Origin of the sequence: Siphonobacter sp. BAB-5405, assembly GCF_002872335.1 — a bacterium.
Taxonomy (GTDB): Bacteria; Bacteroidota; Bacteroidia; order Cytophagales; family Spirosomataceae; genus Siphonobacter.
In genome coordinates, this window is sequence record NZ_NJAG01000005.1 from 57,672 (window position 1) to 115,342 (window position 57,671).

Here is a 57,671-nt window from a genome sequence, read left to right on the forward strand (position 1 = left end):
CTGGCAAAGAATATCAATTCCGTTATTTAGTCGATGGCGAAGTCTGGATCAACGAAACTGAAGCGGATAAATTTGTTGCTAGTGGCATTTCTATGGAAGAAAACTCAGTGGTTGTCCTGTAATATACGGTACATCATTTTTCTGAATCCCCGGCTTTTTTATAAAGTCGGGGATTTTTTTGTTACAGCTTGCAACGTTTATGCCTGCTTTTGCATCCTTTATCCAGAAACCAAATCAATCACCAGCACGGAAGTGTTTTACAAAGAAAAAGTAAAAATTTTAGGTACCATGTATTGCAAAGTACCTAACAACACCTATCTTTGTAACATCAAAATAAGAACAGCGATACCGTTTAGTTTCCGTTCATCCCGAAGTGGTAGCATAAACTAAGTTTTTATCGTTGTTTTGAATCACCTCCGAACGTAAACTCCTTTCAGCCATGAAGTTCTTTGGTCTTGCATTCCGAAAAATTTCCTTCCTGTTGGTACTGCTGGGATTATTCAATGTCCAGGGTTTCGGTATGGGTACCCCCCACCGCTTGTATACGGGTAAAGGACTGGTTACCCAACTGGCCCGTAAAACCAGTACGCTGGTTCATACCAAATCCAACGAAATTCCAGCGAAGGCTGCAACTATTACTTCTTATCCGAAAGTAGCCCGTTCGTTAATGACGGTAATACTGGATTGGGCCATACAACTCTTTACGTCCCAAGAAGACGTAACTACGATACCATCGCAGAAGAATCGGACCCCTCAGGGCCGTTCGGTCTGCCCGACCATTTATCAGGTCTAACACTTTTTTTAGTTTTGGTTAAGGGTTATTTGGACAAAGCCGCTCATTTGAGCGGCTTTGCCTTTAGAAGCCCTATGTTCTTCCGTTTGATTTTAATTATATTCCCTTCCTATGAACTATCTATTTGTCTACGGTACCTTACGACGAACGGCCAACCATGCCATGCATGAGGTGCTGCAGCGGCAGGCCCAGTGGGTGGATGAAGGTTCAGTACCCGGAAAGCTCTACCTGATTGACTGGTATCCTGCTCTGACCCGAAGTCAGGATTCAGACGACCGGGTGAAAGGTGAGGTGTATTGGCTACCAGACCCAGAGCGTACCTTTGCCGAACTGGACTCTTATGAAGGGTACTATCCCGAAGACGAAGCCCATTCCGATTATTTACGACAACCCGAAACCGTGCAGCTTCTTGACGGCACCTCGGTTCAGGCCTGGGTATACATTTATAATTTGCCTACGATCGGGCTAACGCAAATTAAAAGTGGGGATTTTCTCAATCGTTAATACAAGCCGTTCTTCACCGCGTATACAACCATAGCTGCCGTATTTTTTGCCCCGATTTTCTCCATGATGCGAGTACGGTGTCCTTCTACGGTACGGTCACTGATGTACAGCCTTTCAGCGATTTCGGCGTTGGTTAGTCCACTGCATATGAGTTGCAGTACTTCCAGTTCGCGTTCACTCAGGGGTGTTTGAGAAGAAAAAGAAGGTTTTCTGGGCTTCGAGCGTTCGATCATCCGACGGTGCATCACCTTCGTCAGGAAAGCTCCGTAATAGTAGTTTTCTTCCATGACCGTCCGGACAGCTTTCACAACCTCGTCGGGATCGCTGTCTTTGATCAGGTAACCGTTGGCTCCCAGTTCCATCAGGTTGGTTACGAATCCATCATCATCGTGCATGGATATGATGATAATCTTTACCTCCGGAAAACGATTTCGCAGCTGTTCGGTGGTTTTAATACCGTCCAGAACCGGCATTTGTAAATCCAGTAAAACGACATCGGGTACCTGAAAGGCCAGTTGGGTGAGCAAATCCTGCCCATCCTGAGCTTCCAGGATAACCTCAATTGAATCGTAGGTTTTCAAGATATTGGCCAGTCCCCTCCGAAAAAGGGCATGATCATCGGCAATAGCTACGCGAATGTGGGAAGTACCACTCATAAGTAATCAGGACGTATGCAGCGGAATGTCAACGACGGTATGTGTTCCCTGACCGGGAGAAGTTTCAAACACGACATCCCCTCCTACTACGTTCAAACGGCTTTCAATATTTTTCAAGCCCATAGGAGTCGTTTGCTGCTGAACTTTCGACCAGTCGAAGCCCATTCCATTATCACTTAATGTAAAAAAAACTCGTTTCGGTTGGTACAGCAATAATACCTCAATACGACTCGCCTCGGCGTGTTTAAGGCTATTCTGGAGTAACTCCTGGGCTACCCTGAATAAAGTAAATTCAATGGACCGATCAAGGCGGTGTTCTTCTCCGCGGCACTCCAGTTCAATGCATACGTCGGGATGCGATTGCTGTAACTTTTCAACCAATTCCTGTAATACGATCACCAAACCCAGTTTTTCCAGGGCAGGTGGCTGAATCTCTTTGGTAATTCGCCGAACGTTCTTCACCGCCTCTTCGAGCAGGCGTTTGGTCTGTTCAGCACTCTGCAGCGATTCCGGACAGTTATCCAGATAACGGGTTACCAGCGAAAAACTCATTCGCGTAGCCGATAGCAGACTTCCTATATCTTCGTGTAAATCAGCTGCAATTCGCTGGGCTTCTGCTTCCTGCGAGCGAATACTGGCTTCGAGACTGCCTTCCAGGTACCGAATAAATGCTTTCTGACGTAACTGCTTTCGCCTGGTCATTACAAAAAACAGCAGACTCCCCAGACCCATGAGTACTGTAAATGTAATACCAGCCGCCAGCGTTAGCGGAAAGTCTTCTAAGGTGTGGTTCATGGATGCCTATTCTAAAACCAATGCCGGAATAATTCGCCTTACCAGGCTCGCTACCGATCGGATTGCCTTTGGGCTCTATACAGAAATAGCCAACGGCTCTCTTTTGATCCGTTTATTACTGAAAGCACCGGAGACTTCAGCGATCATCTCCTTGCTTACAACCGCTGGACTCATCGACGAGAGCGTCGTGTGACCCGCTCTTTTTTACTATGCGTATGGGAAAGTCCTGGGGTAGTTACAACTAATTTCGGCTAGACAAACTAACAATCAAGATTGGTTTGGGAAGCTTTTTCAGAGGATTGGTAACTAAAGATCGGTTTCCGGTTTATTCAGTTAGTAAATTTGCATGGATTCCGTATGGCCTCCAACTGGTTCCCTTAAAATCGGGGAAAAAGCCGGGTAAAATCAAGGGAAAATACCTAAGCACTACCACCTATTTTACTGCATTATTTTGAAAACAGTGGTTCAGTTTTTTGCGAAGGTCATCTCATAAACAGATTTGTTTTTCGCTACATAACCTGGGCGTTTGCTAGTAAAAGTAGTCAAATTTTCCGCACTTCGTATGCAACCACTCGCCGAACGCATGCGTCCCCGGACGCTGGATGAATACATTGGCCAACAGCATCTTTTAGGCACCAAAGCCGTACTTCGGCAAGCCATCGATGCCCAGCGGATTCCCTCTATGATTCTCTGGGGTCCGCCGGGTGTGGGTAAGACTACCCTCGCTACGCTCATTTCGCAGTCACTGAAAGTCCCGTTTTTTAGTCTTTCCGCCATTAATTCAGGCGTAAAGGATATTCGGGATACGATTGAATCAGCTTCTAAACAGCGATTTTTCAGTTCAGCCAGCCCTATTTTGTTCATCGACGAAATTCATCGCTTTTCCAAATCGCAGCAGGATTCACTGCTGGGGGCCGTCGAACGGGGCATTGTGACGCTGATCGGAGCCACTACCGAGAACCCATCCTTCGAGGTTATTCCCGCCTTGCTCTCCCGCTGTCAGGTGTACGTACTGAAATCGATTGAAAAAGCCGACCTGATTCAGATGATTGACCGGGCTCTGGCTCAGGATGAGTACCTGAAAGACCGGGACATTCGGGTCGAAGAATACGAGGCGATGCTGCAGCTTTCGGGGGGGGATGGTCGGAAGTTGTATAACATTCTTGAACTGATTACCAACTTCCAGCGGGCGGGCGAACCGCTGGTGATTACCAATGAACTGGTTTTCGAGAAAGTCCAGCAAAACATTGCCCTGTACGATAAAGGCGGCGAAGCCCATTACGACATCGCCTCGGCCTTTATCAAATCCATTCGTGGCTCGGACCCCAATGCGGCCATTTACTACCTGGCCCGGATGCTCGACGGTGGCGAAGATATTGAATTCATCGCCCGTCGAATTCTGATTTCAGCCGCTGAAGATGTGGGTCTGGCCAATCCTAACGCTTTGTTACTGGCCGAAAGCTGTTTCCAGGCGGTGAAAGTACTCGGCATGCCCGAAGCCCGTATTCCGCTGGCCGAAGCGACCATTTATCTGGCTACCTCACCCAAGAGCAATTCGGCGTACGCCGCTATCAATCAGGCTCTGGAGCTGGTTCAGAAAACCGGGGCTCAGCCCATTCCACTCCACCTGCGGAATGCTCCGACCAAGCTGATGAAAGAGTTGAATTATGGGAAAAACTATCAGTATGCCCATCAGTTCAAGAACAACTTCGTCGAACAGGAATTTTTACCCGAATCCTTAACGGGTACCAAACTCTTCGATCCGCAGGAAAACGGGGCCGAAGAGAAAATCCGTGAACGCCTCCGGGCCTTGTGGCAGGAGAAGTACGGGTATTGAGATAGATGGGAGTTTAAGGAGGTTTGAACAGGTTTAAAGTTTAAGATTTGAATAGGTTTAAAGTTTGAGAAAGGTTTGAGGTTTGGTAGAGGTTTGATAGAGATGTAAGCTCTAACATAGAAATATGGATTTGTATGTACAAACGTTCTATCCTTCGCCAACTTCATACTTTTAAAACCTAAACCATTTCAAACTTGAAACACTTTTCAAACCTCCTCCCCTCCTCAAGCCTTCACCACCTGAAACGCCAGCAGTACCCAGCCAATAATCAGGGCCGTACCACCGATGGGAGCGACGGCACCAAACACTTTGATTCCCGTAAAGCAGATCGTATAGAGCGATCCGCTGAAAATGATGACACCGATCAGGAAAGCCCAACCTGCCCAGCCCAATCCTTTCTCTACTGCGGGCAGCTGATTCATCAGCAAACCAATTGCCAGTAAGGCCAGTGCGTGATAAAACTGATACCGAACAGCCGTTTCAAAAGTATCGAAGCGACCGGTAGCTACGAGCATGGGTTTCAGAGCGTGGGCACCAAAAGCCCCCAATCCAACGCCCAACGCCCCCAATAAAGAGCCAGCCAGCAGAGCAAATTTTGCAGTCATAGAAAAAAATACGTTAAGTCAGAAATTTTACGCTATTTATGGCCGTATCCTACACAGCCTTTCTCAGGAAGGCGTAAATTTCGGATACGATCGTTACATTGTTTCGTAAAAGGTTACGAACCCGCCGAAGTTTTTATGGTTATGCCGTTTATGCTCAGCCGGATTCCCATGTCGTAACCCTCACTCTACTCACGTATGATTGCTGAAAAAGCTAGACTTTCCCAACGGGCAGACAACAAAGGATGGAAAAAGTGGGGCCCGTACTTGGCTGAACGCCAATGGGGTACGGTTCGCGAAGACTACTCTTCTAACGGCGATGCCTGGAATTTTTTCTCCCATGACGCCGCCCGCAGCCGGGCCTACCGCTGGGGTGAAGACGGAATTGGGGGAATCTCCGATAATAAAGGACACATCTGTTTTGCGTTCGGATTCTGGAATCATAAGGACGGTATTCTGAAAGAACGCCTGTTTGGATTGACCAACCCTGAGTCAAACCACGGCGAAGACGTCAAGGAGTTATACTACTACCTGGATTCGACGCCGACACACTCGTACATGAACATGCTGTACAAATACCCGCAGCAGGCCTTTCCCTACGAGCAAATTCTGGGCGAAAACCGTTCCCGCAACCGCGAACAGCCCGAATTTGAGATCATCGATACCGGCGTTTTCGATAATGACGAGTACTTCGACATGAACATCGAGTACGCCAAAGCCGATGAAAGTGATATTCTGATTAAACTGACGGTTCACAACCGCGGTCCCAAGGCAGCTCCCATTACGGTACTGCCCACGCTCTGGTTCCGGAATACCTGGATTTGGGGCTACGAAAATTACAGCGTTCGCCCCATGCTGACGGGGTACTCCAATTCGCTGATTGAAGTAAGCCACAAAATTCTGGGTAAGTACAAGTTGTACGTGGAAGACGCGGATGCCCTGCTTTTCTGCGAAAATGAAACCAACTTCGAGCGAATCTACAACAGTCCCAACTTTTCACCGTACCCGAAAGATGGTATCAACGATTACATCGTTTCGAACGGAAAACGGAAAACGGTCAATCCCAATAACATTGGTACCAAAGCCTCGGCTCAGTACACCAAAACGGTCCCGGCGGGCGGTAGCTTTACCATCCGGTTGCGGTTTTCAAATTACTCCAATCACGAACCGTTTACTGACTTTGATACGATTTTTCAGCAACGGATCGAAGAGGCCGATGAGTTTTACGGAGATCTGCAAAAGAACGTAAAAGACGAGGAGCTGCGGAAGATTCAGCGGCAGGCCTACGCGGGCATGCTCTGGTCCAAGCAGTTTTATTACTATAACGTCAATGAATGGCTCAACGGTGATCCGGCCATGCCCAAACCCGCTCCCGAGCGAAAGTTTGGACGAAACCGGACCTGGCGGCACATGTACACGGCCAACATCCTGTCCATGCCCGACAAGTGGGAATACCCCTGGTTTGCGGCCTGGGATCTGGCGTTCCACTGTATCCCGCTGGCTCGCCTTGACCCGGATTTTGCCAAACGTCAGCTGGCCGTCGTGTTGCGGGAGTACTACATGCACCCCAATGGTCAGATTCCCGCTTACGAATGGACGTTCTCGGACGTGAATCCGCCCGTACACGCCTGGGCTACCTGGAAAGTATACGAGATTGACAAGGAAATGAACGGCACCGGGGACATTGGCTTCCTCGAACGGGTGTTCCACAAACTGCTCCTCAACTTTACCTGGTGGGTTAACATCAAGGATGAACAGGGCAACAACATTTTCGGGGGCGGTTTCCTTGGTATGGATAACATCGGGGTATTTGACCGTTCGGCTCAGTTACCCCTGGGCGGCCATTTGGAGCAGGCGGATGGTACGGGCTGGATGGCCATGTACACGCTGAACATGCTCCGGATTGCCTGCGAAATTTCACTGGAACGACCCGCCTATCAGGATATGGCTTCGAAGTTTTTCGAGCACTTCCTGCACATTGCCGGAGCCATGAAATCGCTGGGTCGGGAAGAAATCAGCCTCTGGGACGAAGAAGATCAGTTTTACTACGATTTACTCCACATTCCCAACGGCCCGAGCATGTTGCTGAAACTCCGGTCGATGGTCGGACTGATTCCGCTGTTTGCCGTGGAAGTACTGGACCCGGATTTGCTCGATACTCTGCCCGATTTCAAACGTCGCGTGGAATGGGTACTGACGAACCGGCCCGATCTGGCTTCGCTGATTTCCCGCTGGTACGAACCCGGCAAGGGCGAAACCCGTTTGCTCTCCATCATTCGCGGCCACCGGATGAAGATGATTCTGAAACGGGTATTCGACGAAGCAGAATTCCTGTCTGATCACGGCGTTCGTTCGCTCTCTAAGTACTACGCCGATCATCCGTACGAGTTTCGAGTGGGGAATGAAGTGCTTCGCGTGGCCTATACGCCCGCTGAAAGTACGGGTTCAATGTTTGGAGGTAACTCCAACTGGCGGGGACCCGTGTGGTTTCCGATGAACTTCCTGTTCGTGGATTCGCTCTTGAAATTTCACCAGTACTACGGCGATGATTTCGAAATTGAATATCCGACCAATTCCGGCGAACTGGTAACAATCAAGGAAGCGGCTCTGGCCGTAGCAGCCCGATTAATCAGCATCTTTACGCCCGATCCGGAAACGGGGATTCGACCCTATCAGCGGGACTACAAGAAATTCAATACGGATCCGCATTTTAAAGATCACCTCCAGTTTTTCGAGTACTTCAACGGAAATGATGGCTCCGGACTCGGAGCAGCTCACCAAACGGGCTGGACCGGGCTGGTAGCCGAGTTGATTGAGTACGTGCATACACTCAAACAAACCGTCGAAGCGGCTCGGTTGAAACAATAGATTTTAGCGTATTAAAAACGGCTTTTCCTTCCAGAGAAGCCGTTTTTGTGTTTCATCGAATCCTGAATCCAACCACGTGTTCTAAAGATAACCCTTTAGGATAGGTAATCTGCAAACCGGCCTTAGTCTGGACCCAGCGAAGTTTTTGGGTACTGCCCAGGAGTTCTACTGCACGAATCGGCTGCTTCAGTAAACCTGCTTTCGTGCCCAGTGATTGAATGGTTAATATTTCCTCCGGCTTAGGAACGGTCATTCCGTAGGCGTATATGCTCCCGTCTTTGCCTCGCGTAAAGCGAAAATCTTTGGTACTAAACTGAAACTCGGCGTGACGTTTTCCCAGTTTTCCACCGGGCAAGTTTCGCAGTTTGGCGGGTTTATCTGGATTCTTTGGGTCTTTCACCCATTCTCCTTCACCGTATTCCTTCCAGGCGTGACTTCCGTAGATACCTTCCCCATTGATTCGCATCCAGGCTCCAATTGCTTTTAACATCCGGGCACTGCCGGCATCCATCCCGCCGTTGGGCGTGAGGGATACGCAGAGCGTCAGGTTACCATCCCGCGAGACATATTCCAGCAGGGCCCGAATCACCATTCCGGCATCGTAGTAAAAATCCGGTTGGTAAAACCAGTCGCCCACGGCCATGTCCGCCATCCAGGGCTGGTCGGTTTTGATACCCGGTGGATAACTTCCCTCAAAGGTTCGCCCCGCTCCCCGGTTCGTCGGAATAAACTTCACGATACTGAGTTTATCAAGCTTTTTGCCCCGACTGCCTTTGTTGTAAAAGTCAGCTACAATCCGGGCTCCGGCATCACTCCGATAGCCCGAACCACTTTTGTAACCGCTAAAAGGCTGGGTACTATTGCCATCGGTATAAATGAAATCTGGATCATAGTGATCGATTACGTCCTGGATTCGCAGGGCCCATTGCGTGGCGTACCAACGGGCGTAGGTCAGGTGATTACCAAAAACACCCTGATTCCCAAAAGCGATCGTGGGGATGGTAAAGGGCTTACCATCATGGACCAGACTGTCGTAGCGAATGGGAATCCCGTAGAGCCGACGCGGATCGAGTCCTTCCCACCATTTTCCCTTTCCATCGGCCAGGGTCAAGCTGCCGTCGTACGGTACACCCGCTTTAGGGCCGTTTTTATCGGCTCCAAAGGCATCCTGCCACCACCACCAGGTATACTCGTGGTGGAAGGCCACGCCAAAACGCAGGCCCTGTTTCTGTAATTCCTTTTTCCACAAAGCCAGAAAATCCTTTTTCGGACCTACGCGTACGGAGTTCCAAGGGTGGTACTGAGAATTCCACAAATCGTAGTTATCATGGTGCACGCCCACTACCAACGCGTAACGAAACCCGGCATCTTTATAGGCCTGGACCAAAGCCGCCGGATTCCAGTCGATAGGGTTCCACTGGTGAAGCACCTCTTTGTAGCCGAATTCCGACGGGTGTCCAAAACGTTTAAGATGATTTTGGTACGGCTCCGTACCTTCTTCGTACAAACGACGGGCGTACCAGTCACCGCTTTCGCCCGCCGCCTGCGGTCCCCAGTGAATGAAAATGCCCAACTTGCCTTCCCGCCACCAGTCTGGCTGACCGGGGTACTGGGCATCGATAGATTGCCAGGTCGGAGCAAACGGTCCCGTTGCGATGGGAAAGTCCATGTTCTCTTCCGGAAATAATTCCGGATTGTGGATAAATCCCAAGGCCTGCCGTTCAGTAGTGGGTATCGGTGGTACCCTCTGTTGAGTCTGAGCGATACACGACGACACCGTAAGCAAGAAAAGACCGAGTACATTTCTCATACCAGGAAAAAGGTTTAGAGCGTCCTTTCCTTAATAGAGCGATTTTTTGAAACCTGTACCTCATTTTGCATACGCAATCCAGACCAAAGCTTTTGCTGGAATCATTCCTTTTTCTTCTCCACACCTTCATTCAGTAATGTGGATAACTTTTATATCCTGTGGATAACTATGCTTCGCCAAACAAAATTTCCCTCTCAAAGCCCAAGACAAGCCGTATGAAAACGAAAAAGCGTCCATTTCCGAAGAAATGAACGCTTTTGAAAGCTGTGGATAACTTTAGGAATTAGTGCTTGAAGTGACGAACGCCGGTGAATACCATGGCCAGTCCGTTCTCATTGCAATAATTAATGGAATCCTGATCCCGAACCGATCCTCCCGGTTGTACCACCGCCGTAACACCCGCCTGATGAGCGATTTCTACGCAGTCGGCAAAGGGGAAGAAAGCATCGGAAGCCATGACGGCTCCGTTGAGATCGAATCCGAATTCTTTTGCTTTCGTAATCGCCTGTTTCAGGGCATCTACGCGGGACGTTTGTCCCACGCCACTCGCCAGCAACTGGTTTTCTTTCGCCAGAACGATCGTATTGGATTTCGTGTGCTTACAAACTTTCAACGCAAATTCCAGAGCCTTGTATTCGCTTTCGGTCGGAGCTTTCTCCGTTTTCGGCGACATTTCAGCGGCGGTTTCTGCTACCGTGTCTTTATCCTGCACCAATACACCATTCAACACCGTTTTGAACATGTGTTTCGTGGGTTGCACTACATTACGCTTGAGCAGGATACGATTCTTTTTCGATTTCAGCAGGTCCAGAGCTGCTTCATCGTATTCCGGAGCGATCAGAATTTCCATGAACAGTTTGTTCAGTTCTTCCGCAACGGCCATGTCTACTTTTGTATTCGTTACGATCACACCACCAAAGGCCGATACCGGATCGCAGGAAAGGGCGTTCAGGTACGCTTCTTTCGCCGTCGGAGCCGTGGCTACCCCGCAAGCATTGGTATGCTTGATGATCACGAATGTCGTATCCGTGAATTCGTCAATCAATTGTACGGAGGCATCCACATCAACCAGGTTGTTGTACGAAAGCTCTTTTCCGTTCAGTTGATCAAACATGCTTTTCAGATCGCCGTAGAACGTAGCCGACTGGTGCGGGTTTTCGCCGTACCGCAGGGAATTCTGGGGTAATTGCTTGAAGTTGAAAATATCAGCCGCCCGACCCGTGTAAGTTTGTCCGGCAAACCACTGATAAATCGCAGAATCGTATTGAGACGTAACGCCAAAGGCCAGCGTAGCAAAGTAGCGGCGTAATTCGAGGCTGGTTGACGCCTGGTGTTCCGAAAGAATGCGGAGCAGTTCGGCGTACTGGCTACGGTGCGAAACGATGAGTACGTCTTCGAAGTTTTTAGCCGCTCCCCGAATCAGCGAAATACCACCAATATCAATTTTCTCGATGATGTCTTCGTTACTACCACCCGCGGCTACGGTTTCTTCGAAAGGATACAGATCCACCACGACCAGATCGATGGCGGGAATTTCGTACTGTTCTGCCGTCTTTACATCTTCTTCGTTATCGCGACGGTACAGAATGCCGCCGAAGATTTTGGGGTGAAGGGTTTTTACCCGGCCTCCGAAGATGGAAGGATAGCTGGTCAGATCCTCGACGGGCGTTACAGGAATGCCCATTTCTTCGATAAACGACTGCGTACCACCCGTTGAATACAACTGTACACCCTGACGGTGCAGCGATTCTACGATGGGTGCCAGGCCTTCCTTGTGATAAACGGAGAGAAGAGCAGAAGTGATTTTTCTTTGAGACATTGGTCGGTCTATTAAAAACTCAGTTTCAGTATTCGAGTTTACAGTCTTCCGCAAAATCCGTCCTCCTTCGTCAGCACCGCGATTGCTTCAAACCAAAAAGACTATGAATAAAAAAACCCCGAGGAGAGCTCAGGGATTTTTTAGGGAGGTACCAAGCGGATTCGAACCGCTGTGGGAGGTTTTGCAGACCTCTGCCTAGCCTCTCGGCCATGGTACCTTGTGATTTTTCAAAAGCTTCTTTCGCTCTTGAGGCTGCAAAAATAAGGGGAAAATTAGCTGATTTCAGAAAAAGAGGTATTTTTTTTCTTCTTTTTCTGAAAAGATATTCCTTCTTTCTATCAGCAAGCTGATACAGAGCTATTTGCAACGAGACCTTTTGAGAGAGGGTACTAAAAAAGAAGGGCGAACCTTTCGGCTCGCCCTTGCTTTAGTAATTCGCGTCAGGAATTAGTTTCCACGTTCCATTTGCTCTTTCAGAGCAGCCAGAGCGTCGAGATCACCCAGAGTTGATTTTTCAGCAGAAGCAGAAGAGTTCGTTTTCTCTACCGCTTTTTGCGTTTTCTTCTTCTCTTCGGCTTTCACTTCATCCTTCACGTCGCCCCATACTTTCGTGTGAGAAACAACGATACGACGTTCTTCTTTATGGAATTCAATCACTTTGAAGTCGATAGACTCACCTACTTCAGCGTTCGAACCATCTTCTTTCGCCAGTTGCTTGATCGGAGCCTGTCCTTCGATACCGTAGGGCAGCTCAATCTGAGCAAACTTGTCAGACTTGGCAATGATCGTTCCTTTGTGTACGGATCCGATGGTGAAGACGTTCTCGAACGTATCCCAGGGGTTTTCTTCGAGTTGTTTGTGGCCCAGAGACAGACGACGGTTTTCAGCGTCGAGTTCCAGAACGACTACGTCCATTTTGTCACCCACTTTCGTGTACTCAGAAGGATGCTTGATCTTGCGAGTCCAGGACAGGTCAGATACGTGAACCAGACCATCGATTCCTTCTTCCATTTCGAGGAAGAGACCGAAATTCGTCAGGTTACGAACCGTTCCTGAGTGTTTCGTACCCGGAGCGTACTTCGACAGCAGCTCAGGACGAGTCCAGGGATCAGGCGTCAGTTGCTTGATACCCAGAGACATTTTGCGTTCGCTACGATCGATCGTCAGTACAACGGCTTCGATTTCGTCACCCACTTTCAGGAAGTCCTGAGGGTTACGCAGGTGCTGAGACCATGACATTTCTGACACGTGAATCAGACCTTCTACGCCCGGCTGAACTTCCAGGAACGCACCGTAATCGGCTACGTTCACGATTTTGCCTTTTACGCGGGCACCGGGTTCTACTTCGGCAGGAAGTGCTTCCCAAGGATGAGCCGTCAATTGCTTCATGCCGAGAGAGATACGCTTCTTGTCTTCGTCGAAATCCAGTACAACCACCTGAATGCGTTGGTCCAGTTTGAGGACTTCGCTTGGGTGGTTGATGCGACCCCAGGAGATATCGGTAATGTGCAGCAGACCATCCACACCACCCAGATCGATGAATACACCGAAGTTGGTCATGTTTTTGATCACGCCTTCGAGTACCTGACCTTTTTCCAGGTTCGTCAGGATTTGCTGACGTTGCTGCTCGAGGTCTTTCTCGATGAGGACTTTGTGTGAAACGACTACGTTATCATTGGCGTAGTTGATTTTCACCACTTTCACTTCCATACGCTTGCCAACGAAAACGTCGAAGTCGCGGATGGGTTTTACGTCGATTTGAGAACCGGGCAAGAAGGCTTCGATGCCGTAGATATCTACGATCAAACCACCTTTCGTCCGACGCTTCACAAAACCATCGATCACGAGGTCTTGATCCAGAGCCTTCTGAATATTATCCCAAGCCGTGATTACTTTCGCTTTTTTGCGGGAAAGAATCAGCTGACCATTGGGGTCTTCCTGATTTTCAATGTACACTTCCACTTCATCACCGGCTTTCAGCTCGGGCATGTCACGGAATTCCGTACGGGGAACCATCCCGTCGGACTTGAAACCGATGTTCAGAATTACTTCACGATCCGTAATTCCAACCACGGTACCTTTTACTACTTCTTTTTCAGCTACCTGGCTCAGCGTACCTTCGTACAGAGCAGCCAGTTCATCACGCTGAGCTTTAGAGTAACCACTACCAAAGCCACGGTTGTCCGCGTGATCCCAATCAAAATCAGTTACTTGAGGTTGTGCCATAAGAGATTTTTGGCTCGCCCTGGATACATCAGCCGACCGGGCGAAGCTCCGGCTGAATTTTAGTGAATCCGCTTTTTTCAAAACGGAAGGCAAAGGTAGTTATTTTTCCTGATACTGAGCGAGTAATCTCCTAAAAAAATAGCTAGTCGTCCTTTTCGTTTTAAACGCCTCCGTATCGTCTTTCCTCGTCTCTCCTTTCCCTCTATTCTTCCCATCGGCAGGAAAGTACATGACAGCCCCTTTACTTACTTAAATAATATTTGTAATCAATAAAGTGCCATTCTGTTTCCTAACACATTACTTCTGCAGCATTATCTTATGAAAAAATGGTTTACTCGACCACCCGTCTACCTTTGGGTGGTGTTTTTCCTGTTAACAGGAAACCTAGCTTTTGCACAGGGAATTACGGGCACGGTGACTTCCAACGATGCCAAGCAGGGCATTCCCGGAGCCAGCGTCACCATCAAAGGCACGAACCTCGGTACGGTCACGAATGCGGACGGCCAGTATACCCTTCGCTTTGAAGGGAAAACGGGTACGCTGGTAGTCTCATCCATTGGCTACATTACCCAGGAACTGCCCATCAACGGACAAACCACGCTGAACGTTACGCTGCAACCCGATACCAAGGCTCTCAATGAAGTCGTGGTGATTGGGTACGGTACAGCCCGGAAAACGGACGTTACCGGTGCCATCACTTCACTCAACGCCAGAAATCTGGACGAACGCCCCGTACTTCGCGTGGATCAGGCTCTGGTGGGCCAACTGGCGGGGGTACAGGTAAAACAAACCAGTGGAGCCCTGGGCAAGGGCCTCAGTGTACAGGTACGGGGCTCAGGTTCGATCACGGCGGGCAATGAACCGCTGTACGTCATCGATGGCTTTCCGCTAGCAACGGCCGCTCCCAATGGTTCCGGAAACTTCGCGACGGGCAACCCGCTCGATAACATGAACCCCAACGACATTGAGTCGATTCAGGTACTGAAAGACGCGGCGGCGGCGGCTATTTACGGTTCGCGGGCGGCTAACGGCGTCGTATTGATTACCACCAAACGCGGGCAAAGCGGTAAAAGCACGATTACCGTTAACGCGTACGGCGGGTACATGGAACGCAGCCGTAAACTCGACATGCTGAATGGTCCGGAGTGGATTGACCGGGCAACCGAAATTATCAACGCCCAGTGGGTAGCTTCGGGCTCGGGCCGTACCGCTACGCAAACCAATGCCGAACGCCGGACTATTTTAGGATTGGCCGAAGGTCAGGTCAATACGACGTACATGACCGACGACCGCTGGTCGCAACCCGGCTACCCAGGCCTACAATTCATCGACTGGCAGGATGAGGCCTTCCGCAAAGGGGCGGTACAGAACTACCAGATCTCAGCCAGTGGCGGTACAGAAAACGTCAACTATTACGTTTCAGGAAACTACGTGAAACAGCAGGGCATGGTCATCAATACCGACTATACGGCCTATTCAGCCCGGGCGAATGTTGAAGTAAAGGCTAGTAAAAACCTGAAAATTGGCGTCAATCTGGCCCCTACGTTCTCGATCAACCATGATCCCGGCGTTGAAGGAAAAGATAACATTCTGCACCAGCTGCTGAGTTACTCTCCCGTGCAGGAAGCCAGTGCGGGTCTGTATCCCAACAGCGGCAGCATTGGCCAGTACCGCTGGAGTACTTCCGCCAATAGTCCCATTGCCAAGCTCGAACGGGTGATCGGGGAAACCAAACGCTTCCGTACCCTGGGGTCTTTGTTCGGCGAGTACCAACTGGCGAAAGGCCTTTTCTGGAAAACCACGCTGAACCTGGACAATACCGATAATACGGCGAAAGGCTACACGCCGTACTCCGTTGCCAGTTCGCTCGAAGCCCGGAACGCCCAGCAAACCATTCTGACCTCCGGTTCTTTCAACACGTATCGGAAACGTACGTTTGTGAACGAAAACACGCTGTCGTACTCGAAAGTCTTCGCCGAGAAGCACGACCTCTCGCTGTTGGGCGGTATTTCGTACACGTCCGATAAAATCGAACTATCGAACATGAGTTCCAACGGTGGTTTCAGCAATAACGCCATCACGACGCTGAACGCCGCGAACGGAATTACGGGAAATACCAGCGAAGCCCGCAACGTGCTGATCTCTTTCTTCGGACGGGCCCAGTATAGCTACAGCGGCAAATACCTGTTTACGGCCAGTGTTCGGCAGGATGGCTCCTCCCGCTTCGGAGCGGACACTAAATGGGGCGTTTTCCCTTCCGCTTCCGTAGGCTGGCGGATTTCGGAAGAACCTTTCATGGAGTCCGTTACGGCCATCAATGACTTGAAATTACGTGGTAGCTGGGGTACTTCCGGGAATTACAACATCGGTGACTACAGCACCTTACCGACGCTCGCTACCTACAACTACACGTTCAACGGAATAAACGCGATTGGTCAGGCTCCGAGCGGCATTGTCAACACGAACCTTTCCTGGGAAAAATCGCAGACCTTCGATGTAGGGGTTGACTTCTCCATCCTGCGTAACCGCGTTACGGCTTCCTTTGACGTGTACCGGAAGACCAATACGGCTTTGTTGCTCAACGTACCGACCCTCGGCGTGACGGGCTTTACGTCCTCGCTGGGGAACGCCGGAAGCGTACGCAACGCGGGCTGGGAGTTGCAGCTGAATACGAATAACCTGACGGGAGCCTTCAAATGGAATACCTCGCTCAATTTTAGTCACAACGCCAACAAAGTCATTTCGCTGGCGGGTGGGCAGAGCCAGATTCTCATTCCTTCGTCGTTTGATATTTCCCACTCCATTCTTCGCGTCGGTGATCCGCTGTACAGTATTTACGTCGTTCGTCAGGTCGGCATTCTTAGCCAGCAGGACATCAATAACAAAGCGGCTTTGTACGGCTCGCAAACGGTGGGCGATCCCAAATACTTCGATGCCAACGGCGACGGCGTGATTGATGCCAACGACCGCGTCATCGTGGGTCAACCGAATCCCAAGTATACCTGGGGAATCACCAACAATTTCCGTTACAAAAACTTCGATTTGAGCGTATTGGTGCAGGGTCAGAATGGCGGTTCGATTTACTCGCTGCTGGGTCGGGCCCTGGGTCGTACCGGACAGGGCGTGGTGGATAATGCCCTGGGCTTCTACCGCGATCGCTGGCGTTCGCCCGAAGATCCGGGTGCTGGTCAGGTGGGTAAGGTATACTCAACGTTTGGCCGGATCAAAAACACCGACTGGCTGTATTCGTCAGATTACGTTCGCGTTCGGAACATCACGCTGGGGTACAACCTGAAATCCGTAGTTAAGGTACCTCAGATTCAGGGAGCCCGCATTTACGTCACGGCCGAGAACTTCTTTGGCTGGGATAAATACAAAGGAGGCCTGAACCCCGAAGCCACCAACACGAACCTGAGCGGGGATAGCTCCTATCCCGAAGCCGGTGATTACGGTGGACTGCCCATTGCCCGCTCACTCATCTTTGGTGTGAACTTAACTTTCTGATACTGGACTTCCATGAAAAGACGATATTTACTAGTAACCGCGTTCCTGACAGCCCTGGTTACTTCCTGCACGGATGATTTATACCAAACGCCGATTTCTGCGGGTACCACCGAAACCTTTTATACCCAGCAGGCTGATTTCATTCAGGGGGTTAATGCCGTATACAGCGATTTGCGGACTTACCCGGATCGGTTACTGAACCTTTCCGAAACGCGTTCGGACAATTTATACGCCGTTTCCGACGGGGGTGTACGCGACTGGGAAGGCATCAATAGTTTCCACAAAACGATTGCCAGTAACCCCTACGTTACGGATGCCTGGAATGTCAACTTCAACGGCATTTACCGGGCCAACGTCGTGCTGGATCAACTCGTACAAAAAGGTTCGATCATCACCGATGCTACGCTGCGTACGCGGCTGGAGGCGGAAGCTAAGTTCCTGCGGGCTTTTATGTACTTCGATCTGGTTCGCTTATTCGGAAAAGTACCCGTCATCGATCACCCCGTTACGGCGGCAGAAGCCAAAACCATTCAGCGAAGCTCGGTTACGGATGTATATAATCTGATTTTATCGGACCTGCAATTTGCCGTAACGAACCTGCCCGAGACCTACGCTACGGCCGACCGGGGACGAGCCACGAAGTTTGCGGCCAAAGCGATTCTGGCACTGGTGTACATGACCCGCTCGGCTCCGAACTACTCCATTGAAGGACCCGGTCTGGGATTGAACGAATGGAATCTGGCTCTGGCTCAACTCAATGATATTATTGCCAGTGGGAAGTACGCACTGGCGGCCAAATACAGCGACATCTTTTCGTACACCAATGAAAATAACCCGGAAGTGATTTTCGATATTCAATACGTCACGGGTCTGACGCCGGTTGTGGGCGGTACGTTTCCCTGGTTACTCGCTCCCGATACCTGGTTTCAATCGAACGGAAAACCTACGCAGGGCGGCCTGACGATTCGTCCCGTAGCGAATGATCTCATAAATCAGTATACGGCGAAAGATGTCCGGAAAGCCTTTACTATTCAGACGGGTTATACGTACAACGGCGTGACTGAAAATCGGTCGTTTTTCAAGAAATACATTGATCTGACGAAAGTACCCGTGAACCGGGTCGATTGGCCCATCAACTTCATTGTCAGCCGCTATACAGACATTCTGATGCTGAAAGCCGAGTGTATACTCAAAGGAGCTACGGGCAGTCAGGCGGATGTGGATGCCATTGTCAATCAGGTACGTACGCGGGCGGGACTCGATCCCGTTTCGAACGTAACGCTGGCTCAACTCTATGACGAACGTCGCCTGGAATTCGCCGCCGAAGGTACCCGCTGGCACGACCTCGTTCGCAGCGGACAAATTACCACCCTCATTCCAGCCTGGATAGCCAGGGAAGATGTACAGAAACAAATGCAGGCGTTCGTGAAGGAATACATCATCTATCCCCTTCCACAGGCCGAGCTGGACGCCCAGCCGGGACTATATACGCAGAATTCGGGGTATTAAGGATTACGTTTAAAAGAGAAGCTCCGGCGGGTCCAGTCCTGCCGGAGCTTCTTTCAGTTTAAACCGTCCAGAATCGGATGTACTTCTGAAGCCAGCGGACGTACATGACTCCGTACGTAAAACCCGCTATGGCCCATACAGGCAGGTTGTTGATAAAACTTAATGTTCCCCTACCAATCTGATGGAAAATCATTCCTGCCAAACTGAAACAGGCGATTCCCAAGACCACATACAGAAAAGGATTTTTGAGCTTTAAAGCATTGATCAGGGCATGAAAGATCGCGACTGAAACTATGTATACGAACAATACGCCAAAGATCACCATAGCTATAAACCAGCCAAAGGCCTGACGTAACACGGATTCAATCCCTTCGCCTGTATTAGGCTCCGCTACCAGACCATACACCAGAGCATGTACAAACAATGTAAGCAAAGCTGCCAGGAGTATTCTGAACAATAGCTTTCCCATAGTACCGATTTTACGCTTTAAACGTAGAAAAACCGGAGGCAGCACCTCCGGCTTTTCGAGCAACACCAATATGAAAAATCCGTAATGTCTATTTGTCGTAGTTCGTATTCTGCGGATTGAAGTTGGTCCAGTTAGCCGTCCAGTTCGTCGTTCCGAAGGCACCGATAAACGTTTCTTTCGTGAAGAAAGCATCGGAAGCTTTGTCCGTCCAAACCGCACCCGTCAGCAGCGGAGAACCCGTTTTAGGAAGGAAGCTTGCGGTACCGTCCAGTTTCCAGTTATTGTCATTCAAAGCCAGCGTAGATACGTTCGCCGCAGCAATAATCTGGTTAGCGAAAGCCGTTGTGTTAAAGAACGTTTGAGCCTGGGCGTCCGTTAGGTTATTACCACCACGTACGGGCGTATTTACATTTGCCAGAATCACTTTACGAATCTGCATGCTGGAGGGGTTACCAACCGTGTTGGGCAACGTCGTTACGTTATCCAGACGAAGACCTTCGGGAAAACCAACGAATAATGAGTTAAATACGCTCAGAGAGGTAGCACGACGCAGGTGCATCGCTGACTGATAGCCACCGTTTCCTTTAATGGTTGCGTTGGTAGGGGTACCGCTCGTTCCGAAGATACTTACGTTCGCAAACACAGGAGAGGTCATAGGTTCTGGCACCACCCCTGAGTTCGTACCGTCGCCACCCTGGTTGTCTGATTCAAAACCATTGGAGAAAGACTGATCGGCATACTCGGGATCACGAAGAGCCAGAGCGTACTGTACTTTACCATTGTAACCGAAATCGGTATCAAAATCATCATCCCAAGTACGATAAGCCACCAGGTGTTTGGCGTTCACTGAACCACCAAACCATTCGAAGGCATCGTCACCGCTGTAGGAAACCTGTACGTAATCAACCGTCGTACCTGAACCTACCCCGTAAAACGTTAATCCGTTGATCTCCGAGTTAGTCGCAGCAGACAGAGCGACCCCAGCAAACTCAATACGAACATATTTTAGACTACCTGAATTGTCCGTAGCTACCAGATTGGCACTGGGAGCCAAGTTGCCTTCAATACCCCCTTCAAAATCCTTTTGCGTAATCTGGTTGTGCGTACCATTACCCGCGATTACCACACCACCCCAGTCACCGTAGTTACGAGAACCGGCTGGCTTGGAAGACGTAAATACAATAGGCTGTGTTTCAGTACCTTCAGCCATGATTTTGGCTCCTTTGGTGATAATCAGGGTAGCGGCACGAGCATTAGGATCCAGTTCTTTTCCACCCCCTTTGATGATCGTACCAGGTTGAATGGTCAGCGTAACGCCACTGTTTACGTAAACGTATCCTTTCAGCAGATACACGTTGCCAGCAGTCCAGGTTGTATTAGCCGTAATTCTTCCAGAAACTTCCACAACGGGCTTCGTAGACAGCGTGAAATTAGATGAACTCGTAGCCGTTTTATCGCCTACTTTCACCGTAATAGGCCCATCCTGAGCACCAGCGGGTACCGTTGTTGTGATGCTGGTAGTAGTAACCGTCTTAGGAGTAGACGTAACATTACCCGTAAACGTAACGGTAACGTTTGAAGCATTTGTACCAAATTCAGTACCTGAAATAGTAATATCCGTACCTACGGGAGCAGAGGCGGGATTCACTCCGGTAATACTTAAGGCAGGTGCTGGTGACTCGTCGTTTTTACAGTTTGTCAGCAGTACACCTGTGGTTAACAGGGACAGGACAGCAATATTCACTCGTTTGAACAATTGCATAACTAATAAAGGTTTGAATTAATTGATCTTACTGTTTTATTAAGGAATAATGGTTCTTCTTCCGAATGAGTACACTACGCTAAGCGTGCTGTAACTGCCTCTTTTGAAACTACGGATGGTCTGTTCTGAACCACCGTTGATTTTTCCGTTCCGATCAAAGTCCTGCTCCAGACGAACTGCCTGATTCAACAGATCCTGGATTCCCAAACGCAGTTCCCACTTTTTGCTAAAGGTTTTGCTTACGTTCAGGTCAACTACGCTACGGGGCATTTCGTAAATAGTCGGATTGTCGACGTTTCCTACGGCGAAAATTCGGGGACCGAATACGTTGTAAAGGATGTTCGCCTGCCAGCCGTTTTTATCAGCGTAGTAAACACCCGCGTTAATCAGGTAAGGAGACTGGTTCATCATCGGACGCTCCGTGTCCGTCAGGCCACGAATGTCGATGGTCTGTACGACGCCGCTCAAACCAGGGGCCGTTACAAAATCGCCCAGTTTGATTTTACTCTGAATGAGTGACAGGTTTGCTACCAGGGTCAGATTCTTCAGGAATTCGCTACTGGAGTTAGCCAGTGATTTGCGGGCCTCCAGCTCGATTCCGTAACTCATCGCACTCTTCGAGTTGATGAAGGTATAAGCCAGACCGTTGACCTGAGGAATCAGAAAACTTTCAATCGGATTTTTGAATGATTTGTAGAAACCGGTAATTGAGATTACTTCGCCATCACTGGGGTACAGTTCCCATTTCGCATCTACGTTCTGAATCTGAGCATTGACCAGCGTTTCGTTCCCGCGAATGTCAGCGTTCAGGGCAAAGTCGAAATAGTTAAACGGAGCCTGCTCCCTAAATTCCGGACGGTTTACGGTATACGAATAAGCTAGGCGTACGTTCTGTTTGTCATTCAGTTTATAGGTAAAGTTGGCCGAAGGAAGCGGACTGAATACCGACTGATTCACCAGTGCTGACTGAAGCATGTTACCTAACTTCCGGATGTTGTATTCGCCACGGAAACCCAGGGTTAAGCTCGCTTTGGGAGAGAAGTTGATGTCACCGCCTACATAAGCTGCCGCATAGGTGTTCGTTGCATTGTACGCGTCCGTTGGTTTGGTTCCGTCCAGCATCGAATAGGTTCCTTCTACTCCTCCGACGTTCTGCTGACTAAATACTTGTCCAATGCCCTGCGTAGCAACGTTCTGAACATTGCCTAAACGCTGGTAGCCATAAAAGCGAGCATTGAAATCACGGTCTTTCTGTTCCAGGTAAGCTCCTGCCCGAATGACGGCAGGGTCACGATCCGCCGGGTTACCTAATTTCTTCTGGAAGTTCACAGAACCCGTATACACGTATTCGTGAAGCGTAGACCAGAAACGGCCTGATTCCTGCGGGGTAGGATCGTTCGGTGTTGAAACCGTAAAGGGTTGATCAGAATTAGAAGGACGGATGTAACGAACGCGTTTCCAATCCGGCTCCCAGCGACCCGTAAAACCAAATCCACCCATCCAGTCTAACTTCGTTGCTTCATCAATCTGATGCTCTCCGGAAATTTGACTCGTTAGGATACTACGGTTCTCAAACCGTTGCGAGTAGCTCAGACGATCTTGCTCGATTGAAAAGTTTTTTCCTTCCCGTATAACCGTTTCCGTGTTTCCTAACTGGTTGAATAAGGTCTTCCACTCCAGCGTGAAATTTGGATTAAAACGTAAGGTCCAGTTTTGTAAAACGCCTAAACGCGTATTCCGTTGAAAACTTTGATCGTGGTTTCTCTCGGCGTAATCATTTACGGAAGCTCCGTTATTGAACGTATTCAGCTCGATGCCTGCTACCTGATTTGTCATGGAGTAGTTCACACTCGTCAGGCTGCTCAGACGTTTATCACCGATGTCGATCCGACGACCCATGTTGAAGGCAAAGCGAATATCTGGTGAAACGGTCATGTTCTTCAGTCCCCAAGTATTCGGAAACAACTGAGCGTAAGAAGCCCGGGTAGTCGCATTCAGGCCGTTAAAGGCATTGGCGGTTGCGGGGAAGCTGGTAGGAATTTGCTGCGACTTATCCCATAAACCCAACCAGGCTAAACCACCCCGATCGTGCGTTTGAGCACTTTGAAACGTCGTATTGGCCCGGTAGCCAACGGTGAAACCCGCATCGGTGAAATTATTATCGGGTTTTTTCTTCGTATAAATCTTGATGACGCCACCGGCAAAGTCACCGGGTAATTCGGCCGCACCTGATTTGAAGATAATCATGCGGTCCAGAATGTTACTAGGAATGAGGTCAAAGGAAAAGGCCCGTACGTCTACTTCCGACGAAGGCGTGATCATGTCATTTACCATTACCGTATTATAGCGGGAGCTTAAGCCCCGAACCATTACGAAACGGTTATCTACAATCGAAATCCCCGGTACCCGACGAATGGCTGCCGCTGCGTCGCGGTCCTGGGATTTTTGAATTTGCATGGAAGAAATCCCAACCGCAATCGGTTTGAATTGTTTGATTTCGGAAATAACCGCTACTTCGGTGTTGGTGGCACGAGAAGCCCGAACGACTACGTCGGAAAGATTTTTTCCTTCTTCGATCAGTTCCGTTTCCAGTACTGTCGTGTTGCCCGATTCTACTCGTACTGCGGAGATTTCGCGGGTTTGATACGAAATGTAGGTGACAAATACTTTGTGCGTTCCAGCGGGAATGTTGTTGATCGTGAACGCTCCCGTGGCGTCGGTTTGAGTACCCAGGTTCGTACCGTCGAGTCGAACCGTTGCTCCAATGATGCCTTCCTTGGTTTTGGCATCGTTGATTTTACCACGAATAATTCCAGTCTGGGCTAGGGAGATAAAGCCGGTGAGGGTCAGAAAACAGGTAAATAGTAGACGTTGCATATGCGTCTGTGAGGGTTTCATAAGTTGATTCGTTTCAATTGGTAGTTGCTGGCACAAAATTCGCTCGGGCGTATTACCTGAGTTTTTCGGCAGTTTTATCAGAAAGTGAAGTTTCGCGGGGGTGGGCTTAACAATTTGATAATATGGCTCTACCTTGATTTTGAGCCTTTTACCCGAAAGCAGTCTGAATTTTAATCTCAGATTTAACTACTTGTCGCGGAAATCCCCCCAATCGCCGAAGGCTAAACGCTTTCCCTCGGCGTTCGCCAAATTTTCTGTATCTTCGAAGCACTGTTCACCTAATTTTAGCTTCATCACGGATGAGACGATTGATTCTGGCCATCGGCACCTTTTGTGCGTTTTGGCCTTCAGTGTACGCCCAACGGGGCAATCTTCCCTCAGCGGAGTTTAATGCCAACACCCGCTTCGAACAATTAGGCACGGCTCTGCCTACGCCTAACTCTACCCGTTCAGCTTCCGGAGCCCCCGGCAAAGAGTACTGGCAGCAACGGGCGGATTATGACATTAAAGTGGAGCTTGACGACGCCAACCAACGTATCATCGGTTCCGAAACAGTTACCTATTTCAATCACTCGCCGGACGATCTGCCGTACCTCTGGATTCAACTGGATCAGAACTTATTCAAGAAGGATGCGATTGGAGCCACGACGCAGTTAGGTGGCGTCAATCCCCAGGGTATGTCGGCGGCTCAATTGACGAAGCTGGCCGGAGGTAATGCCAAAGAGTACGGATACAATATCCTTTCAGTGAAAGATGCCAAGGGCAATCCCCTGCATACAGTAACCAACCACACGATGATGCGGGTGGATTTACCGACCCCTTTGAAGCCTAATCAATCCGTAAGCTTTTCGGTCGAATGGAATTACAACATCACGGAATACTACGGCCGCTCGGGTTATGAGTTTTTCAAAGACGGCAACTACAATTACTTCATCGCCCACTGGTTCCCCCGGATGGCGGTATATGATGACGTAAACGGCTGGCAACACAAGCAATTCCTGGGTCAGGGTGAGTTTACGGTACCTTTCGGTAATTATAAAGTAGCCATCACCGCTCCCAATGACCACATTGTGGGTGCCACGGGCGAGTGCCAGAACTATTCGCAGGTACTGTCTAAAACGCAAATGGACCGCCTGAATAAAGCAAAGAAAAACTTCAAGGAACCCACGCTGATCGTTACGCAGGATGAAGCCGTAGCCGCTGAGAAAAACAAGGCTACCGGCAAGAAAACCTGGGTATTTAAAGCCGATAACGTACGTGACTTTGCCTTTACCAGCAGCCGTAAGTTCATCTGGGATGCCATGATGACGAACGTACAGGGGAAGGACATCCTGTGTATGAGCTACTTCTCGAAAGAAGGAAACCCGCTCTGGGAGAAATACTCGACGCAGGTAGTAGCCCATACGCTGAAGAGTTACTCGGCTCGTACCATTCCGTACCCCTACCCCGTGGCCATTTCCTGCCACGCTACGCCCGGTGGCGGTATGGAGTATCCGATGATCAGCTTCAATGGGGGTCGTCCGGAATCGGATGGTACGTATTCTGAATCCGTGAAATACGGTATGATTGGTGTAATCATCCACGAAGTCGGTCACAACTTCTTCCCCATGATTGTAAACTCGGATGAGCGTCAGTGGTCGTGGATGGACGAAGGTTTGAACACTTTCTGCCAGTATCTGGCGGAGCAGGAGTGGGATCGTAACTACCCCAGCCGTCGCGGTGAGCCTCAGTATATTGTAGATTACATGCGTTCTTCTTCGAATACGCAGGTCCCGATCATGGCTTCTTCGGATAATATCATGCAGTTTGGACCCAACGCTTACGCGAAACCCGCTACGGCTCTGAACATTTTGCGTGAAACCGTTATGGGTCGTGAATTATTCGATTACGCGTTCCAGGAATACGCTCGTCGCTGGGCCTTCAAGCACCCTACTCCGGCGGACTTCTTCCGTACGATGGAAGATGCTTCAGGCGTGGATCTGGACTGGTTCTGGAAAGGCTGGTTCTATGGCGTAGAACCCGTAGATCAGGACCTGGCCGAAGTCGAATGGTTTGCTATCGACGCCATGGACCCGGCGATTGCCAAGGCCGCTCAGAAAGCCGTGGACGAAAAGAAACGTCAGACGATGGCCGTAGAACGGAACAAGAAAGACATCAAGCAGACGGTCGTGGAAGCGAATCCGGCGATGAATGACTTCTACAACAGCTACGATCGGTACGCCGTTACGGAATCCGATAAGAAGAAGTACGCTGATTACCTGGCGACGTTAACGGAAGACGAGCGGAAGCTGCTGCAGTCTGGTAAGAATTTCTATACGCTGAGCCTGAAAAACAAAGGTGGCGTACCGATGCCCGTGATTCTTCAGGCGAAGTATGAAGACGGAACCACGGAAGTATTCCGTTTCCCGGCTGAAATCTGGCGGATGAACGATGTCAGCATCAAGAAAATCATTCCGACGGATAAGAAGGTTACCCAATGGACGCTGGACCCCTTCCAGGAGATTGCCGACATCGATACGGAAAACAACAGCTATCCCCGTCAAGCGGCTCAGCCCACGCGTTTCCAGATGTTCAAGCAGCGTCAGGGTGGTCAGCAGCCCCAAAACCCGATGCAACAACAGCGTCAGGGTGGCAGTGGTGCCGTAGGTGGCCGTAATTAATGCCGACTACTACTAATTGAAAGTCAATACATTAGCTTCCCGAACCAGTTTCGGGAAGCTTTTTTATTAAAAATTCTTGGGCTAAAGTCACGCAAACGGCCTTTCAAGCCCTATATTTGCACCCACATTTCGGGATGTGGCGCAGTCCGGTAGCGTACTTGCATGGGGTGCAAGGGGTCGTGGGTTCGAATCCCGCCATCCCGACCGAAAGTGAAACAGACCTGCTCAGTAATGAGTGGGTCTTGTTTGTTTTTAGGGGTATTCATTTATCGTATCTGCATGGATGCAAGGGGTCCTGGAATTGGCCGTCCGCGTTCGAATTCCAGTAAATTAAGCCATCAGTGGAAACGTCTGAGTGCTTTTTGAATATAGTAAAACATTACTACTTCCGTATTTAGAGACTTCTTTTCCTACACGTCATCTGTTGTAGTTTTATACGCCCCTGCATACGCAAAGAATGGGATTGCTCGCATACATTCTTTGCGTATGCCTGGAAAGCTGTGCTTCGTGTACCTCAACCTACGCCGAACCTTTCTCCAGTCTGCCTTACGCTTACGGCACACAATTAACTTTCGAAACAACTCACCCGTAAACGTTTATTATAGTTTGATAGGAAGTAAGTATACTTTTCACATCCGGCCATAATTCTATTTTGTAGGTTTTTAAAAATTTTTATCGCTACTCTTCTTTTACACAAATCATCGCTTAAATCAATCGCTTTTTTCGACTAAACAATTGATATAAAAGCACAAACACCCCCTTTATACGTATAGTCTTATTCAATCGAAAGCGATAATTTCCATTCAAACGACAGAAGTCGTAGTCCTTAATTCCTACACTTATGGCATCTCAGGAACATCTGGATTTTACGTACACTACGATTGATAAAATTTTTCGCCTCAGTTTGGGCCCGAATGGCGACTACAGTGGTGCCCGCTACGAGGGAGATTTTTCACTTTCGCTCGAAGAGGCCCAACGGCGAAAACATCAGTTTATCGCCGATCAGCTGCAGATTGGACCCGGATCGCGGGTCTTGGATATGGGCTGCGGCTGGGGACCTTTCCTGACATACGCTAAAAATCTAGGTGCTACCGCGAAGGGCCTTACGCTTTCACAGGGGCAGGCGGCGGCTTGCCAGACCAGTGGCTTGGACGTCGTTTTGAAAGATTGTCGTCAGGTACGAGCTTCCGATTTTGGCACCTTCGATGCCGTCGTCAGCGTGGGTGCCATGGAACATTTCTGCTCCATCGAAGAATTTAAAGCCGGAAAGCAGGATCCGGTTTATGCTGACTTCTTTCGGAATATAGCTGAATTATTACCCTGTGGTAAACGCTGCTACATTCAGACAATGGTGTTTGGCAAAAACATGATTCCGCTGGAGGAAATCAGCCTGAACGCTCCCAAAGATTCGCCCGCCTACGCCTTGGCCCTGATGATTGCTCAGTTTCCGGGCTCCTGGCTTCCGTCGGGGCCGGAGCAAGTGATTGAAAATGCAAAACCGCATTTCAAACTGGTTTCGATGAGCAGTGGTCGATTGGATTATATTGAAACCATCGGTCAGTGGCGAAAGCGATTCCGGGCGTTCAATCTTCAGAAGTACTGGCTCTATGCCACGTTGATTCCCAAATTTCTGCGTGATAAATCATTCCGGGATTTGATTGCGGTATTCCGGGTCAGCCCAAATCGCTTGTGTTTCGAACACGAAACCATGGAACATTACCGGATGGTGTTCGAACGGATCTAGCCCACCTAACAGCCCCGCCTCTCCAAGGGGCTATTCTTTTGAATCGGTTCGGTCTATTTCTAAGGTATCAACCTCTAAAACTTTAAACGAATCAAACTTCAAACCTAAATTCAAACACCCTACCTCACTAGTTTTTCCCCTCATTTTATCGTATTCTGCGGGAGAATTCGCTGTCTTTCTCTTCCCCTGTGATCCGATGAATACTCCGCTTGCAAGGCCTGCCCTTTCCGTTCGTCAGCAATTTCGCTCCATCTTGGGCGGATCCATTGGCAACCTGATTGAGTGGTACGACTGGTACGCGTACTCGGTCTTTTCCCTCTACTTTGCCAGTGCCTTTTTCCCGAAAGACAACGAAACGGCTCAATTGCTTAATACCGCCGGGATTTTTGCCATTGGTTTCCTCATGCGACCGATCGGCGGCTGGTTGATGGGTCGGTATGCCGACCGCTACGGTCGTAAATCAGCTCTTACGTTTTCGGTACTGCTCATGAGTGCGGGCTCTTTACTGATTGCCCTGGTACCCGGGTACGATCGGATTGGCCTGCTGGCTCCGCTCCTGCTGGTAGTGGCTCGCATGATTCAGGGCATTAGCATTGGTGGCGAATACGGTACGGCGGCCACGTACCTCAGCGAAATGGCTCCCCGACACCTGCGGGGCTTTTATTCCAGCTTTCAGTACGTCACTACCACAATGGGGCAACTGGTCGCCCTCGGTATTTTAATGATTCTTCAACGATACGCCTTAACGTCTGAGCAACTCAGCGATTGGGGCTGGCGAATTCCCTTTGGGATTGGGGCCGTCCTGGCTCTTTCGGCCATTTCCCTGCGACGAGGACTCGTTGAGACGCAATCGTTCGCTCAGGAAACAACGCAACTGGAGCAACGGGGCTCGCTGAAAGAACTCGTCAAATACGCTCCTGAACTACGGCTGGTCATTGGCTTCACCATTGGTCTGACGGTTTCGTATTACACCTTCACGACGTATATGCAGAAGTTTCTGGTCAATACCGCCGGATTCAGCAAAAACGACGCTACTGCCATCATGGTCGTTACGCTGATTGTCTTCATGCTAGCCCAGCCTATACTGGGCCTGCTGGGCGACCGGATAGGCCGTAAACGCCTGATGATTCTGTACGGCATTCTGGCGGTACTGACCACCTACCCGATTCTGACGTTGCTCAGTCAAACCCAAGATCGCTGGACAGCCACGCTGCTCATCATGCTAGCCATGCTGATTCTCAGTATGAGTACGTCCATTTCGGCTATTATCAAAGCCGAGCTTTTCCCCGCACACGTTCGTTCACTGGGGGTTAGCTTCCCCTACGCACTGGCCGTCGCATTGTTTGGTGGCACGGCCGAATATATTGCCTTATTGTTCAAGGACCGAGGGCACGCCGACTGGTTCTACTGGTACCTGACGGCCTGTATTGCCCTGTCGCTCTGGGTAAGTTTACGTATGCGGGATACCGAAAAGCACTCTACCCTGGACCGTTAATGGGACGTATCGTAGGTGTATTTTTCCGTAGAACTGGTTTTCAACCGAATGACATGGTACCGGCTGGACGAATGAATAGACCCAATTTGCGAAGCGGGTATATGCTGTTTTACCAGCTCTAAATCGTCCGTTAAAATATAGTTATACGCAAATGGACGTTGGGCATTTGCCAGCGACGAAAACCGGCGGGTAATAGATATAATTGAAGTGAACATCCGGATGATTCCGATGCATTACGCTTGCCCAAAAGTGATAGAACCCGACACCTTCGCGAAAAAAGAAGCCTACATTTTTCACATCACTTCCAACCGCGGGTAGTACCTGCCGGAACGGTTCATAATCGTGAATATGACTCATGAAGTACGCTTTGGTTCGGTCGATGGAGAAAACATCTTCCTGTTTTTCCAGGTCAAAATAACCGGCGTCGTCCAGCACTGAAAAAATCTTCATCCGTTCGCTATAGGGGTATACGTCCTTGATCGGATACGAGTATTTCACCAGTGTAGAATTAAAATCATAATACGGGCCCAGCGAAGGTTCCAGTTGCTGCTTCATTTTCAGACTACTTACATTGACCGTTTTGGGAATGTGAGCGACGATTCTTTTAGAAAAATATCGGGTAGGAACGAGCATTTTGTTGGAATTCCCGTACACAAAGGGAATGCAGGACAACAGAAGAAAAACGATAAAAACGGATTGCCGCAGCTTTAGCACTTTCTGGTATACAAACCCAATTACAATGGATCCGATGGCAAAATAAGGCATGTGCGTACGCGTACTCCAAGACTGAAATTTCAGCAGCGTACAGAAGATAATCATACCGATTGAGGCTAGAATAACGAGCATTTTCACCTCTCTGTTACCCCGTTGAGAAAACAGAAAAATTCCATTAATTAACAGCAACACGAAGTGCAAGGTATTGGGCACCATATCTTCCTGCACGGAAAAAGTAGTCGCGTACGCATTCAGACTAATGGCGGGTTCGTTTACCGACACACCAATCTTTTTATGAATCCATTGAATCACTGAATCCATAAAAACATTGTAGTGATTGTAGGGCAGGGCTACGTGCAACCCTGCGTTTTTAACTACATTGGAAATAGTGTAAGCTACTGAATGCCGGTCGCAGGGAATTTTCTCCGCAAAGAAGGCAGAACCTTCCGGCGGACTCAATACGTGAAGAAAAAGACTATAATTCCGAACGAAGAAAGGCGTAAACGTTAGGATCATGCAAACTACTGCCAGAATAAAGAGCTGAGCCGTAGGTTTAAACCCCTGACGGATGAGGAGGGTTAGCCCGAAATAGACAGCAAAAGGACAGGCAAAAAAGAAGATCGGGTACTTCGTGAAACCTCCGAGAGCCAGAGCAACGCAACAGAATAAGCCATTTTTATACGTATAGGCATCAATAAGTTGAAAGCCCCCGTACACGAAACACAGGAATAAAAAACAGGCTACATAATCACTCTGCGTAGTCGTACTTTCAAAGATGCCAATCGGCAAGGTGAATAGTAAAATACCAATTAAAAATTGACCTTTATAGTCCATGCCTAACCGTTTTCCGAATAAGCTTACCACGGATAGTGAGCCTAGCATAGCTCCAAATTGAATGACATTAATCAGCTGATCGGTACCTGTAAGTAAGAAGACCTGAAGAATCAGATATTCGGCAAAAACATTATGGTAGAGTTGTTGAATATGCGTTGTGGGAAAATGATCCAGATTTTGATTGAGTAGCCAAACCAGAATGCGGGTGATGTGGTAACTATTGGAGTCGTAATTATTAGGTGTCGAGTATACAGCTAATAGTCCTAAAGGAGCGATAAAAAATAGAATAGCAACCCAGAAGATAAGTTTGTAGACCGTCGGAAAGGTATTAAATCGAAAGATTTGAATAAACTGGCGGTATAAATGCTTATCCTTAAACGTGTTTTTTTGTATGCTTAAACCAATCCAGACGCCCGCAATCACGAGCCAGTAGATCGTTGCCGTTAACGTATTGAGCTGATCAAAGGCAGAAAAAATTTCACTGTAGATCAAAACTAAAACGGCGTGAACGAGTAAGGTTTGAATCAGTGCTAAACGACTGGCAGTATAGATTCCACGGGTCCGTAGCTCGGCCTGATACCTCAGAAAGAAGCACAATAGGCAACTGCCTACGCCAATAAAGATACTCATAATAGATAGGTGCGGGGGAAAGAACAGGTTTCTACTAACGAAGATACATCAATTCCACTATCCTAGTGTTAAGTACAGATGAAGTTCCTACTCAGAAATAAGCTTTTGATCGTACGTATAGTAGAAATAAATACTTTCATATCAGCATAGAATTTAATTACTTATCCCTTCCTACTCCGCAAGGTTATCAACGCAGCTCATTTCTTTTCTAAATTTCATATACCGCTTTGGATGCAAAGTTTTGTAAAGCTTCAGGTTATTATAAGTAGGATAACTCACTAGACAATTCTAGGGCTAAAAAGAGCAAGGGGTTACGCCAGCATCCTCTACTGGCGTAACCCCTTGCTCTTTTTCTCTTCTTTACTTATTGAAAATCCGTGGAGAAGGAAAGGCTTTGATAGGTTTCCAAATCCTGTCGGACAATCTCAAGCTTCTGTAAGGCCCGTCGGTAGGCGTCGCTACCCATAAATAATCGAACCGGTGGGTGTTCCATCGCTGCTAGCTCCAGCATGACATCCGCTGCCCGTTCGGGATCGCCTTGCTGTACGCCGTCCATGGTCGCGTACTTGGCGTGCGAGTTACGAATGGCCTGATAGTCTTCAATGGGATTTTGAGCAAACACGAGTGACTCTTTGGTAAGAAACTGCGTACGAAAGGCTCCGGGCTCAAGCACGGTCACCTTGATACCGAATTCCTTCACATCTTCCGCGAGTACTTCAGAAAGCCCCACTACTGCGAATTTGCTGGCTCCGTAAATAGCCCAGCCCGTATTGGCTGCGAAGCCCGCGATGGAGGCAATATTGATAATATGCCCCGACCGCTGCTGCCGCAGGTACGGCATCACGGCACGAATAACGTTGAGTGTACCGAAGACATTGACATCGAAACTAGTCCGCGTTTCGGCATCCGTTAGTTCTTCAATGCTACCACCGATCCCGTAACCGGCATTGTTAACGATCACGTCGAGCGTGCCGAAGGTTTCCTGCGTTTTCTGTACGGCTTCCCGAACGGAGGCCTCGTTAGCTAAGTCTACCTGCAAAGGCAGAAACTGATCGGACGATGTACCTACTGCCTCGATAAGGGCCTCTGCCTGCCGGGAAGTAGCCGCTACCCGCTGTCCGGTAGCGATTAGTTTTTTTACCAGCGAGAGTCCTAATCCTTTGGAAGCTCCTGTAACAAACCAAACTTTTTCCATACAAGTAATCTATTTTTTATGGAACAAAAGTAGACGCTGAGCCTTGTCTGAAGCTTACGTTAGCCAAACGAATACTTGCATAATTCAAACATATTCCGCCAGAAGCTCCTTACTGCTAAACGTATAGTGGCACTGATTTTTCGGAAAGAGGTTCCGTTCTACCAAGTTGCTGGATATGAATCCACCGAAGAAAATAACCCGTAAAAAGAAAACGCTCATCATTGTCATGAGTATTCTGGCTTTGCTGATCATTGCCCGAATCGCTCTACCATACGTGGTGCTGCATTACGCCAACAAGACGCTGGCTACCATGAACGGATACCGTGGTCACATCAAGGATATTGATATTGCCCTGTTGCGAGGTGCGTATAAGATCGACAGCGTATACCTGAATAAATACGACTCCACGACGCAGCGGCAAACGCCTTTTTTCGGAGCCAAACTCATTGACCTTTCTGTGGAATGGAAAGCCCTTTTCAAAGGATCGATTGTGGGGGAACTGGTCTTCGAATCGCCCCTGCTTCGCTTTACCAAGGACAAAGTAGAGCCTAATCAGGTCAAGAAAGATTCGAGTGATTTCCGGGATTTGTTGAATGATTTCATGCCTCTGGATGTCAACCGGGTCGAGATCAACGATGGGCGAATTGAGTACGTGGATGAACACTCCAAACCCCGGGTAGATATTGCCCTGACCAACGCTCATTTACTGGCTCTTAACCTGCGAAACAGCTACGACTCTACCAGTGTACTACCCTCTACGGTTACGGCTCACGCTAATGTCTACGAAGGCGAGTTGGATATCAATGGCCGCCTGAATCTATTAGCCCGCCGACCCACCTTCGACGTAAACGCGGAGGTCAAAGGGACCAATCTGGTGAAGCTTAATGACTTCTTTAAAGCGTATGCCAAGATTGACGTCAATCGAGGGACGTTTGGCCTCTACGCCGAAGCGGCCGCCAAGGAAGGGCGTTTTAATGGTTACGTAAAGCCTTTGATCAAAAATCTGAAAGTGCTTGGTCCAGAGGATCGTAAAGATAATTTCCTGCAAAAACTCTGGGAAGGAGTGGTTGGGACGGTGGCTTTTGCCTTTAAAAACCAATCGAAGAACCAGTTAGCTACTAAAATTCCTTTCGAGGGAGACATCAAAGAGCCCGATACAAACGTCTGGTTTATGATTGGTACTATTCTGCAAAATGCCTTCATTCAGGCGATCCAGCCTTCCATCGACCACGAAATTAATCTGGGAAGCGTGGGTGAAAAGAAAGAAGAGAAAAAGGGCCTGCTGGAAAGAATCTTCGGCGGGAAGGATGATAAAGATTCCAAGAAGGATAAAAAGAAGAAAGACTAACGAAAGACTTTCCCCAAACGCAGGAATCCGAGCAATCCGGTTCCTGCGTTTTTTCTTTTCAGAAGGCTGTACTTTTAGCTTATGCTTGACTAAATCCTTTTCATTCTTTTCTTTGTACAAAAAGTCATTTCTACTCCTCTAACCATTTATGCAAGCATTCTGGGGTGAATTCATGGGTACGCTCGTCTTAATTCTACTGGGCGATGGCGTCGTAGCCAATGTATTGCTAAAGAATTCCAAAGGTGAAAACAGCGGCTGGATCGTGATTACCGCCGGCTGGGGCTTTGCCGTCATGCTGGGCATCTTCGTAGCCAAAGCCTTCGGTAGTTCGGATGCTCACCTCAATCCGGCCGTTACGCTGGCCTTTGCCGTCTCTAATCAGGATTTTTCCACGCTTCTACCTTACTGGCTGGCTCAGATGATCGGAGCCTTCCTGGGGGCCGTACTCGTCTGGTTACAGTACTTGCCCCACTGGGCCGTAACGCCCGAGCCCAGCACGAAGCTGGCCGTATTTGCTACGGGACCCGCGGTACGGAACCGGACTGGTAATTTTATCTCCGAGTTTATTGCCACGGCTGTACTCATCATCGGCGTGAGTGCTATTTCCGGGGCGGGCGAACTGGCCATTGGTCTGGGCCCTTATCTGGTAGGCTTACTGGTGTGGAGTATTGGCTTATCACTGGGTGGCACGACCGGTTACGCCATGAGTCCGGCCCGTGACCTGGCCCCGCGAATCGCTCATGCCTTACTACCCATTCCCGGCAAAGGCCCTTCCGACTGGGGCTACGCCTGGATTCCCGTGGTGGCCTCCTTACTCGGGGGTGTAGCGGGTAGCCTGTTATTCATGGCTTTTCACTAGTTCCCTGACTCCTCCAATTAAAACCATCGACAACATGTACATTGGATCGATTGATCAGGGTACGACGAGTACCCGATTTATTATTTTTGATAAACAGGGGCAGATTATTTCACTGGCTCAGAAAGAGCATGCCCAATTGTACCCGCAGCCCGGCTGGGTAGAACACAATCCCGACGAAATCTGGTGTAATACCAAAGAAGTCATTCAAAAGGCGTTGAAACAGGCCAACCTGACGCCAAAGGACCTCATTGCAGTGGGTATTACCAACCAGCGGGAGACTACGGTGATGTGGAATCGCTATACCGGCAAGCCGTATTACAATGCATTAGTCTGGCAGGATACGCGAACGAGTACGCTGGTGACTGAGTTATCCGCCGAAGGAGGTCCGGACCGCTTTCGAGAACAAACAGGACTGCCGCTGGCCACGTACTTCAGCAGTTTGAAAATCAAGTGGCTGTTGAAAAACGTTGCTACGCTGGAGAAGGACGCATTGAAAGGGGAAGTACTGTTCGGAACGATGGATACGTACCTGCTTTGGCACCTGACGGGCGGTATGAAAGGGGGCCTGCACCTGACCGACGTCACCAACGCCAGCCGAACACAGCTCATGGACCTACGTACCTTGCAATGGGATGAGGGCTTATTGGAAACGTTTGGCATTCCCCGCAGTATCCTGCCCGAAATCCGTTCCTCTTCAGAAGTGTACGCAACGGCCAAGGGTGTACTCGAAGGCGTACCGCTCGCGGGCGTTCTGGGCGATCAGCAGGCGGCCCTGGTGGGGCAAACCTGTTTTCGTCCGGGAGAAGCCAAGAATACCTACGGCACGGGCTGCTTCATGCTACTCAATACCGGCGACTCGCTGACCCAATCCACGCACGGCCTCGTAACGACCGTAGCGTATCAGTTGGGCAATCAGCCGGTTCAGTATGCATTGGAAGGTTCCGTAGCCATTGCCGGGGCTTTGGTACAGTGGTTACGCGATAATCTGGGTCTGATTGAGAAAAGTTCAGACATTGAAACGCTGGCCCGTACCGTGGAAGACAACGGCGGCTGTTATTTCGTACCGGCTTTTTCGGGGCTGTATGCTCCCTACTGGCGAAGCGATGCCCGGGGCGTAGTGGCTGGTTTGACCCGTTTCGTCACCAAAGGTCACCTGGGGCGGGCCGCTCTGGAAGCCACCGCCTTTCAAACGCTGGAAATTCTGGAAGCCATGGAGAAAGATGCGGGAGTACGGCTCTCAGAATTACGCGTGGATGGCGGTATGACGGTCAACGAACTGCTCATGCAATTCCAGTCGGATTTACTGAACGTTCCCGTGGTACGTCCGACCATGATTGAAACCACCGCTTTAGGAGCCGCCTACGCCGCCGGACTGGCCGTGGGTTACTGGAAAGACCTCGATGATCTACGCCAGAACTGGGGCATCGAAAAAACCTGGAAACCGCAAATGGCCCGGGCCAAACGTAACGCCATGTACCGAAGCTGGCGAAAGGCCGTGCGACGGTCGTTTGGCTGGGAAGAATAGGGTTAAATTTGGTTGTTAGTTGTTAGTTATTGGTTGTTGATGAGGTTGTTTTACTGGAAAGAATGGATTAGGTAGGATTAAAATGTTCCTCTAAACGCTCCTTTAACTCCGAAGGAGTTCAACCTCATTAGCCCCGTATGCAATGCGGGGAACACGTCGTATGTAATGCCTATTACTCGTTTGCAGTATTAGATAATTACAAACTACATTTCTATATACCTCAAAAACAATACGGGTGAAAGGCATCGATTTAATGCCTTTCACCCGTACTACTTATCATTCGTTGGCCTCATGTGGCAGGAAACTTCCAGCAACAAAAAACGAACAACTAATAACGCTATTACTCCTGAATAAACGGATAATCCTCCTGAACGTATACGTCTTTGTACGCTTCGCTCGGATCTGGCCAGGGTGATTCTTCGGCAAATTTCACCGATTCTGCCACCTGCTCCTTAATCTTATCTTCGATTGCAGCCAGATCTTCTTCTGTAGCCAGCTCGTTTTCGAGGATCGTAGCCCGTACCCACTCAATCGGGTCACGGCGTTTGTATTCTTCTACCTCATCTTTCGTCCGGTACTTCTGAGGATCGGACATCGAGTGACCCCGGTAGCGGTACGTTTTGAATTCGAGGAAGGTAGGACCTTCGCCGCTACGAGCCCGCTCGGCAGCCCGGCTTACGGCTTCGTGTACGGCTTCTACGCTCATACCATCTACGGGCTCCGAAGGCATATCGTAGGCCTCGCCGATGGTGTACAGATCCGTTACGTTAGACGTCCGTGCGACAGACGTTCCCATGGCGTAACCATTGTTTTCTACCACGAAAATGACGGGCAGTTTCCAGGTCATGGCCATGTTAAAGGCTTCGTGCAAAGCTCCCTGACGAACGGCACCGTCGCCAAAGAAACAGATACACAAATTTTTCGTTTTGAGATACTTCTCAGCAAAGGCGATACCCGCTCCCAGCGGAATCTGAGCACCTACGATGCCATGGCCTCCGACGAAGTTCACTTCTTTGTCGAAAATGTGCATCGATCCGCCTTTTCCTTTGGTCGTACCCGTAGCTTTACCGAACAATTCGGCCATGATCGCATTTGGGCTGGTACCCAGGGCCAGAGGAAATCCGTGGTCACGGTATGCGGTGATCCACTTGTCATCTTTCGTCAGGGCCGATACGCAACCCGACGAGCAGGCTTCCTGACCGATGTACAAGTGACAGAAACCCCGGATTTTTTGTTGTCCGTAGAGCTGTCCGGCTTTTTCTTCAAAACGCCGCTGAAGCAGCATATTTTCAAACCAATAGAGGTAGGTTTCTTTCGGGTATTTTACCTTCGCTTCGGCTTTTTCTTTTTTTGCCATTGAACGCGGGATTAAGAAGAATGGAAATAATGTCCGATTTTCCGACTTTTTCTCCGGCCAAAGGCACGAATCTGGAAAACCTTGGTACAAAACTTTCGGCGAAATTAGCTGCAATCGTCAAAACACAAAGATGCTTTTTCTCGAACGCCTTCATTTAACGCATTATAAATCCTACGAATCGGGAAGCTTTCAATTTTCTGAGCGGGTAAATGCCATTGTAGGCGAGAATGGTAGCGGAAAAACCAACCTGCTCGACGCCATTTATTTTTTATCGCTGACCAAAAGTGCACTGACCAGTCAGGACGCTTTGTCCATTCAGCACGGGGCTGATTACATGGTGATTGACGGAAATTTTTCCATCACTCCATCGGAATCCACGGCCGATGAAGCGGCTCCAGTGGCTACTTCGGTACGGACGCAGCAAATCACCATTTCCCTCCCCCGGGGTCAGCGGAAGGCCGTGCTGCACGATAAGAAACCGTATGAACGACTGGCCGATCATATTGGAAAATTTCCCGTGGTACTGATTGCTCCCGATGATACGGATCTGGTTCGGGAGGGTTCGGAAGAACGCCGGAAATTTTTTGACGGGGTACTTTCCCAGCAACGCCCCGATTACCTGAGCGATCTGCTCCAGTACAACCGGATTCTGGAACAACGGAACGTACTTCTGAAGCAATTTCACGAACGCCATTACACCGACGAAGACTTGCTTGAAGCGTATTCGCAGCCGCTGGTCGATCTGGCTTTGCGGTTACACGAACATCGGCAAGCCTTCCTAGCTGAATTTTTACCCGTTTTCCAGCAGCATTACGCGGAGTTGAGTGAAAGTCGGGAGGCCGTCGAAATCAGGTATGAGTCGGAAGTAGACCCTGAGCACTTTCGACAACAATTCTGGCTAAATCGCCACCGGGATGTAGCCGCCCAACGTACGACCCTGGGCGTGCATCGGGACGATTACGCGTTTGAAATTGACGCGTACCCACTTAAGAAATTCGGCTCGCAGGGGCAGCAGAAATCTTTCGTAGTAGCTCTGAAACTGGCTCAGTTTCGCTTATTGACCCAGGAAAAAGGTTGGCAACCCATTCTCTTACTCGACGATATTTTCGATAAACTCGATGACCGCCGAATCGCCAAATTAATGACCATGATGAAGGATGGAACCTTTGGGCAGGTGTTTCTTACGGATGCCCGCCCCGAGCGAACCGAAACCTTACTGACGGAGGGAGGCATTCTGGCGAATATGATTCGAACGGATGGATAAAGTAGGCACACCCTAGTCCTGAATATCCGTAGCGGATGTTGCGGATAATGGATCTCCTGGGAAGTATTTTGATTGAATTGGTACGTGTGCATATGGACTAGACGTCCTCTGCTATCCCTCATGGATTATTCCATCTACGGCATTTATTACGACTCCAAAAATGGGTGACTACGCCTGCCCTTTAAACAAAAAATCCCCATCCAGGCGGCGGGGATTTTGTTCGTCACCAACAAACTATTTCTTTTCTTTTTCCACTTTCTTCATCACCTTATCCCCGGCTTTAAGCGTTTTCGAAACGAGGGTAAAGGGCCCGGATACAACTTCTTCACCGGCTTTGAGGCCCGAAAGAATTTCAATATTTTCAAAATCGCTAATGCCCGTTTTCACCGGACGCATCTCCACTACGCCGTTTTTGTGAATAAAGACTACTTCCTGCGGACGAGCTTCGGCCCGGGGCTTTTGCGATTGAGGATCGGCAGTAGCCGTTTCCTTTTCTTCACTACGCGTAGTCACTGAGGCAATGGGCACGCTGAGTACACCGTTTTTGCGATCTGTAACAACCTCAACCGAAGCCGTCATACCGGGACGGAAAGGAAAGCTACGTTTATTTTTTCGATCTACCAGATCCAGGTAGGATTCCGGTAAAATTCTGATTTTCACTTCAAATTCCGTCACTGCATCCGTAGAGCTGGCCGCTGCCGACAGTGAACCACTGCCATTGGCCGTATTGGCAATGGAAGTAACCAGGCCTTTGAATTTTCGACCGGAATAGGAATACGCATCCACGTCGATAATCACCGAATCCCCCACGTTTACCCGAACAATGTCGTTTTCATTGACGTTGACCCGTACCTCCATGTTGTTCAGATTGGCGATCCGCAGCATCTCCGTACCGGCCATTTGCGAGGTTCCTACAACGCGTTCGCCTAACTCAACGTCCAGCTTGGAAATAATTCCGTTGGAGGGGGCGTAAATCGTGGTTTTACGCAAGGTTTCATTGGCATCCCGTAAGCCGGCATCGGCACTTTCAACGGCGAATCGGGCGGCTTCGATATTGGCTCGGGCTGATTCTACATTTTGCCGGGCTACTTTATAATTGGCTTCAACCGTTTCGAAATCAGCATCCGAAATGACTTTATCCGCGTAGAGTTTTTTGTTCCGGTTATAATCAGCCTGAGCCCGTATCAACTGAGCGTCTACCTGCCCCAGGGCCGATTTCGTCTGTTCGTAACTGGCTTTAGACTGGTTCAATGCTGCTTTGGCCCGAGCTACCAGCGACTCATAGTTGTCCGGGCGAATGCGAAGCAGTAATTGACCTTTCACGACGGAGTCACCTTCGTGAATCTTCAACTCAATGATTTCCCCCGATACGTCCGGGCTGATTTTAATTTCAACCTCTGGCTGTACCTTACCGGACGCACTGACGCGTTCGACAATATCGGCCGCTTTTACTACGCTAAAAGTCGCTTCTTCGGCTTTTTCTTTTCCAATCCAACCGGCTGACTTGGCTATGAATAGCCCGCCAAACAGCAGAATCACCACTACGCCGAGAATCCACCAAATTCGATTTGAGGAACGTTTCATAACTAGGACTTTGGGCAATATCAAGTGTATAGTATTCCGCTTTAAAACGATAGCGGCTTATTTTGGTAGTAATCCAGTACTTTGATTCTCAGCACATAATCGTACTTCGCCTGAATCTGATTGATCCGGGAGCGATCCAGATTGGACTTTGCCAGATTGTAATCCACTGAATTGATGGCTCCTGCATTGAATCGGCTTTCGGCGGCTTTGAACGCCAGCTCCAGTGATTCCACCTGCCGGGTGAGCGAGGCATAACGTTTGGCAGCGGAGGTCATGTTTACGTAGGCCTGTTCGATATTCTGCCGCAATTGCAGCCGCACATTCGCCGCCTGATACTCCTGACTTTTTACATTCAGATTAGCCGTAGAAGCCCGATACCGAACCTGATAGGCGTTGAAAATGGGAACTCGCAGGCTTAATCCTATCCCACCGTTGAGGTTATTGGTAAGCTGTTCCGACCAGGGAATATTCTGGGTAAGAAAACCGGGCTGAGTCGTGGTGAAAGTAATAGGCACCTGCTGCCCTTCGAACTCAACGAATGCCGTATTGGTAATCGTTGTGGGCGTACCGGCCAGCGAACGGCGGGCGGCACTCGAATAGTTACTGCCCACGGACAAGTTAAAACCCAGCGAGGGGAAATAACCACCCCGGGCAATATCTACGCCCTTGCGGGCACTCAGGGTCCGAAGATCTGCCGCTTTTACGGCCGACTGGGTCTGCACTGCCGTGGCGTAAATATCCTGAATAGGCGTTTGGTACGTATCATCGGGCGTATTGATGCTCATTCGGTCCAGCACTAATTCCCGAATTTCCGGCTCGTTCATCAGTTGCAGCAGCTGAACTCTGGAGATCGCCAGATTATTCTCCGCCGTTACGACCGACAGTTCATCGTTGGCAAATTGTGCCTGTAAATCCAGTAGATTAGCCTGCGGCAAAGCTCCGGCATTGACCAGTTTTTCAGTACGGGTGACCTGTTGCTGCGTAATCTCTACCTGCGTACGGGATACAGCCAGCACATCTTCGTTGTTAAGCACCTGTAAATACGCCAGTACAACATTCAAGGCAACCTGATCACGGGTAGCCTGTACATCGAATTCGCTGGCCTGAACATTCAGCTGATTTTGTCTGATGGTATTGTTAACAATCCCACCATTGTAAATAATGGCAGTGGAAGTCAGGTTGGCGTTATTGTAATTAAGCGTTTGGGTTACGTATGTGTTGGTGAAGGGATCAATGTTCCGACCCAGGTTTAGCCCTTGCGTGATTGCCGTATTCAGGGTAGGCAGACGGGTAAATCTGGATTGATCCAGGGTATTGCGATTCACGGCAACCTGTATTTCGCTCTGCTTGACATCCAGGTTATTTTTCCAGGCAATGTCCACACATTCCTGAAGCGAACGCTTCGGTGCGGTATTCGTTTGCCCCCAAACCGGGCTAGCCAGTAGCAGGCTTATTCCGAACAGCCAGGCTTTTCCCATCATCTGTATCCTTGATTCATTCATTCAATGATACAGCAGGAGCGTGAAAGTGCCGAATGTTTTTTGGATAAACGGTCATTCATGCCTATTGAAAGCTCGTATAGGCATTGAGCGTTCGCGTATACAAACAAAAAAGTCCAGAAGCATGGCTGCTGGACTTTCCTTTTCCCCCATTGTTTTACCTAACCTAACAAACCCTTTCGGGTAAGATCTATTAATTACACACGAGCCGATTTACTACGAATGGTTCGCATGAAGTTATTAAATTCTGTACGCTCTATTTTACGCTGTGGTCGATAGTAGCCCAAATCTTTCTTTGAACTTACCATATCCATGATAGCGGCGATTGCAGCCCCTACTCCCAGGGTCAACAACATAATAAGAGCTAGTGACATAATGATTTAATGTGGGCGGTGATTAATAGCTGGATTCTGCTATACTGTACCTCTCCGAATGAAAGTCAGTAACAGGGAGATAACAGCAATTACAAGCAGAATGTGGATAAGACCTCCGGCACTATATCCTACTACTCCGATTAACCAGCCGATGATCAAAATGACGGCGACGATATACAATAGACTTCTCATGATGGTTAAAGTTTTGAAAGTTTTACGTGAGTTGGTATTTGCGTTACTGGGATAAAAACTCTTTGCCACTGTGCCAGTACCTGCGTTTTTAACTTGAATTCGCCCTCTATACGTCAGAGTCGTAAAAGTTCGAGAAAATAATTCCCCACCGCGGGGAAAAACCCTTGAGGTACAACGGGGAATGGAAGTGGCATATAAATGGTACCCCACCCATCTACTTTGATAATCCCTTATTAAGACCCATGAATCGTCTGAAAAGCATTGCTAACTTTTTCATTGAAGTTTATAATGAATTTTCCAGTGACAACGCACTTAAGATGAGTGCTTCACTTTCCTACTACATGATTTTTTCCCTGGCTCCGATGCTGCTGGTGATTATTTCGCTGCTGGGTATTTTCTACGGTCAGGATGCCATTCAGGGTCAGGTCTTCGGACAGATACAGGGGCTCGTAGGCAAGGAGGCAGCGATTCAGATTCAGGAAATCATTCGTAGGGCCGAGCTTTCCAATCGTTCACCGCTGGCCTTAACCCTGGGTATCGGAACGCTGGTGATTGGAGCCACGGGGGTATTCGGAGAAATGCAGGATTCTATCAACCGCATCTGGTCCTTACGGGCCAAACCCAAGAAAGGCTGGCTGAAGCTACTCATCAATCGGCTCCTGTCCTTTTCGCTGATTATTAGTATGGGCTTCATCCTGCTCGTATCCCTCCTGCTCAATTCCCTGCTGGATGTATTCAGCTCTCAACTGGAACGACTTTTCAATAGTCAGATGGTAGTCGTTGTGTACATCATCAATATCGCTTTCATTTTTACGGTTATCACGGTACTGTTTGCTTTGATTTTCAATGTACTGCCTGATGGAAAACTATACTGGAAAGATTCCTTTGTTGGGGCAGGATTTACGGCGATCCTTTTTATGGTAGGAAAGTTTCTGATCGGCTTGTACTTGGGCCAGTCCAATCTCAGCTCTACTTACGGGTCAGCCGCCTCGCTGGTCATTATTTTGCTTTGGGTGAACTATTCGGCAGCTATTCTGTACTTCGGAGCGGAGTTTACTAAAGTCTATGTCAAGCAATACGGGCGGGGTATTGTACCCAAAAACGAGACCGTTATTGTTTATGAACAGGAAATTGAACCCAAAAACCTCGAACAGGGCCAGATACCCCACGTCAACGTAGCGAGCCTGAAAGGATACTATGATAAACACTGATTTGAACCGGAACTTCGCTTAATCAATCTATATAGCCATGAAAACATATGTTCATTCTGATATTCGGCCCGAATCCCGGCCATCGTTCGGCATCAAAACGCTGCAAATTTTAAATTTTCTTACGTTTCTGGTTACGCTGGCGGTGAACTGGGCGGCGGTAAGTCTGCCCTTGAATGACAAGTCCACCAAACAACTATCAGACCAGTATCCCAACCTGTTTACACCCGCTGGGCTTACCTTCTCCGTATGGAGCGTGATTTACGCAACCACGGCCCTTTTCGTATTCTATCAATTAAAAGGACTATTTAGCTCCGTTTCCAGCGAATATGTCAACCGTCTGGTACGCCGCCTGAGTGGCTGGTTTATTGCTTCCAACCTGCTGAATGCCTGCTGGATTGTTGCCTGGCACTATGAGTACGTGACGTTTTCTGTAGTGATCATGCTCGCCATTCTGGTTACGCAGTTAACCCTCCTGGTGCGGGCTCACGAAGTTTCTGACCTGGATACCACCTGGGGACAGCGGTTTGTAGTTCGTACGCCCTTTGGCTTATACGCGGGCTGGATTTCTATCGCAGCCATCACCAATATCACGGCATGGCTGGTCAGTATCAACTGGAATCAGCTGGGTATTTCCGCAGAAGTTTGGGCGGTTATTATGATCATTATGGGGACCATTCTCGCTCAGCTGGTGCTGTTTACGCTTCGCAGTGTTTCGTACGGACTGGTCGTCATCTGGGCCATTGTGGGTATTATCCTGAAACGCTATCAAACGCCGGATCCTAACATGACCATTGTGTACGTGTGTGAGATCTGCATTCTGGTACTGACGATTTCGGTAATTCTGATTGCCTTTACCAATCTGGTCATTCCCATTCGTAAAAGCCCTATGCTGCACTGGAACCGGCCCCGTGTTCAGCACGATTAAGACCCCATGATTCCATTCCTGCCATTCCTCCGTACGGATGTAAACGTGCGGAGGAATGTCTGTTTTTTAGCTTTCCTTAAAACAAGTTCTTTCGGTAAGCGTTTTTAAAATGCGAAACCCCTCGGAATCAGCAGGTCTATGTACGGGAAGAATATTCGGTCTGTACGGAGTAATTAGCTGAATAGCTCAGGTTTACGAAAAATAAATCATTTTTTCATACTGGATAGACTCCCGTTCTTTTTCATTTCAAAAGTCTTGTATCTTTGCCACAAAAAACCCGGTTTATAGGCAGTTTTGTTGTATTTTCCTAAGGCAAGAGCAATACATACGTGACCGAGGAAACTATTCCTAACCGTCGTTTTCTATATTCTCCATGGAGTTCACAATTGCACAGGTGGCCCAGCTTTTGGGCGGTGAAGTAAAGGGTCCTGCTGATCAGAAGGTTAGTCGTCTGGCCAAGATCGAAGAAGGGACGCAAGGAGCTATTTGTTTTTTGTCCAACCTCAAGTACGAGCAATACCTTTATACAACCGCTGCCTCGGCCGTTATCGTTAGCAGAGATTTCGAGCCTAAAAAAGCGTATACGCCCACGCTTATTCTGGTAGATAACGCCTACACGGCCTTTACCCGCCTGCTGGAAGTCTATCATAACGCCCTGAGTTTCCGCAAATCAGGCATTGAAGAGCCCGTACACCGGGGCCAGCATACAGAAATTGGTGAAGGTGTTTATCTGGGAGCGTTTGCCAGCATTGGCGACAACTGCCGGATTGGAAAGAATGTAAAAATTTACTCCCAAGTCTACATTGGTGATAACGTAGTGATTGGCGATAACACCATTCTGTACGCGGGCGTAAAAGTTTACGATAACTGCCGGATTGGTTCAAACTGTACCCTTCATGCCAATGCCGTGATCGGATCCGATGGCTTTGGTTTTGCTCCGCAAACCGACGGTAGTTACAAAAGCATTCCCCAGCTGGGTAATGTGATTCTGGAAGATTACGTATCCATCGGTGCCAACACCACGATTGATTGTGCAACCATGCCGGAGGATTCAACCATCATCCGGGAAGGAGCCAAGCTCGACAACCTGATCCAGATTGCCCATAACGTTGAAATTGGTCGCCACACGGTTATGGCCGCTCAGTCGGGTGTTTCAGGTTCCTGTAAAATCGGTGATTATTGCATGATCGGAGGCCAGGTAGGCATTTCGGGTCACCTGCGTCTTGCTGACCATACAATCATTACGGCTCAATCCGGAATTTCGAAGTCGATTGAGAAGCCGGGAACCATACTGAGTGGCTCCCCCGCCGCAGAAAACCGGGAGAACCTCAAGTCGCAAGTACTGGTTCGTCGACTTCCCGAATTGGAAAAGCGGGTTCGGGAACTGGAAAAAATTCTGAAAGAATTATCTTTGCCCGCTAATAGTATTCAGTAGTTCAGCAGTGAGTCGATAAACGCTTTCCTCGCTTCCTTTTTTGAGGTAATTCAGGAAAGATTCAAGGATTTACAAAGACCCTAATCGATAGCTGTTCATCCATCCAAGATGAATCTTAAACAGCACACCATTCAGAAGCCCGTCACCGTTTCCGGCGTAGGGTTACATACCGGCGTAATCGCGTCCATGACGTTTCAGCCGGCTCCAGTCAACCACGGTTACAAATTCCAGCGGATTGATTTACCGGGTCAGCCCATCGTCGATGCTGACGTTGACTTTGTAGTTGATGTATCCCGCGGTACCACGCTTGAACACAACGGAGCCCGGGTGCATACAGTTGAGCACACGCTAGCCGCTTTGGTGGGCCTTCAGATCGACAACTGCCTCATTCAGCTCGATGGTCCCGAACCGCCCATCATGGATGGTTCTTCCATCAAGTTTATCGAAGCCCTTGACGATGCCGGACTGGTTGAGCAAAATGCCTTGCGTAATTATTTCGAAGTTCCTTCGGAAGTACGTTACCGGGATCGCGACCGCGACGTAGAAATTGCTGCTTTACCGCTCGATGACTACCGGGTAACGGTAATGGTCGATTATAACTCGAAAGTTCTGAGCAGCCAGCACGCCAGCCTGAATGATATTACACTCTTTAAACAGGAAATTGCCAGGAGCCGTACCTTCTGCTTTCTGCACGAACTGGAAGCTCTTTTCAAAGCCAACCTGATTAAAGGCGGTGACCTTTCCAATGCCATTGTCATTGTGGACCGGGAGTTTGAAGACGGGGAGCTCGATCACCTGTCCTCTTTACTTGGTAAGCCTCGCGTCAGTGTAGTACCTGGCAAGGGTATTCTCAATAATATTGACCTGCACTATGCCAACGAACCTGCTCGTCACAAACTGCTCGACGTGGTGGGTGATCTGGCTTTGGTAGGCCGTCCGTTGAAAGCACAAATCCTGGCGGCTCGCCCAGGTCACGCTGCCAACGTGGAAATGGCTAAAAAAATCAAGAAGCTGATGCGGGAAACCCAAAAACCCAGTATTCCGGTATACGATCCGAAGGTTCCGCCGGTCATGGATATCAAACAGATTTCCAATTTGCTGGCTCACCGCTATCCCTTCCAGTTGATTGATAAAATCATTCACATGGATGAATCCAGTGTAGTAGGTGTCAAGAATGTAACCATCAATGAACCTTTCTTTACTGGACACTTCCCCGAGAATCCGGTGATGCCGGGTGTACTGCAAATCGAAGCCATGGCTCAAACGGGTGGTATCCTGGTGATGAGTACCGTACCCGATCCGGAAAACTACTGGGCCTACCTGGCGGCTATCGAAAACTGCCGGTTCCGTCGTAACGTAGTGCCTGGTGATACCGTTATTTTCAAGTGCGAATTTATGGCTCCCATGAAACGGGGTATTGCCAAAATGCACGGACAGGCCTGGGTGGCTGGTCAACTGGTGATGGAAAGTGACATGACCGCAAGTTTAGTACGTAAAAAATAAGCCGACCCGTTTACGGTAGGTGAAGTAAGCGTACCGTATTCTGGCAATGAACAGAATGATACAGCCCTTAGCATACGTTCACCCTGATGCAAAAATTGCCCCCAATGTGGTCATCGAACCCTTTGCGGTCATTCATAAAAATGTTGAAATCGGTGAAGGTTCCTGGATTGGCTCCAATGTTACTATTTTCGAAGGAGCCCGTATTGGGAAGAATGTTCAAATTTTTCCCGGTGCCAGCATCTCGGCCGTACCGCAGGACCTGAAATTCGAAGGCGAAGAAACCTTGACTACCATTGGTGACTATACTACGATTCGGGAATGCGTAACCATTAACAAAGGCACGAAAGCAGCGGGTAAAACGGTTATTGGCAGCCACTGTCTGCTCATGGCCTATACGCACATTGCCCACGACTGCGTTATTGGCGACTATTGCATTATGGCCAATAGTGTACAAATGGCTGGTCACGTGGAATTAGGGGATTGGGCTTTTATCGGAGGCACAACCGCAATCCATCAATTTTCGAAAATTGGGCCTCACGCCATGATTGGTGGCGGTTCGCACGTATTGAAGGATATTCCTCCGTATACGAAAGCGGGCCGGGAACCCATTGCTTACGTCGGTTTGAACTCCATTGGCCTGCGGCGGCGGGGATTCAGCAACGAGAAAATTGCCGAAATTCAGGAGATTTATCGCTACGTATATCTGAAAGGCTACAACAATGCTGAAGCCCTGCACCGGATCGAAATTGAACTCCCTGCTTCGGCTGAACGGGACGAAATTATCAACTTCATCCGCTCCTCCGAACGAGGCATTATGAAAGGCCCCGGCAAAGGGACATCCGTAGAATAGCACTTTTTGAAAAGGTCAGAATCATGTCTTCTGACCTTTTTCTTTCTTTCCCATGCAGATCATTCTCGAACAGCTGGGTAAACGGTTTATTCGGGAATGGATTTTCCGCCGCTTATCCCTCGAACTTGCTGCCGGCGACCGGCTGGCCATTACGGGTCCGAATGGCTCCGGCAAATCTACGCTTCTTCAGGTCCTCACGGGTGCGATGCCCGCCAGCGAAGGCAAGATTCAGTACTTCGAGGGATCCAATGAGATTCCATCGGATCACTTTTTCCGACAAGTCAGTATCGCCGCTCCGTATCTGGAACTGATTGAAGAATTTACGCTGAGCGAACTCGTTGATTTCCACCAGAAGTTCAAGCCTTTCAAGCAGAATCTGAGTACATCCGCCTTCATTGAACGATTGGACCTGAAAGCTTCACGCGATAAATTCATCCGGAATTTTTCTTCGGGCATGAAACAGCGGCTCAAACTTGGACTGGCTTTCTACTCGAACGTACCGCTGGTCATTCTGGACGAACCCACTTCAAACCTGGATACCCGCAACAGCGACTGGTATTTTGAGGAAGTTCAGAAACTGGATGCCAATCAAACACTAATCATTGCTTCAAACGTGCCTGCCGAGTACCAGTTCTGTGAAAAAGTAATTGATATTCAAGCGTATAAGTAAAAAAGCGGCGATTGAAATTCTTCGTTTTCGGTGGCATTGCGTATATTAGTTGCCTAACCTCGCCGAAGCTATGCGGAACTTGTTTACCTGCCTGCTTATCTTTTTTACTTTATCTGCATTTGCTGACAATCAGCCCGTTACTTTCATTCCCAACCAGGGTCAATGGGACGCCAGCGTGCGGTACCGCATTCAGATTCCGGGCGGTCAGCTCGACTTGCGGACGGATGGGATGGATTACGTTTTCTACGATACCGATTACTTCAAGCAACTTCATAACCGAACCTTACCGGCCAACACGCCCTTAAAGCTGCACGGCGTACGCGTGTATTTTGACGGTGCCAATCCAAACCCAACCCTGAAAAGCGACCTTTCAGACGGAATTTCCCGAAATTACTTCCTGGGAAATGACGCCCGCCGCTGGGCTTCCAACGTTTCTGGTTTCGGCGAAGTCGTATACAAGGAATTGTATCCGGGTATTGATCTGCGACTGTACGCTCACCATTCGACGATTAAGTACGAATTCATTGTGCACAGCGGAGCTAACCCCGATCTGATTAAAATGCGGTACGAAGGCTCAGAAAAGCTATCCGTATCCGAACACGGGAATCTGGAAGTTCGTACGTCCATGGGCTGGTTTCGGGAACTGAATCCGTATAATTACCAGGAAATTCGAGGAAAAACAACGGAAGTGAAAGGTCACTTCGCCGTTCGTGAGAAAAACGTAGTGAGCTTTCACTTACCCAACGGCTATGATCCCAAACATCCGCTGATCATTGATCCGGAGCTAATCTTTGCCAGTTTCTCCGGTTCTTATTCCGACAACTGGGGCCACACCGCTACCTACGACGCCGAAGAGCAACCTCATTTCCGGTGGATCGACGAACGCGTCTGGTTTTCCCGTAACGGCGGGAGCCTATCAAATCAACTACGGCGGCAACGGCGGCCAAACCCTCTGGGATGTCGCCATTCTCAAATTCAATCCAACGGGTACCCGCTTACTGTACGCTACGTACCTGGGCGGTACGCAAACGGAAATACCGCATAGCCTCATCGTTAATTCCAAGGGAGAACTACTGATTTTTGGCACGACTTCCTCCCAGAATTTCCCGACCAGTACGCAAGCTCACAAACGCAATTTTAGCGGCGGCACCTACGTACAACCACTCAGTGGAATGGACTACAACAACGGTAGCGATATTTTTCTGGCAAAACTTAGTGCGGATGGAAAATCATTGCTGGCGTCGACTTATTACGGAACGACGGCCAACGATGGTCTGAATCTCAATACCCTTCTGAGCATTCAGTATTACGGAGATGCGTACCGGGGCGAGATCATTACGGACGCCCAGGATAATGTACTGGTAGCAACGACTATCCCCTCGGAACTTCCCCTGAGCCGCCCCGACCGGCTGGCTGCTACCGTTCTAAAATTCTCACCCGATTTATCAAAACTGATCTGGGAAAGACCGAAGATTATGCCCGGCTTCAGCGGAGCATACGGGATACGGGCGGCGGCCTCGGGGAATATCTACGTCTGCGGAGCCGTACGCGATAACCTGCCTACCCCCGAGGATGGCTGGCTGGCCAAACTGGATGCCGACGGAAACGTACAGAAAACCAAACGCATCGGTACCAGCAACGCCGACGTAGCCATGTTGCTGGATCTGGATAAGGACGAAAACGTCTACGTATTAGGATTGAGTAACGGTGGAAAATACCCGGTTACCTCGGGGGTATACTCCAACCGAAACAGCGGGCAATTTATTCATGCCTTTGATCCGACCCTGGATCGAACGCTCTTTTCGACCGTCATTGGCAGCGGTAGGGGTACACCCGACATCGCTCCAACGGCTTTTCTCATCAACGAATGCGGGAATATTTACCTGGCAGGCTGGGGCGGCGAAGTCAATGCTAGCATAGGAACATCGCTGGCACTGGCGAGTAGTACCAAAGGTCTGCCTGTCACCACCGACGCCTTTCAGAAAACGACGGATGGTAGTAATTTTTATCTGGCCCTGTTAGAAAATGGAGCAAAGTCCCTGCTGTACGCGACGTTTTTTGGCAATACCAACAGTTCGTCCGACGTCCGGGGCGATCACGTGGATGGTGGTACCTCTCGCTTCGACAAACGGGGGTATGTCTATCAGGCCGTATGTTCCTGTCAGCCCTCCTCCTTCCCTGCTACCCCCGGAGCCTGGTCTACCGTAAATCGGGCGGGCAACTGTAATAACGCCGTTTTTAAGTTTGATATCGACAATCTGGACGTGAAGTTCGATATGTTCCTAAATGGCAAAAAGCAGGATACGATCGACGTCTGCACGCCCGCTAAACTGCAATTTGTCAATACCAGTACCGGAGGAAAAAGCTACGAGTGGAATTTCGGGAATCTGGGCAAATCCACGAATCCCGTACAGGGGGAGTTTACCTTTACCAAGCCCGGCGTCTACGTGATTACGCTCGTGGGCCGAAACCCCTTGAGCTGTAAACGCGAGGCCCTGTATCAACGAACCATTCGCGTTTCTGAACCGGCTTTTCAGGTGAGCAAAGATACAACGATGTGCCTCGGCGGAACGGTACAGTTGCGGGCTTCCGGCGGATCGAATTACCAGTGGACGGCCCACGGCTCACTTAACAGTACCACCATTGCTAATCCCGTAGCCACCCCTACCGAAACGACTACGTATACCGTTCAGGCTTCCGATTCGAAAGGTTGTACGGGACAGAAGTCGGTTACGGTGACCATTCAACCGCTGCCGGTTCAGGTCACAGTTTCGGAACCCGTCATTTGCAAGGGCCAAACGGTTCGCATTCAGGCGACGGGGGGAAGTTCGTATCAATGGACTGGCTCGGCCATCAGCGACAGTAGTAAGGCAGCCATTACGGTACAGCCCACCCAAAGTACCGCCTATACGGTTATCGTTAAAGACAATAAAGGGTGCCGTGGACAGGCTACGGCTACGGTAACCATTGATGAATCGTTTCGGCCGGATTTTGCCGTTGAAAAGGTGTTTGACTGCGTAAAACCCACGCAGGTACGCATCAAACTGTCGAACGCGGGCGGCGATCAGTACGACTGGTATTTAGGCAATGGTGATTCGCTGGCGACGCAACAGCCTTCTCCCTACGTGTATCCTAAACCCGGCACGTATCAGGTGACGGGAATTGCCAAACGCGGAAGTTGTACCCTTTCGGCTTCTCAGCCGATAACCATTGAGTCGCCGCTGGAAGTGCCGAACGTGGTAACGCCCAACGGGGATGGCAAAAACGATCAGTTTGTGATTGGTACCAACGGACTAAAATTGGATGTGTTCAATCGCTGGGGGAAAGCCGTTTACCAACACGTGAGTTATCAAAACGACTGGACCCCCTCCGTAGCTCCGGGAACCTATTACTACCTGATCACTTTTCCCGATGGGAAACAGTGTAAGAGCTGGGTGCAAGTTATTAACTAACGTTGTATAATTTACAGTTAATCAGTATTTTAGCATTCCATTCAAACGTTTACACCCATGAAATCATTCGTTCTAACCCTGGCCTTGGCCCTTGCCGGACTGGCGGCCCAGGCTCAGGCCACCTACCACGGAGCTAAAATCACGACCGATCACGCGATTTCAACCACCCAATTGGTGGAACAAATGAAGAAATCCGATACGCTTGCTACCAAAGTGACAGGTACGGTAGAATCCGTTTGCAAGATGAAGGGTTGCTGGATGAAAGTGAAACTGCCCGAAGGCAAGACGATGCGGGTTTCGTTTAAAGACTATGATTTCTTCGTACCAAAAGATATTGAAGGCAAAACGGTTGTATTTGAAGGACAGGCCTTCTCCCGCGTTACACCCGTGAATGAACTCAAACATTACGCTGAAGACGCTGGAAAATCAAAAGAAGAAATTGCCAAAATCACACAGCCTGAGAAAGCCGTGGTTTTCGTAGCGGATGGGGTTATTGTTAAATAATAGTCTATAGTTTCCAAAGAAAAAGGCCGAAGGAAGATCATTCCTTCGGCCTTTTTCACTTGTAGTATTCTCTTACTCCCGTTGCGTTAGTTTCCAGCGGGTTCCCGCCAGAGCGAGGGTAATTAAGGAAAGGAAGTAGATGATATTCCGTGAATCAATCAGTCCTCGTCCGAGGGCATTGTACTGCGTATCCAGCCCCAGCCAGCCTAACCAGTACGCGGCTCCATTCCAAACTTCCAGTCCAGCCACGGAGCTTAAACCGACATACAGCAGGAAACTAATAAACACGCCCAGTAGGAATGCGATGATCTGATTATCTGTCAGTGAAGACGTGAACAGCCCGATGGCCGCAAAGACGCAACCCAGCAGAAAAAGGCCGATATACGATCCCTGTACGCTCGCCGAATCAATGTTTCCCACCGGATTTCCTAACTGATACACGGAGTAGTAGTAGATCAGCGTAGGTACCAAAGCCAGAAAAATCAGAAAACAGGCTGCCAGAAATTTACCAATGACCAGTTGCCACTCGGTTAGCGGCTTGGTGAACAGCAATTCCAGCGTACCAATTTTTCGTTCTTCGGCAATGGAACGCATGGTGATGGCGGGTACCAAAAACAAAAACACGTACGGAGCCAGATTGAAAAACGTCGCCAAATCTGCGTACCCACTGTTCAACACACTCGTATCAGGAAAGATCCAGACCAGCAAGCCCATCGCCAGCAGAAACACCGCCATTACGACGTATCCAACCAGGGAGCTTAAAAAGGAATTGACTTCTTTCTTGAAAATAGTAAACATACCGTAAAAACAGGGAGAAATAGCAGAGTGAAACCGGGCGTATAACGCTAAAAGAGCCAGATAAATTTTTCCGGGATTCGCTTATCCAAACATGGGGCGATCCCGCTTGACAACGGCGGCGACGATCAGACCCAGTACCGTACCCACGATTACGCCCGTTAAGATGGTCATTACAAAACTGAAACCGGGATTGGTCATCAGCGTAACGAATCGCATGGCCGTTTCGGTTTGCTCTTCGGTCATGCCGCGTTCTTCGTACGCATTCCGTAAGGCCCGCAGCGTTTTTTCCTGAGCTGAATTATCAATGAACTGCGTATAGATCAAAATAAGACCCGCCGATAGTACCCCCCATACCGCTCCGGTCAATGCCGCAATCCCTACCCCCTGGCCAAAGGAAATATATCCTTCGTTATGCGTACGAAATTCCCGCATTGCCAGCACCAATACTAAAACCGTAAAACCGATTTGTAGAAAATTGGTCAGCAAACCCCAGCCCATGTTGGCTTTCATGGGATCATCAGGCATCATATTCAACGCCTGATAACTGATGGAGAAGACAGCGGTAACGATCCCGGAAATCGCTCCCCATTTCATGGCGATACGAGCAGTAGAAGGGGTTGGTTCCATAGTGTAGTAGGTGGATAGGGGTTAATGATACAATCGAAGTAGGGTGATAAACTTAACTACTGGCACTCATTTTCCGAATCCAGATCGCTACCAGAGCCGCGTATAGGAAGTGAAAAATCATGCGTAACATGCCAAAATTGCTCCAGAAAATAGATTCCGGGGAAATCTGCTCAATTTGCTCCAGAAAAAGCTTGAAGTCAACCGGACCGGCATCTTTCTGATTGCCAAATTGTTCTTTGACCATCGTCTGATCCTGTAAGGCCAGACGTTTCAGATCCGTGATAAATTCCGGAACCAGTGAAGGTTCGACATATCGAACGTAACCCGCCACCAATAAACCGTCCACAAAACTCGCCGTCAAAACGACCAGTACGCAGAACCCAAAGATTTCCAGAAAATTCATGGGTCGTCGGACATTTTTCCAGTAGCGGCGGGCTCCAAAGGCCATCGCTACCCACATGAGGATCATCCCCAGATTCCGGCGGGTACCCAGCGGCATGGCGTCTGTTAGCTTTAGTACGTAGAAATAAGCAAAGCAGGCTAATCCAGCCAGCAAGCCTAAGCCTAAAGCCAATCGTAGAAAATACTTGTTAATCATGGAGATGAGGCAATGTGTGGCAGGGAACGTTGTTCACTGCCACACCAGCTATACTTTAAAACTCAAGGGTTTGCTATGAAAGGTACTCGTACCCTGATTCACGACGCCGTACACTTTTCCGCGTAAGGTTTTACCCACGAAAGGCGTGTTTTTGCCTTTGGATTGCCAGTCGGCCAAACTTACCGTCCATTCTTCATCCGGATTAAACGCGGTCAACTGAGCAATTTTTCCTTCGGCAATTGTTACCGGGTTTCGCTGTAATACGGAGCGAGGGTTCGCCGTAAAGAGTTCCAGGACTTTTTCCAGTCCCAGATTTCCGTAGGTCAGGGCCGTTGCAAAAGCTGTTTCCAGGCTACTGATTCCGAAGTCGGCTAAATCAAACTCCAGGTTCTTCGATTCCGTATCCTGGGGATAGTGATCGGACACCAGAGCATCGATGGTACCGTCGGCAAGGGCCGCCCGCAGAGCTTCTACTTCGCTGGCTGGCCGTAACGGGGGCATTACTTTCAGATTCGTATCGAACTCGACTAAATCTTCATCAGTGAACGCCAAATAATGAGCGGCCGTATCACAGGTTACGGGCAGTCCCTGAGCTTTTGCCTGACGGATCAGTTCTACCGAACGAGCCGTTGAGACCAGGGAAAAATGCAGGCGGGGTCGTAAGTCAAAGGTTTCAACCGCGTATTCCAGTAACCGTAAATCCCGCTGAATCATCAGTTCTTCCGCCATGGTCGGAATGCCCCGCATGCCCAGCATGGTACTCATATTTCCCTCGTGCATCTGACCGTGAACCGTCAGCGTAGGCTCTTCGGGACGTTGAATGAGCAACCCATTCACCTGAGCCAGATATTGAAGCGATTTCAGCAGGATGTCGGCATTCCAGATGGGTTCTTCACCATCAGTAAAAGCGACGGCTCCCGCATGATGCAGATCAAGCATTTCTGTGAAATCCTTGCCTTCGCAACCCAGGGTAAGAGCGGCGGTGGGTAAAAACTGTACGGCCTGATCTTCGGAAAAACTGCGGAAATAATTGAGGCTTTCTTTCCGCTGTACTACAGGCTTAGTATTGGGAAGCAGTACGACTTCCGTGAAACCTCCAGCGGCGGCCGCCCGTTTCAGGCTGTATAAATCTTCCTTAGCCTCGTAGCCGGGATCTTTGGCGTGAACCCGCAGATCGCACCAGCCCGGCGAAATACAAAGTCCTTCCTGACGGATTTCCTGCCCTGAGGAGATAGCGGCAAGATTTTCACCCATTTTTCGGATGATACCGTCTTCAATCCACACATCCACCACCTGATTATGAAATGCCGAATGCGGATCAATAATGCGAACGGAACGAAAGAGAAGATTCATAGGGTCGAATGTTGAACAAGGAACAAAGCATACCGAAAATTCGGTGTCCTTTGTTCCTTGCTCTGATCAATGGTTTATTGACGATTTTCGGCCACCTCGCACAGAGCGATACGCACGAAAATAGAAAACGGTCGACTGTCGACTAGTGTACAGACTCCTGGTAAGTAGCGGCGTCCATCAAGGCATCCAGATCAGCCGGATTTGACACCTCAAGTTTGATTACCCAGCCATCACCGTACGGATCGGTATTGACTTTATCGGGACTGTCGTTGAGGCTCTCGTTTACTTCGAGCACTTTACCCGCTACGGGCAGGAACAGATCAGATACCGTTTTTACGGCTTCTACTGAACCAAATACTTCGTTGGCAGCCAATTCCTGATCCAGGGAATTAACTTCTACGAAAACCACATCGCCCAAT

44 protein-coding genes and 2 tRNA genes (2 of these 46 cut by a window edge) are annotated in these 57,671 nt (G+C 49.1%); 25 read left to right on the plus strand and 21 right to left on the minus strand.

Features of this window, described 5'->3' with window-relative positions; translation table 11 throughout:
- The 3 genes from BWI97_RS04290 to BWI97_RS04300 form a co-directional block, all read left to right on the plus strand.
- Nucleotides 1-122, plus strand: the 3' portion of a protein-coding gene (locus BWI97_RS04290; protein WP_094812385.1) for an isoamylase early set domain-containing protein. 187 nt of this gene lie to the left of the window's left edge; the window shows 122 of its 309 coding nt (coding positions 188-309); the start codon falls outside the window, past its left edge; the stop codon is at nt 120-122.
- A gap of 317 nt (nt 123-439) precedes the next feature.
- The gene (locus tag BWI97_RS04295) at nt 440-793 is read left to right on the plus strand and encodes a hypothetical protein (protein WP_094812387.1); all 354 of its coding nucleotides are present in this window, start codon (nt 440-442) and stop codon (nt 791-793) included.
- A 111-nt stretch (nt 794-904) separates the two neighbouring features.
- Nucleotides 905-1,297: a gamma-glutamylcyclotransferase gene (locus BWI97_RS04300; protein ID WP_094812389.1), complete on the plus strand. Its 393-nt coding sequence runs from the start codon at nt 905-907 to the stop codon at nt 1,295-1,297.
- On the opposite strand, the gene BWI97_RS04305 is transcribed toward BWI97_RS04300, so the two are convergent.
- Together BWI97_RS04305 and BWI97_RS04310 are read right to left on the minus strand one after the other, a co-directional pair.
- On the minus strand, nt 1,294-1,953 hold the full coding sequence (locus BWI97_RS04305) for a response regulator transcription factor (RefSeq protein WP_094812391.1): 660 nt from the start codon (nt 1,951-1,953) through the stop codon (nt 1,294-1,296). The two genes, BWI97_RS04300 and BWI97_RS04305, sit on opposite strands and share 4 nt — an antisense overlap.
- 6 nt (nt 1,954-1,959) lie before the next feature.
- Nucleotides 1,960-2,748, minus strand: a complete 789-nt coding sequence (locus BWI97_RS04310; RefSeq protein ID WP_102200163.1) for a sensor histidine kinase — start codon at nt 2,746-2,748, stop codon at nt 1,960-1,962.
- On the opposite strand from BWI97_RS04310, the gene BWI97_RS04315 reads away from it, so the two are divergent.
- Nucleotides 2,747-2,941, plus strand: a complete 195-nt coding sequence (locus tag BWI97_RS04315; protein ID WP_094812395.1) for a hypothetical protein — start codon at nt 2,747-2,749, stop codon at nt 2,939-2,941. The two genes, BWI97_RS04310 and BWI97_RS04315, sit on opposite strands and share 2 nt — an antisense overlap.
- 369 nt (nt 2,942-3,310) lie before the next feature.
- Complete coding sequence (locus BWI97_RS04320) at nt 3,311-4,585, plus strand: replication-associated recombination protein A (RefSeq protein ID WP_102200164.1); 1,275 nt, start codon at nt 3,311-3,313, stop codon at nt 4,583-4,585.
- Nucleotides 4,586-4,809: 224 nt separating this feature from the next.
- On the opposite strand, the gene BWI97_RS04325 is transcribed toward BWI97_RS04320, so the two are convergent.
- Nucleotides 4,810-5,190 (minus strand): DUF423 domain-containing protein, encoded by a 381-nt coding sequence (locus BWI97_RS04325; protein ID WP_094812399.1) that lies wholly within the window; start codon nt 5,188-5,190, stop codon nt 4,810-4,812.
- A gap of 195 nt (nt 5,191-5,385) precedes the next feature.
- Between BWI97_RS04325 and BWI97_RS04330 the strand changes: the two genes are divergently transcribed.
- A complete protein-coding gene (locus tag BWI97_RS04330; RefSeq protein ID WP_094812401.1) occupies nt 5,386-8,055 on the plus strand; it encodes a glucosidase in 2,670 nt (889 codons plus the stop codon).
- A gap of 52 nt (nt 8,056-8,107) precedes the next feature.
- On the opposite strand, the gene BWI97_RS04335 is transcribed toward BWI97_RS04330, so the two are convergent.
- The 4 genes from BWI97_RS04335 to rpsA form a co-directional block, all read right to left on the minus strand.
- Entirely contained in the window at nt 8,108-9,865 is a 1,758-nt protein-coding gene (locus tag BWI97_RS04335; protein WP_102200165.1) for an alpha-L-fucosidase, read from the minus strand.
- Between the two features lie 283 nt (nt 9,866-10,148).
- The gene (gene purH, locus BWI97_RS04340; RefSeq protein WP_102200166.1) at nt 10,149-11,684 is read right to left on the minus strand and encodes a bifunctional phosphoribosylaminoimidazolecarboxamide formyltransferase/IMP cyclohydrolase; all 1,536 of its coding nucleotides are present in this window, start codon (nt 11,682-11,684) and stop codon (nt 10,149-10,151) included.
- A 146-nt stretch (nt 11,685-11,830) separates the two neighbouring features.
- A tRNA-Cys gene (locus BWI97_RS04345) sits at nt 11,831-11,901 on the minus strand.
- Nucleotides 11,902-12,131: 230 nt separating this feature from the next.
- A complete protein-coding gene (gene rpsA / locus BWI97_RS04350) occupies nt 12,132-13,910 on the minus strand; it encodes a 30S ribosomal protein S1 (protein ID WP_094812407.1) in 1,779 nt (592 codons plus the stop codon).
- Between the two features lie 318 nt (nt 13,911-14,228).
- On the opposite strand from rpsA, the gene BWI97_RS04355 reads away from it, so the two are divergent.
- Together BWI97_RS04355 and BWI97_RS04360 are read left to right on the plus strand one after the other, a co-directional pair.
- Nucleotides 14,229-17,414 carry a TonB-dependent receptor gene (locus tag BWI97_RS04355; protein ID WP_102200167.1) on the plus strand — a complete coding sequence of 1,062 codons (3,186 nt, stop codon included), beginning with the start codon at nt 14,229-14,231 and terminating at the stop codon, nt 17,412-17,414.
- 12 nt (nt 17,415-17,426) lie between these two features.
- Complete coding sequence (locus BWI97_RS04360; protein WP_102200168.1) at nt 17,427-18,923, plus strand: RagB/SusD family nutrient uptake outer membrane protein; 1,497 nt, start codon at nt 17,427-17,429, stop codon at nt 18,921-18,923.
- A 58-nt stretch (nt 18,924-18,981) separates the two neighbouring features.
- Here the strand turns inward: BWI97_RS04360 and BWI97_RS04365 are convergent, their stop codons facing one another.
- The 3 genes from BWI97_RS04365 to BWI97_RS04375 form a co-directional block, all read right to left on the minus strand.
- Nucleotides 18,982-19,356: a hypothetical protein gene (locus BWI97_RS04365; RefSeq protein WP_158242683.1), complete on the minus strand. Its 375-nt coding sequence runs from the start codon at nt 19,354-19,356 to the stop codon at nt 18,982-18,984.
- 124 nt (nt 19,357-19,480) lie between these two features.
- The gene (locus BWI97_RS04370) at nt 19,481-21,154 is read right to left on the minus strand and encodes an IPT/TIG domain-containing protein (protein WP_102200170.1); all 1,674 of its coding nucleotides are present in this window, start codon (nt 21,152-21,154) and stop codon (nt 19,481-19,483) included.
- 39 nt (nt 21,155-21,193) lie between these two features.
- Nucleotides 21,194-24,031 carry a TonB-dependent receptor gene (locus tag BWI97_RS04375; protein ID WP_102200171.1) on the minus strand — a complete coding sequence of 946 codons (2,838 nt, stop codon included), beginning with the start codon at nt 24,029-24,031 and terminating at the stop codon, nt 21,194-21,196.
- A gap of 320 nt (nt 24,032-24,351) precedes the next feature.
- Here BWI97_RS04375 and BWI97_RS04380 point away from each other — a divergent pair, with 320 nt between their 5' ends.
- The 4 genes from BWI97_RS04380 (at nt 24,352) to BWI97_RS04395 (ending at nt 29,951) form a co-directional block, all read left to right on the plus strand.
- The gene (locus BWI97_RS04380) at nt 24,352-26,712 is read left to right on the plus strand and encodes a M1 family metallopeptidase (RefSeq protein ID WP_102200172.1); all 2,361 of its coding nucleotides are present in this window, start codon (nt 24,352-24,354) and stop codon (nt 26,710-26,712) included.
- Between the two features lie 130 nt (nt 26,713-26,842).
- Nucleotides 26,843-26,916: transfer RNA gene (locus BWI97_RS04385), tRNA-Pro, on the plus strand.
- Nucleotides 26,917-27,553: 637 nt separating this feature from the next.
- The gene (locus tag BWI97_RS04390) at nt 27,554-28,456 is read left to right on the plus strand and encodes a cyclopropane-fatty-acyl-phospholipid synthase family protein (protein ID WP_102200173.1); all 903 of its coding nucleotides are present in this window, start codon (nt 27,554-27,556) and stop codon (nt 28,454-28,456) included.
- Between the two features lie 196 nt (nt 28,457-28,652).
- Nucleotides 28,653-29,951, plus strand: a complete 1,299-nt coding sequence (locus tag BWI97_RS04395; RefSeq protein WP_102200174.1) for an MFS transporter — start codon at nt 28,653-28,655, stop codon at nt 29,949-29,951.
- Between the two features lie 141 nt (nt 29,952-30,092).
- On the opposite strand, the gene BWI97_RS04400 is transcribed toward BWI97_RS04395, so the two are convergent.
- Both BWI97_RS04400 and BWI97_RS04405 read right to left on the minus strand, forming a co-directional pair.
- Nucleotides 30,093-32,129, minus strand: coding sequence for a glycosyltransferase family 39 protein (locus tag BWI97_RS04400; protein ID WP_102200175.1), 2,037 nt, complete (start codon nt 32,127-32,129; stop codon nt 30,093-30,095).
- A 364-nt stretch (nt 32,130-32,493) separates the two neighbouring features.
- On the minus strand, nt 32,494-33,324 hold the full coding sequence (locus BWI97_RS04405; protein ID WP_102200176.1) for an oxidoreductase: 831 nt from the start codon (nt 33,322-33,324) through the stop codon (nt 32,494-32,496).
- Between the two features lie 175 nt (nt 33,325-33,499).
- Here BWI97_RS04405 and BWI97_RS04410 point away from each other — a divergent pair, with 175 nt between their 5' ends.
- The 3 genes from BWI97_RS04410 (at nt 33,500) to glpK (ending at nt 37,056) form a co-directional block, all read left to right on the plus strand.
- The gene (locus tag BWI97_RS04410) at nt 33,500-34,672 is read left to right on the plus strand and encodes a DUF748 domain-containing protein (protein ID WP_102200177.1); all 1,173 of its coding nucleotides are present in this window, start codon (nt 33,500-33,502) and stop codon (nt 34,670-34,672) included.
- Between the two features lie 148 nt (nt 34,673-34,820).
- Nucleotides 34,821-35,531 (plus strand): MIP/aquaporin family protein, encoded by a 711-nt coding sequence (locus tag BWI97_RS04415; RefSeq protein WP_102200178.1) that lies wholly within the window; start codon nt 34,821-34,823, stop codon nt 35,529-35,531.
- Nucleotides 35,532-35,565: 34 nt separating this feature from the next.
- Complete coding sequence (gene glpK, locus BWI97_RS04420) at nt 35,566-37,056, plus strand: glycerol kinase GlpK (protein WP_094812429.1); 1,491 nt, start codon at nt 35,566-35,568, stop codon at nt 37,054-37,056.
- Between the two features lie 340 nt (nt 37,057-37,396).
- On the opposite strand, the gene pdhA is transcribed toward glpK, so the two are convergent.
- Nucleotides 37,397-38,413 carry a pyruvate dehydrogenase (acetyl-transferring) E1 component subunit alpha gene (pdhA, locus tag BWI97_RS04425; RefSeq protein WP_094812431.1) on the minus strand — a complete coding sequence of 339 codons (1,017 nt, stop codon included), beginning with the start codon at nt 38,411-38,413 and terminating at the stop codon, nt 37,397-37,399.
- Nucleotides 38,414-38,543: 130 nt separating this feature from the next.
- Between pdhA and BWI97_RS04430 the strand changes: the two genes are divergently transcribed.
- Nucleotides 38,544-39,677: a DNA replication/repair protein RecF gene (locus tag BWI97_RS04430; RefSeq protein ID WP_094812556.1), complete on the plus strand. Its 1,134-nt coding sequence runs from the start codon at nt 38,544-38,546 to the stop codon at nt 39,675-39,677.
- A 234-nt stretch (nt 39,678-39,911) separates the two neighbouring features.
- Here BWI97_RS04430 and BWI97_RS04435 read toward each other — a convergent pair whose 3' ends face one another.
- The 3 genes from BWI97_RS04435 to BWI97_RS27360 all read right to left on the minus strand — a co-directional run bounded on the left by BWI97_RS04435 (nt 39,912) and on the right by BWI97_RS27360 (nt 43,326).
- The gene (locus tag BWI97_RS04435) at nt 39,912-41,261 is read right to left on the minus strand and encodes an efflux RND transporter periplasmic adaptor subunit (protein ID WP_094812433.1); all 1,350 of its coding nucleotides are present in this window, start codon (nt 41,259-41,261) and stop codon (nt 39,912-39,914) included.
- A gap of 41 nt (nt 41,262-41,302) precedes the next feature.
- The gene (locus BWI97_RS04440; protein WP_158242684.1) at nt 41,303-42,742 is read right to left on the minus strand and encodes a TolC family protein; all 1,440 of its coding nucleotides are present in this window, start codon (nt 42,740-42,742) and stop codon (nt 41,303-41,305) included.
- Nucleotides 42,743-43,173: 431 nt separating this feature from the next.
- Nucleotides 43,174-43,326, minus strand: coding sequence for a lmo0937 family membrane protein (locus BWI97_RS27360; RefSeq protein ID WP_141217469.1), 153 nt, complete (start codon nt 43,324-43,326; stop codon nt 43,174-43,176).
- Nucleotides 43,327-43,568: 242 nt separating this feature from the next.
- Here BWI97_RS27360 and BWI97_RS04445 point away from each other — a divergent pair, with 242 nt between their 5' ends.
- The 9 genes from BWI97_RS04445 (at nt 43,569) to BWI97_RS04485 (ending at nt 53,876) form a co-directional block, all read left to right on the plus strand.
- Entirely contained in the window at nt 43,569-44,537 is a 969-nt protein-coding gene (locus tag BWI97_RS04445; protein WP_102200180.1) for a YihY/virulence factor BrkB family protein, read from the plus strand.
- A gap of 37 nt (nt 44,538-44,574) precedes the next feature.
- A complete protein-coding gene (locus BWI97_RS04450) occupies nt 44,575-45,462 on the plus strand; it encodes a hypothetical protein (RefSeq protein ID WP_102200181.1) in 888 nt (295 codons plus the stop codon).
- A 373-nt stretch (nt 45,463-45,835) separates the two neighbouring features.
- Nucleotides 45,836-46,897, plus strand: a complete 1,062-nt coding sequence (gene lpxD / locus BWI97_RS04455; RefSeq protein WP_102200182.1) for a UDP-3-O-(3-hydroxymyristoyl)glucosamine N-acyltransferase — start codon at nt 45,836-45,838, stop codon at nt 46,895-46,897.
- A 108-nt stretch (nt 46,898-47,005) separates the two neighbouring features.
- Nucleotides 47,006-48,400 carry a bifunctional UDP-3-O-[3-hydroxymyristoyl] N-acetylglucosamine deacetylase/3-hydroxyacyl-ACP dehydratase gene (locus BWI97_RS04460; protein ID WP_094812443.1) on the plus strand — a complete coding sequence of 465 codons (1,395 nt, stop codon included), beginning with the start codon at nt 47,006-47,008 and terminating at the stop codon, nt 48,398-48,400.
- A gap of 55 nt (nt 48,401-48,455) precedes the next feature.
- Nucleotides 48,456-49,250: an acyl-ACP--UDP-N-acetylglucosamine O-acyltransferase gene (gene lpxA / locus BWI97_RS04465; protein ID WP_094812445.1), complete on the plus strand. Its 795-nt coding sequence runs from the start codon at nt 48,456-48,458 to the stop codon at nt 49,248-49,250.
- Nucleotides 49,251-49,302: 52 nt separating this feature from the next.
- The gene (locus tag BWI97_RS04470) at nt 49,303-49,920 is read left to right on the plus strand and encodes an ATP-binding cassette domain-containing protein (RefSeq protein ID WP_094812447.1); all 618 of its coding nucleotides are present in this window, start codon (nt 49,303-49,305) and stop codon (nt 49,918-49,920) included.
- A gap of 70 nt (nt 49,921-49,990) precedes the next feature.
- Nucleotides 49,991-50,965 carry a hypothetical protein gene (locus tag BWI97_RS28250; RefSeq protein ID WP_102200183.1) on the plus strand — a complete coding sequence of 325 codons (975 nt, stop codon included), beginning with the start codon at nt 49,991-49,993 and terminating at the stop codon, nt 50,963-50,965.
- Between the two features lie 1,510 nt (nt 50,966-52,475).
- Complete coding sequence (locus tag BWI97_RS28255) at nt 52,476-53,372, plus strand: gliding motility-associated C-terminal domain-containing protein (RefSeq protein WP_233207759.1); 897 nt, start codon at nt 52,476-52,478, stop codon at nt 53,370-53,372.
- A gap of 57 nt (nt 53,373-53,429) precedes the next feature.
- On the plus strand, nt 53,430-53,876 hold the full coding sequence (locus tag BWI97_RS04485; RefSeq protein WP_094812451.1) for a DUF4920 domain-containing protein: 447 nt from the start codon (nt 53,430-53,432) through the stop codon (nt 53,874-53,876).
- Nucleotides 53,877-53,948: 72 nt separating this feature from the next.
- Here the strand turns inward: BWI97_RS04485 and gldF are convergent, their stop codons facing one another.
- The 5 genes from gldF to gcvH all read right to left on the minus strand — a co-directional run.
- Nucleotides 53,949-54,674 (minus strand): gliding motility-associated ABC transporter permease subunit GldF, encoded by a 726-nt coding sequence (gldF, locus tag BWI97_RS04490; protein ID WP_094812453.1) that lies wholly within the window; start codon nt 54,672-54,674, stop codon nt 53,949-53,951.
- 81 nt (nt 54,675-54,755) lie between these two features.
- Nucleotides 54,756-55,301, minus strand: coding sequence for a DUF4199 domain-containing protein (locus BWI97_RS04495; RefSeq protein WP_094812456.1), 546 nt, complete (start codon nt 55,299-55,301; stop codon nt 54,756-54,758).
- A 52-nt stretch (nt 55,302-55,353) separates the two neighbouring features.
- The gene (locus tag BWI97_RS04500) at nt 55,354-55,899 is read right to left on the minus strand and encodes a DUF4199 domain-containing protein (protein WP_094812458.1); all 546 of its coding nucleotides are present in this window, start codon (nt 55,897-55,899) and stop codon (nt 55,354-55,356) included.
- A gap of 48 nt (nt 55,900-55,947) precedes the next feature.
- Nucleotides 55,948-57,252 (minus strand): dihydroorotase family protein, encoded by a 1,305-nt coding sequence (locus BWI97_RS04505; protein WP_102200185.1) that lies wholly within the window; start codon nt 57,250-57,252, stop codon nt 55,948-55,950.
- Nucleotides 57,253-57,394: 142 nt separating this feature from the next.
- Nucleotides 57,395-57,671: the 3' portion of a glycine cleavage system protein GcvH gene (gcvH, locus tag BWI97_RS04510; protein ID WP_094812463.1), read on the minus strand. The gene runs 104 nt beyond the window's last position; only the last 277 of its 381 coding nucleotides appear in the window; the start codon falls outside the window, past its right edge; it ends in the stop codon at nt 57,395-57,397.

Bases quoted from the DNA above. Each gene is read 5' to 3' on its own strand.
- BWI97_RS04330 (WP_094812401.1), top strand. From the start codon at position 5,386: ATGATTGCTGAAAAAGCTAGACTTTCCCAACGGGCAGACAACAAAGGA.
- BWI97_RS04305 (WP_094812391.1), bottom strand. From the start codon at position 1,953: ATGAGTGGTACTTCCCACATTCGCGTAGCTATTGCCGATGATCATGCC.
- BWI97_RS04370 (WP_102200170.1), bottom strand. From the start codon at position 21,154: ATGCAATTGTTCAAACGAGTGAATATTGCTGTCCTGTCCCTGTTAACC.
- BWI97_RS04430 (WP_094812556.1), top strand. From the start codon at position 38,544: ATGCTTTTTCTCGAACGCCTTCATTTAACGCATTATAAATCCTACGAA.
- BWI97_RS04485 (WP_094812451.1), top strand. From the start codon at position 53,430: ATGAAATCATTCGTTCTAACCCTGGCCTTGGCCCTTGCCGGACTGGCG.
- rpsA (WP_094812407.1), bottom strand. From the start codon at position 13,910: ATGGCACAACCTCAAGTAACTGATTTTGATTGGGATCACGCGGACAAC.
- BWI97_RS04390 (WP_102200173.1), top strand. From the start codon at position 27,554: ATGGCATCTCAGGAACATCTGGATTTTACGTACACTACGATTGATAAA.
- gldF (WP_094812453.1), bottom strand. From the start codon at position 54,674: ATGTTTACTATTTTCAAGAAAGAAGTCAATTCCTTTTTAAGCTCCCTG.
- BWI97_RS04335 (WP_102200165.1), bottom strand. From the start codon at position 9,865: ATGAGAAATGTACTCGGTCTTTTCTTGCTTACGGTGTCGTCGTGTATC.
- BWI97_RS04375 (WP_102200171.1), bottom strand. From the start codon at position 24,031: ATGCAACGTCTACTATTTACCTGTTTTCTGACCCTCACCGGCTTTATC.
- BWI97_RS04450 (WP_102200181.1), top strand. From the start codon at position 44,575: ATGAAAACATATGTTCATTCTGATATTCGGCCCGAATCCCGGCCATCG.
- BWI97_RS04410 (WP_102200177.1), top strand. From the start codon at position 33,500: ATGAATCCACCGAAGAAAATAACCCGTAAAAAGAAAACGCTCATCATT.
- BWI97_RS04380 (WP_102200172.1), top strand. From the start codon at position 24,352: ATGAGACGATTGATTCTGGCCATCGGCACCTTTTGTGCGTTTTGGCCT.
- BWI97_RS04500 (WP_094812458.1), bottom strand. From the start codon at position 55,899: ATGATTAACAAGTATTTTCTACGATTGGCTTTAGGCTTAGGCTTGCTG.
- BWI97_RS04320 (WP_102200164.1), top strand. From the start codon at position 3,311: ATGCAACCACTCGCCGAACGCATGCGTCCCCGGACGCTGGATGAATAC.
- BWI97_RS04315 (WP_094812395.1), top strand. From the start codon at position 2,747: ATGGATGCCTATTCTAAAACCAATGCCGGAATAATTCGCCTTACCAGG.
- BWI97_RS04470 (WP_094812447.1), top strand. From the start codon at position 49,303: ATGCAGATCATTCTCGAACAGCTGGGTAAACGGTTTATTCGGGAATGG.
- BWI97_RS04440 (WP_158242684.1), bottom strand. From the start codon at position 42,742: ATGATGGGAAAAGCCTGGCTGTTCGGAATAAGCCTGCTACTGGCTAGC.
- BWI97_RS04460 (WP_094812443.1), top strand. From the start codon at position 47,006: ATGAATCTTAAACAGCACACCATTCAGAAGCCCGTCACCGTTTCCGGC.
- BWI97_RS28255 (WP_233207759.1), top strand. From the start codon at position 52,476: ATGTGCCTCGGCGGAACGGTACAGTTGCGGGCTTCCGGCGGATCGAAT.
- BWI97_RS27360 (WP_141217469.1), bottom strand. From the start codon at position 43,326: ATGAGAAGTCTATTGTATATCGTCGCCGTCATTTTGATCATCGGCTGG.
- BWI97_RS04445 (WP_102200180.1), top strand. From the start codon at position 43,569: ATGAATCGTCTGAAAAGCATTGCTAACTTTTTCATTGAAGTTTATAAT.
- BWI97_RS04325 (WP_094812399.1), bottom strand. From the start codon at position 5,190: ATGACTGCAAAATTTGCTCTGCTGGCTGGCTCTTTATTGGGGGCGTTG.
- BWI97_RS04415 (WP_102200178.1), top strand. From the start codon at position 34,821: ATGCAAGCATTCTGGGGTGAATTCATGGGTACGCTCGTCTTAATTCTA.
- BWI97_RS04395 (WP_102200174.1), top strand. From the start codon at position 28,653: ATGAATACTCCGCTTGCAAGGCCTGCCCTTTCCGTTCGTCAGCAATTT.
- purH (WP_102200166.1), bottom strand. From the start codon at position 11,684: ATGTCTCAAAGAAAAATCACTTCTGCTCTTCTCTCCGTTTATCACAAG.
- glpK (WP_094812429.1), top strand. From the start codon at position 35,566: ATGTACATTGGATCGATTGATCAGGGTACGACGAGTACCCGATTTATT.
- BWI97_RS04360 (WP_102200168.1), top strand. From the start codon at position 17,427: ATGAAAAGACGATATTTACTAGTAACCGCGTTCCTGACAGCCCTGGTT.
- BWI97_RS04295 (WP_094812387.1), top strand. From the start codon at position 440: ATGAAGTTCTTTGGTCTTGCATTCCGAAAAATTTCCTTCCTGTTGGTA.
- BWI97_RS04400 (WP_102200175.1), bottom strand. From the start codon at position 32,129: ATGAGTATCTTTATTGGCGTAGGCAGTTGCCTATTGTGCTTCTTTCTG.
- BWI97_RS04310 (WP_102200163.1), bottom strand. From the start codon at position 2,748: ATGAACCACACCTTAGAAGACTTTCCGCTAACGCTGGCGGCTGGTATT.
- BWI97_RS04300 (WP_094812389.1), top strand. From the start codon at position 905: ATGAACTATCTATTTGTCTACGGTACCTTACGACGAACGGCCAACCAT.
- BWI97_RS04355 (WP_102200167.1), top strand. From the start codon at position 14,229: ATGAAAAAATGGTTTACTCGACCACCCGTCTACCTTTGGGTGGTGTTT.
- BWI97_RS04405 (WP_102200176.1), bottom strand. From the start codon at position 33,324: ATGGAAAAAGTTTGGTTTGTTACAGGAGCTTCCAAAGGATTAGGACTC.
- BWI97_RS04505 (WP_102200185.1), bottom strand. From the start codon at position 57,252: ATGAATCTTCTCTTTCGTTCCGTTCGCATTATTGATCCGCATTCGGCA.
- BWI97_RS28250 (WP_102200183.1), top strand. From the start codon at position 49,991: ATGCGGAACTTGTTTACCTGCCTGCTTATCTTTTTTACTTTATCTGCA.
- pdhA (WP_094812431.1), bottom strand. From the start codon at position 38,413: ATGGCAAAAAAAGAAAAAGCCGAAGCGAAGGTAAAATACCCGAAAGAA.
- lpxD (WP_102200182.1), top strand. From the start codon at position 45,836: ATGGAGTTCACAATTGCACAGGTGGCCCAGCTTTTGGGCGGTGAAGTA.
- BWI97_RS04495 (WP_094812456.1), bottom strand. From the start codon at position 55,301: ATGGAACCAACCCCTTCTACTGCTCGTATCGCCATGAAATGGGGAGCG.
- lpxA (WP_094812445.1), top strand. From the start codon at position 48,456: ATGATACAGCCCTTAGCATACGTTCACCCTGATGCAAAAATTGCCCCC.
- BWI97_RS04435 (WP_094812433.1), bottom strand. From the start codon at position 41,261: ATGAAACGTTCCTCAAATCGAATTTGGTGGATTCTCGGCGTAGTGGTG.